The sequence below is a fragment of the Hymenobacter daecheongensis DSM 21074 genome (assembly GCF_900141805.1).
Taxonomy (GTDB): domain Bacteria; phylum Bacteroidota; class Bacteroidia; order Cytophagales; family Hymenobacteraceae; genus Hymenobacter; species Hymenobacter daecheongensis.
Map to the genome: position 1 here is coordinate 170,971 of NZ_FQYN01000008.1, position 55,995 is coordinate 226,965.

General features: G+C 63.1%; 51 protein-coding genes (2 of these 51 cut by a window edge). 27 read left to right on the top strand and 24 right to left on the bottom strand.

The window, feature by feature from the left end; genetic code table 11:
* Both BUB62_RS15650 and BUB62_RS15655 read right to left on the bottom strand, forming a co-directional pair.
* Positions 1 to 651 carry the 5' portion of a molybdopterin-dependent oxidoreductase gene (locus BUB62_RS15650; RefSeq protein WP_073111680.1) on the bottom strand. Its footprint begins 195 nt before the window's first position, so only the first 651 of its 846 coding nucleotides appear in the window; its start codon is at positions 649 to 651; its stop codon lies off the left edge, out of view.
* A gap of 26 nt (positions 652 to 677) precedes the next feature.
* Entirely contained in the window at positions 678 to 1,415 is a 738-nt protein-coding gene (locus tag BUB62_RS15655; protein ID WP_073111682.1) for a cytochrome b/b6 domain-containing protein, read from the bottom strand.
* Between the two features lie 288 nt (positions 1,416 to 1,703).
* On the opposite strand from BUB62_RS15655, the gene BUB62_RS15660 reads away from it, so the two are divergent.
* The 6 genes from BUB62_RS15660 (at position 1,704) to BUB62_RS15685 (ending at position 5,983) form a co-directional block, all read left to right on the top strand.
* On the top strand, positions 1,704 to 2,438 hold the full coding sequence (locus tag BUB62_RS15660; protein WP_073111684.1) for a DUF2652 domain-containing protein: 735 nt from the start codon (positions 1,704 to 1,706) through the stop codon (positions 2,436 to 2,438).
* A gap of 65 nt (positions 2,439 to 2,503) precedes the next feature.
* Entirely contained in the window at positions 2,504 to 3,310 is an 807-nt protein-coding gene (locus tag BUB62_RS15665; protein ID WP_073111686.1) for a DUF1223 domain-containing protein, read from the top strand.
* 8 nt (positions 3,311 to 3,318) lie between these two features.
* Positions 3,319 to 4,020 carry a DUF1345 domain-containing protein gene (locus BUB62_RS15670; protein WP_159437476.1) on the top strand — a complete coding sequence of 234 codons (702 nt, stop codon included), beginning with the start codon at positions 3,319 to 3,321 and terminating at the stop codon, positions 4,018 to 4,020.
* Between the two features lie 65 nt (positions 4,021 to 4,085).
* Complete coding sequence (locus BUB62_RS15675) at positions 4,086 to 4,547, top strand: hypothetical protein (RefSeq protein ID WP_073111688.1); 462 nt, start codon at positions 4,086 to 4,088, stop codon at positions 4,545 to 4,547.
* A 3-nt stretch (positions 4,548 to 4,550) separates the two neighbouring features.
* Entirely contained in the window at positions 4,551 to 5,423 is an 873-nt protein-coding gene (locus tag BUB62_RS15680) for a hypothetical protein (RefSeq protein ID WP_073111690.1), read from the top strand.
* Positions 5,424 to 5,545: 122 nt separating this feature from the next.
* Positions 5,546 to 5,983, top strand: a complete 438-nt coding sequence (locus BUB62_RS15685) for an anti-sigma factor family protein (RefSeq protein WP_073111692.1) — start codon at positions 5,546 to 5,548, stop codon at positions 5,981 to 5,983.
* Here BUB62_RS15685 and BUB62_RS19370 read toward each other — a convergent pair.
* A complete protein-coding gene (locus tag BUB62_RS19370; protein ID WP_159437477.1) occupies positions 5,980 to 6,117 on the bottom strand; it encodes a hypothetical protein in 138 nt (45 codons plus the stop codon). The genes BUB62_RS15685 and BUB62_RS19370 overlap by 4 nt on opposite strands.
* Positions 6,118 to 6,613: 496 nt before the next feature.
* Between BUB62_RS19370 and BUB62_RS15690 the strand changes: the two genes are divergently transcribed.
* The gene (locus tag BUB62_RS15690; protein ID WP_073111694.1) at positions 6,614 to 8,659 is read left to right on the top strand and encodes a T9SS type A sorting domain-containing protein; all 2,046 of its coding nucleotides are present in this window, start codon (positions 6,614 to 6,616) and stop codon (positions 8,657 to 8,659) included.
* Between the two features lie 235 nt (positions 8,660 to 8,894).
* Here BUB62_RS15690 and BUB62_RS15695 read toward each other — a convergent pair whose 3' ends face one another.
* The 4 genes from BUB62_RS15695 to BUB62_RS15710 form a co-directional block, all read right to left on the bottom strand.
* Positions 8,895 to 9,998: a sensor histidine kinase gene (locus tag BUB62_RS15695; protein ID WP_084539120.1), complete on the bottom strand. Its 1,104-nt coding sequence runs from the start codon at positions 9,996 to 9,998 to the stop codon at positions 8,895 to 8,897.
* An 81-nt stretch (positions 9,999 to 10,079) separates the two neighbouring features.
* Positions 10,080 to 10,799 carry a hypothetical protein gene (locus tag BUB62_RS15700; protein WP_073111696.1) on the bottom strand — a complete coding sequence of 240 codons (720 nt, stop codon included), beginning with the start codon at positions 10,797 to 10,799 and terminating at the stop codon, positions 10,080 to 10,082.
* 364 nt (positions 10,800 to 11,163) lie between these two features.
* A complete protein-coding gene (locus BUB62_RS15705; RefSeq protein ID WP_073111698.1) occupies positions 11,164 to 13,410 on the bottom strand; it encodes a TonB-dependent receptor in 2,247 nt (748 codons plus the stop codon).
* Between the two features lie 553 nt (positions 13,411 to 13,963).
* Complete coding sequence (locus BUB62_RS15710) at positions 13,964 to 14,452, bottom strand: hypothetical protein (RefSeq protein ID WP_073111700.1); 489 nt, start codon at positions 14,450 to 14,452, stop codon at positions 13,964 to 13,966.
* Between the two features lie 228 nt (positions 14,453 to 14,680).
* Between BUB62_RS15710 and BUB62_RS15715 the strand changes: the two genes are divergently transcribed.
* Positions 14,681 to 15,133: a GNAT family N-acetyltransferase gene (locus BUB62_RS15715; protein WP_073111702.1), complete on the top strand. Its 453-nt coding sequence runs from the start codon at positions 14,681 to 14,683 to the stop codon at positions 15,131 to 15,133.
* A gap of 163 nt (positions 15,134 to 15,296) precedes the next feature.
* On the opposite strand, the gene BUB62_RS15720 is transcribed toward BUB62_RS15715, so the two are convergent.
* Together BUB62_RS15720 and BUB62_RS15725 are read right to left on the bottom strand one after the other, a co-directional pair.
* Positions 15,297 to 17,255, bottom strand: coding sequence for a tetratricopeptide repeat-containing sensor histidine kinase (locus tag BUB62_RS15720; RefSeq protein WP_084539121.1), 1,959 nt, complete (start codon positions 17,253 to 17,255; stop codon positions 15,297 to 15,299).
* Between the two features lie 290 nt (positions 17,256 to 17,545).
* Positions 17,546 to 18,580 carry an SDR family oxidoreductase gene (locus BUB62_RS15725; protein ID WP_073111703.1) on the bottom strand — a complete coding sequence of 345 codons (1,035 nt, stop codon included), beginning with the start codon at positions 18,578 to 18,580 and terminating at the stop codon, positions 17,546 to 17,548.
* A gap of 436 nt (positions 18,581 to 19,016) precedes the next feature.
* On the opposite strand from BUB62_RS15725, the gene BUB62_RS15730 reads away from it, so the two are divergent.
* From BUB62_RS15730 to BUB62_RS19150, 4 genes are all read left to right on the top strand, one after another.
* Positions 19,017 to 20,543, top strand: a complete 1,527-nt coding sequence (locus BUB62_RS15730) for a malate:quinone oxidoreductase (RefSeq protein ID WP_073111705.1) — start codon at positions 19,017 to 19,019, stop codon at positions 20,541 to 20,543.
* A 96-nt stretch (positions 20,544 to 20,639) separates the two neighbouring features.
* Complete coding sequence (locus BUB62_RS15735; RefSeq protein ID WP_073111707.1) at positions 20,640 to 21,491, top strand: hypothetical protein; 852 nt, start codon at positions 20,640 to 20,642, stop codon at positions 21,489 to 21,491.
* Between the two features lie 153 nt (positions 21,492 to 21,644).
* Entirely contained in the window at positions 21,645 to 22,943 is a 1,299-nt protein-coding gene (locus tag BUB62_RS15740) for a PAS domain-containing protein (protein WP_084539122.1), read from the top strand.
* Between the two features lie 51 nt (positions 22,944 to 22,994).
* Entirely contained in the window at positions 22,995 to 23,348 is a 354-nt protein-coding gene (locus BUB62_RS19150) for a CZB domain-containing protein (RefSeq protein WP_073111709.1), read from the top strand.
* A gap of 241 nt (positions 23,349 to 23,589) precedes the next feature.
* Here the strand turns inward: BUB62_RS19150 and BUB62_RS15750 are convergent, their stop codons facing one another.
* Together BUB62_RS15750 and BUB62_RS15755 are read right to left on the bottom strand one after the other, a co-directional pair.
* The gene (locus tag BUB62_RS15750) at positions 23,590 to 25,119 is read right to left on the bottom strand and encodes a glycosyltransferase family 39 protein (protein WP_073111711.1); all 1,530 of its coding nucleotides are present in this window, start codon (positions 25,117 to 25,119) and stop codon (positions 23,590 to 23,592) included.
* 62 nt (positions 25,120 to 25,181) lie between these two features.
* Positions 25,182 to 25,427 (bottom strand): hypothetical protein, encoded by a 246-nt coding sequence (locus BUB62_RS15755; RefSeq protein ID WP_143164222.1) that lies wholly within the window; start codon positions 25,425 to 25,427, stop codon positions 25,182 to 25,184.
* Between the two features lie 151 nt (positions 25,428 to 25,578).
* Between BUB62_RS15755 and BUB62_RS15760 the strand changes: the two genes are divergently transcribed.
* On the top strand, positions 25,579 to 26,922 hold the full coding sequence (locus BUB62_RS15760; RefSeq protein ID WP_073111715.1) for a YfcC family protein: 1,344 nt from the start codon (positions 25,579 to 25,581) through the stop codon (positions 26,920 to 26,922).
* A 184-nt stretch (positions 26,923 to 27,106) separates the two neighbouring features.
* On the opposite strand, the gene BUB62_RS15765 is transcribed toward BUB62_RS15760, so the two are convergent.
* The gene (locus tag BUB62_RS15765; RefSeq protein ID WP_073111718.1) at positions 27,107 to 27,508 is read right to left on the bottom strand and encodes a DUF6960 family protein; all 402 of its coding nucleotides are present in this window, start codon (positions 27,506 to 27,508) and stop codon (positions 27,107 to 27,109) included.
* Between the two features lie 66 nt (positions 27,509 to 27,574).
* Positions 27,575 to 28,252 (bottom strand): hypothetical protein, encoded by a 678-nt coding sequence (locus BUB62_RS15770; protein ID WP_143164223.1) that lies wholly within the window; start codon positions 28,250 to 28,252, stop codon positions 27,575 to 27,577.
* 171 nt (positions 28,253 to 28,423) lie between these two features.
* Here BUB62_RS15770 and BUB62_RS15775 point away from each other — a divergent pair, with 171 nt between their 5' ends.
* Both BUB62_RS15775 and BUB62_RS15780 read left to right on the top strand, forming a co-directional pair.
* Positions 28,424 to 30,241, top strand: coding sequence for an alpha-amylase family glycosyl hydrolase (locus tag BUB62_RS15775; RefSeq protein WP_234988774.1), 1,818 nt, complete (start codon positions 28,424 to 28,426; stop codon positions 30,239 to 30,241).
* 144 nt (positions 30,242 to 30,385) lie between these two features.
* On the top strand, positions 30,386 to 32,230 hold the full coding sequence (locus BUB62_RS15780) for a glycosyltransferase (RefSeq protein ID WP_073111801.1): 1,845 nt from the start codon (positions 30,386 to 30,388) through the stop codon (positions 32,228 to 32,230).
* Positions 32,231 to 32,324: 94 nt separating this feature from the next.
* On the opposite strand, the gene BUB62_RS15785 is transcribed toward BUB62_RS15780, so the two are convergent.
* On the bottom strand, positions 32,325 to 33,368 hold the full coding sequence (locus tag BUB62_RS15785) for a fasciclin domain-containing protein (RefSeq protein WP_073111722.1): 1,044 nt from the start codon (positions 33,366 to 33,368) through the stop codon (positions 32,325 to 32,327).
* 421 nt (positions 33,369 to 33,789) lie between these two features.
* On the opposite strand from BUB62_RS15785, the gene BUB62_RS15790 reads away from it, so the two are divergent.
* The 5 genes from BUB62_RS15790 (at position 33,790) to trpS (ending at position 38,102) form a co-directional block, all read left to right on the top strand.
* Positions 33,790 to 34,626 (top strand): DUF4198 domain-containing protein, encoded by an 837-nt coding sequence (locus BUB62_RS15790; protein WP_143164224.1) that lies wholly within the window; start codon positions 33,790 to 33,792, stop codon positions 34,624 to 34,626.
* A 107-nt stretch (positions 34,627 to 34,733) separates the two neighbouring features.
* A complete protein-coding gene (locus BUB62_RS15795; protein WP_073111726.1) occupies positions 34,734 to 35,108 on the top strand; it encodes an STAS domain-containing protein in 375 nt (124 codons plus the stop codon).
* 117 nt (positions 35,109 to 35,225) lie between these two features.
* On the top strand, positions 35,226 to 36,143 hold the full coding sequence (locus BUB62_RS15800; RefSeq protein ID WP_073111728.1) for a ribonuclease Z: 918 nt from the start codon (positions 35,226 to 35,228) through the stop codon (positions 36,141 to 36,143).
* Between the two features lie 88 nt (positions 36,144 to 36,231).
* Positions 36,232 to 37,026 (top strand): queuosine precursor transporter, encoded by a 795-nt coding sequence (locus BUB62_RS15805; protein WP_073111730.1) that lies wholly within the window; start codon positions 36,232 to 36,234, stop codon positions 37,024 to 37,026.
* A gap of 98 nt (positions 37,027 to 37,124) precedes the next feature.
* Positions 37,125 to 38,102, top strand: a complete 978-nt coding sequence (gene trpS / locus BUB62_RS15810) for a tryptophan--tRNA ligase (protein ID WP_073111732.1) — start codon at positions 37,125 to 37,127, stop codon at positions 38,100 to 38,102.
* Between the two features lie 87 nt (positions 38,103 to 38,189).
* Here the strand turns inward: trpS and BUB62_RS15815 are convergent, their stop codons facing one another.
* Positions 38,190 to 39,044, bottom strand: a complete 855-nt coding sequence (locus tag BUB62_RS15815; RefSeq protein ID WP_234988776.1) for a hypothetical protein — start codon at positions 39,042 to 39,044, stop codon at positions 38,190 to 38,192.
* A gap of 82 nt (positions 39,045 to 39,126) precedes the next feature.
* Positions 39,127 to 40,281, bottom strand: coding sequence for a CaiB/BaiF CoA transferase family protein (locus BUB62_RS15820; protein ID WP_073111734.1), 1,155 nt, complete (start codon positions 40,279 to 40,281; stop codon positions 39,127 to 39,129).
* 211 nt (positions 40,282 to 40,492) lie between these two features.
* Here BUB62_RS15820 and BUB62_RS15825 point away from each other — a divergent pair, with 211 nt between their 5' ends.
* A complete protein-coding gene (locus tag BUB62_RS15825; RefSeq protein WP_073111805.1) occupies positions 40,493 to 42,109 on the top strand; it encodes a DEAD/DEAH box helicase in 1,617 nt (538 codons plus the stop codon).
* 202 nt (positions 42,110 to 42,311) lie between these two features.
* Here the strand turns inward: BUB62_RS15825 and BUB62_RS15830 are convergent, their stop codons facing one another.
* From BUB62_RS15830 to BUB62_RS15840, 3 genes are all read right to left on the bottom strand, one after another.
* Positions 42,312 to 42,725, bottom strand: coding sequence for a hypothetical protein (locus tag BUB62_RS15830; RefSeq protein WP_143164225.1), 414 nt, complete (start codon positions 42,723 to 42,725; stop codon positions 42,312 to 42,314).
* 35 nt (positions 42,726 to 42,760) lie between these two features.
* On the bottom strand, positions 42,761 to 43,696 hold the full coding sequence (locus tag BUB62_RS15835; protein WP_073111737.1) for a 1,4-dihydroxy-2-naphthoate polyprenyltransferase: 936 nt from the start codon (positions 43,694 to 43,696) through the stop codon (positions 42,761 to 42,763).
* 149 nt (positions 43,697 to 43,845) lie between these two features.
* Positions 43,846 to 44,442, bottom strand: coding sequence for a glutathione peroxidase (locus tag BUB62_RS15840; RefSeq protein WP_073111739.1), 597 nt, complete (start codon positions 44,440 to 44,442; stop codon positions 43,846 to 43,848).
* Between BUB62_RS15840 and BUB62_RS19375 the strand changes: the two genes are divergently transcribed.
* Entirely contained in the window at positions 44,441 to 44,605 is a 165-nt protein-coding gene (locus BUB62_RS19375; RefSeq protein WP_159437478.1) for a hypothetical protein, read from the top strand. The genes BUB62_RS15840 and BUB62_RS19375 overlap by 2 nt on opposite strands.
* Before the next feature lie 22 nt (positions 44,606 to 44,627).
* Here BUB62_RS19375 and BUB62_RS15845 read toward each other — a convergent pair whose 3' ends face one another.
* From BUB62_RS15845 to BUB62_RS15855, 3 genes are all read right to left on the bottom strand, one after another.
* Entirely contained in the window at positions 44,628 to 45,209 is a 582-nt protein-coding gene (locus BUB62_RS15845; RefSeq protein ID WP_073111741.1) for an LOG family protein, read from the bottom strand.
* A gap of 217 nt (positions 45,210 to 45,426) precedes the next feature.
* Positions 45,427 to 47,220, bottom strand: coding sequence for an arginine--tRNA ligase (gene argS, locus BUB62_RS15850; protein WP_073111743.1), 1,794 nt, complete (start codon positions 47,218 to 47,220; stop codon positions 45,427 to 45,429).
* 278 nt (positions 47,221 to 47,498) lie between these two features.
* Positions 47,499 to 48,488 (bottom strand): arginase, encoded by a 990-nt coding sequence (locus tag BUB62_RS15855; RefSeq protein WP_073111745.1) that lies wholly within the window; start codon positions 48,486 to 48,488, stop codon positions 47,499 to 47,501.
* A gap of 328 nt (positions 48,489 to 48,816) precedes the next feature.
* Here BUB62_RS15855 and BUB62_RS15860 point away from each other — a divergent pair, with 328 nt between their 5' ends.
* Positions 48,817 to 50,217, top strand: coding sequence for a type III PLP-dependent enzyme domain-containing protein (locus BUB62_RS15860; RefSeq protein WP_073111747.1), 1,401 nt, complete (start codon positions 48,817 to 48,819; stop codon positions 50,215 to 50,217).
* A 102-nt stretch (positions 50,218 to 50,319) separates the two neighbouring features.
* On the top strand, positions 50,320 to 50,475 hold the full coding sequence (locus BUB62_RS19380) for a hypothetical protein (RefSeq protein ID WP_159437479.1): 156 nt from the start codon (positions 50,320 to 50,322) through the stop codon (positions 50,473 to 50,475).
* Positions 50,476 to 50,859: 384 nt separating this feature from the next.
* On the opposite strand, the gene BUB62_RS15865 is transcribed toward BUB62_RS19380, so the two are convergent.
* On the bottom strand, positions 50,860 to 51,396 hold the full coding sequence (locus BUB62_RS15865) for a D-glycero-alpha-D-manno-heptose-1,7-bisphosphate 7-phosphatase (RefSeq protein WP_073111749.1): 537 nt from the start codon (positions 51,394 to 51,396) through the stop codon (positions 50,860 to 50,862).
* A gap of 82 nt (positions 51,397 to 51,478) precedes the next feature.
* Between BUB62_RS15865 and hemG the strand changes: the two genes are divergently transcribed.
* The 3 genes from hemG to BUB62_RS15880 are packed head-to-tail and all read left to right on the top strand — an operon-like array spanning position 51,479 to position 54,616.
* A complete protein-coding gene (gene hemG, locus BUB62_RS15870) occupies positions 51,479 to 52,807 on the top strand; it encodes a protoporphyrinogen oxidase (RefSeq protein WP_073111751.1) in 1,329 nt (442 codons plus the stop codon).
* 21 nt (positions 52,808 to 52,828) lie between these two features.
* Positions 52,829 to 53,632: a polyprenol monophosphomannose synthase gene (locus BUB62_RS15875; protein ID WP_073111753.1), complete on the top strand. Its 804-nt coding sequence runs from the start codon at positions 52,829 to 52,831 to the stop codon at positions 53,630 to 53,632.
* 54 nt (positions 53,633 to 53,686) lie between these two features.
* Positions 53,687 to 54,616, top strand: a complete 930-nt coding sequence (locus BUB62_RS15880; protein WP_073111755.1) for a TerC family protein — start codon at positions 53,687 to 53,689, stop codon at positions 54,614 to 54,616.
* A 189-nt stretch (positions 54,617 to 54,805) separates the two neighbouring features.
* On the opposite strand, the gene BUB62_RS15885 is transcribed toward BUB62_RS15880, so the two are convergent.
* A protein-coding gene (locus tag BUB62_RS15885) for a biosynthetic peptidoglycan transglycosylase (protein ID WP_073111757.1) crosses the window boundary here: on the bottom strand, positions 54,806 to 55,995 show its 3' portion. 955 nt of this gene lie beyond the right edge of the window; 1,190 of the gene's 2,145 nt are visible here — the last part of the coding sequence; the start codon falls outside the window, past its right edge — the gene reads right to left on this strand; the stop codon is at positions 54,806 to 54,808.

Here is a 55,995-nt window from a genome sequence, read left to right on the forward strand (position 1 = left end):
CAGGGCACTTTCGATTTCCAGGCCCACGTAGTATTCCTGGTCGGGAGTGGTCAGGCTCACGAAGGGGGCCGCGTCGGCGGGCGGGTGGTTGGGGTCGAAGGCCCGGCCGGAGCGGGTGGCCAGCGGATACTTGGCCAGAAAGTCGGAGAGGCGCACGCCGGCCCAGGTCACGATGGTGCTCCAGCCTTCCACGCACTTAAACTCGGTGGTCATCTCGGTGCGGGGCAGCGCCCGGAGCTGGGCGAAGGTGAACTCCTGCGCGCGGGGCGCGGTGCCGGCCGGTGCGAAGCCCTGCACCCGCAGCCGCCAGGCCATCGGGTCAAACTCCCCGCCCAGGCCCACGTCGCCGTTGGTGCGGATTTTCCGGGCCCGGCTCCTGGCGAATTCCGGGGCCAAGCGGGTGTTGCGGTAATAGGCGCTGGTCAGGTTGTCGTTGAACTCCAGCACCTGCCGCAGGGGCCGCGGAATGCCCTGCTCCTGGGGCCTGGAAATCAGCCAGCCCCAGCCGAATACGCCGGCGGCTCCGGCCAGCCCCAGCCCGATAAACGAGCGGCGGGAGCGGTGGGCGGCCGTGCGTAGGGCCGCGGCTTCTTCGGCGGCCTCGGCGGGCGTGGGCGTGTACTCGGGCGCGGATTGGGTTTCGTCGGTCATAGGAAGGAAGGCGAAGAGACGGAAGATCAGGCCTGGGGCGCAGTAGGGGCGAACGAGGCATCGGCGGCGGGCAGCGCAGTGGGGCCGGCCACAATTTCATGGGTGCGCGGGTTCACTTCTTCCACCTCAAAGCCGGCCACCATGGCCCGGAAGTTGTTCCAGCCGGCCCGCACCACCTGCGCGATATGCACCAGGAAGAACAGCACGTAGCCGATGGTAAGGGCGAAATGCAGGATGTGGGCAAACTCGTAGCCGCCGAGCAGCTGGGTGAGCCAGCCGAACTGCGTGGGCTTATAAATGGCCAGCCCCGTGAGCAATGAGCCCAGCCCCATGACGATGACGGAAGTGTAGGCAATCTGCTGGGCCCCGTTGAACTTACGGATGGTCGGGTGCTGCTTGCTGATGCCCAGGTCGTAGAGCGTGACCTGGATGGCTTCGCGGAACGAATGCCGGTTGGGCAGCAAGTAGCGCCACTCGCCCGAAAACGCGGTGTAGAGCACGTAGAGCAGGCCGTTGAGGAAAAACGCCCACATCAGCACGAAGTGCCAGCTCATGCCCTGGCCCAGCTTGTGGTCCAGGCTCAGGGCCTTGTTGAACGAGTCGGGGAAGAACTTGAGCAGCGTGGTATCGCCCCAGCCGAGGCGGTACACGTCGTTGGCCCAGTAGATCCAGAGGCCGCTCCAGATCATGAGCGAGAGAACCGGAAAGTTGACCCAGTGAAACCACCGGATGGCTAGGGAATGCTTTTCGACAATCTTTTTCATGGGAGGCTTGTGAAGAGACGGCAGGATATGGTCAGAGTCGGGAAGCCGACAGCATGGCGGGGCAGCCCGGAGAACAAGCCGCGCTGCTTCGGAAGACGCGCCCTTTCGAAGAACCTTACACGCAATGGCAACTTTTTTTTATCTCCCGGATTTAGGGCCGGTGGCGCGGGGATTTCGGGGCGGAGCCGGATGTATTTGCGGCTCCCGCGTAAGGGTCGGCCGCGTGGGGCGTCTACCGGAACGCTGGCAGCTTACCGCCGCCGTTTCACCTTCCTAACGCCCCGTACCATGCTGCCTTCCGCCTCCCTCCTGCTCATGCCCGACATCAGCGGCTTCACGACTTTCGTCCACGAAACGGAGCTGGAGCACAGTCAGCACATCATCTCAGAGCTGCTCGAAACGCTCATCAGCGCCAACGAGCTGAACCTGACGGTGGCCGAAATCGAGGGCGACGCCGTGCTGTTCTACCGGGAAGAAAGCGTGCCGACACCCGCCCAGATCGTGGCGCAGGCGCGGCGCATGTTCCGGGCGTTTCACGGCTGGGTGCAGGAATTCGTCAGCACCTGCCCCTGCGGCTGCGCGGCCTGCCAGTCGGTGCGCAGGCTCACGCTGAAGGTGGTGGCGCACGCCGGCCCGCTGGGCTTCACCACGGTGCGGCAGCAGCGCAAGCCCTTCGGGGAGGCCGTGGTGGTGCTGCACCGCCTGCTCAAAAACGACATTCCCTCCCACGAGTATGTGCTGCTCAGCCACGCCCTGCTCGCCCACGCTCCCGGCTCGCTGGCCGTGCTCGGCACTACGGCGCAGCCCGGCATCAGCACTTACGACGATTTGGGCGACGTACGCTACGTGCATGTTTCACTCCGCGACGCCGCCGGCCCGTTTGCCCCGGTCTGGGAAGGTCCCGCTGCCGTTCCGCTCAGCTCGGCACCAGCTGCGCTATTCCTTGCCGGCCCGGCTGTGGCCCAACGAGCAGGCTCCCCGCCGCGCGGGAGCGGCGGGCGGCTTTTTTCCGACCACTTGTAAGGAGTGACGAGCCAGCTCGTCTAGCCCCTCGAAACACCGCTGTTTCCTCTACACCTGCTCTTGCCATGAAACGGATTGCCCTTGCCCTCACCCCTTTTATCACGGTAGCCACGGCCGCCGTGCTGATGAGTGCCCGCCCGATGCTGATGCCGGACGCGCCCAACGCCGCCACCCCGCCGGTGCCGGTGGTGGTGGAGCTGTTCACTTCCGAAGGCTGCTCCAGCTGCCCGGCCGCCGATGCCGCGCTGCGGGCGCTGGAAAACGAGCAGTCGTTGCCGGGCATTGAGGTACTTGCGCTGGGCCAGCACGTGGACTACTGGAACCGGCTGGGCTGGAAAGACCCGTACGCGTCGGCAGCCCTCACCCAGCGCCAGCGCGACTACGCCGCGGGCTTCGGCTCGGGCTCCTACACCCCGCAGGCCGTCGTGAACGGGCAGTACGAGTTCGTGGGCAGCCGCCGCCAGGAGCTGGCCGCCACCATCGTGAAGGCCGCCAAGGCCCCCCGCGCCACGGTGCAGCTGGCCCGCACGGCAGCCGGCGGCCTCACGGTGCGCGTGGCGGATCTGCCGGCCGGCACGGCCGCCGCCGAAGTAGCGCTGGCCCTCACCGAAAGCAACCTGTCGACGCAGGTGGGCCGGGGCGAAAACTCGGGCCGCCTGCTGCGCCACGCCGCCGTGGTGCGGGAGCTGCGCACCCTGGGCCCGGTAGCCGCCGACGGCACCTTTACCGCCACGGCCCCGCTGCCGCTGGCCGCCACCTGGAAAGTAACGAACCTGCGGGCCGTGGTGCTGGTGCAGGAAAAAAAGTCGCGCCACATCGTGGGCGTGGCCAGCCTGCCGCTGAGCCGCGCGGCCCTTACCTCGCGCAACTAGCCCCGGCCGTGCCCACCACCCGAACCCGCGCCGCCCGGCCCCTCGCCTTCCGCCTGCTGCGGCGGGCGGGCAGCTGGCCGGTGGGCGGGCGGTTTGGGGCGGCCCTGGCCCTGGGGCTGGCCGGCTACGCGCTGGCCCCCGTGGAGCTGCCGCCGGCCGGCCGCGCCGTGGTAGCCTGGGATGCCTTCGCCCTCACCTCACTGGCCCTGATCTGGTGCCTGCTGCTGACCGCCGACGCGGGCCATACCCGGACCGTGGCGGCGCGGGAATCCCCGGGGCGGGTGGTGGCGTTTGGGCTGGTGCCGGTGGCCGTGGCCTGCAGCCTCTCGGCGGTGGGCTTGCTGCTGAGCACGGGCATGATGCCCACGCTGCCACCCGCCGTGCGCCTGACCCACGTGGGGCTGGCCGGGGCGGGCGTGGCGGCGGCCTGGGGGCTGCTGCACACGGTATTCGCGCTCCGCTACGCCCACCTCTACTACAACGCCGGCCCCGCGCCCGGCGGCCTGGAGTTTCCGCCCGGCTCGCCCCGCCCCGACTACCTCGACTTCGCCTACTTTGCCTTCGGCCTCGGCATGACGGCCCAGACCTCCGACGTGAGCATCTACGGCCGGCCGCTACGCCACGCGGCCCTACTGCACGGCGTGCTCTCGTTTGCCTTCAACACGGCCGTGGTGGCCGTGAGCATCAGCGGCCTGGCCGGCGTGCTGTAATCACGCCGCGCACCGCTCTGGCGGGCACGGCTTTGTGGTTTGTTCACCCTATACTACTTCAGCCCATGCTTGCCTTCCCCCGCCTGATTTTTCTGGTACTTGTGGCCGTTGCTACGGTCTTGAGCGCCTGCAACAAAGACATCGTTGATCCGCCGGGCGCGGGCGTGGTGGTGGTGCCAGCCGGGCCGGCAACCGTACGCACCGGCACCATGCGGCCGCAGGGCGGCGTGCCGAGCAGCGGCACGCTGGCCCTGGAGCGCGACGCGTCGGGCACCGAGTACGTGCGCTTCGATGCCAGCTTCCGCACCGATTTTCATACCGGCTCGCTGGGCGTGTACCTGGCTAAGTCCGATGAGCTGGTGCGGGTGCAGCGCGCCGCCAGTGCCGCCAACGTGCTGCGCGTGGGCACCATCACCCGCGACGGGGCCCAGACGCTGGCCATCCCCGGCAGCAGCACGGGCTTCACCCACGTCATCATTCACTGCGACCCGGCTCAGTACAACTTCGGAGCCGCCCTGCTGCAATAGTCCATGCGCACTGCCCTCACTTTCGCCCGCGGCACCTGTTTCCGCCGCGGGCTGCTGCTGGCGCTGGCCGGCTGGCTGCTGACTACCAACGCACTGGCCGGCGGCGGCTGGACCCGCAAAAAGAAGAAGGGCTACGTGAAGGCCGGCCTGACCACCGTCAGCACCGACCGCTACCACCCGCTGCCGGGCGGCACCATCAGCACGGCCCGCTTCCGCCAGCAGGTATACAGCCTCTACGGCGAGTACGGCCTGACCGACCGGCTGGAGGCCACGCTCAGCTTCCCGGTATTTCGGCGCGCCACCTTCCCCGACCTCTCGGCGGGCCAGGGCGTGGGCGACCCCGAAATAGGGATGCGCTACGGCGTGCTCACGGGGCGCTGGCCGCTGGCCGTGGGCGTAGCCGTGGAAGCGCCGCTGGGCAACCCCAACACCTTCGGCCGCAGCCGCACCAACCCCGATGTGTACCTGCGCCTGCCCACCGGCGACGGCGAGTGGAACGTGTGGACCCGGGCCGCGCTGTCGCACAGCCTGCGCAAGGTGCCCGCCTTTTTCACCCTGAGCGCGGGCTATAATAAGCGCACCGGCGGCTTCACCAGCCAGTACAGCTACGGGGCGCAGGTGGGCTACCAGTTCCTGGGCAAGCTCTGGCTCACGGCCACCGCCCGCACCCTCGACAACGTGCGCCCCCCGGACCTGACCAAGTTCGGCACCATTGGCCTGGGCGAGGGCGTGGCCTATTCCACGGCCAGCCTGGGGGCCAGCTATGCCCTCACCAAAAAGCTGTCAGTCACGGCCGACTGGGCGACGGGCTTCGGCAAGCTGCGCAACGTGTACTCGGGCAGCCAGTATACAGTGGGGGTGGCCTGGGAATGGTAGGCAGCGGCGCGGTGGCCGACAGAATCCGGGCGGCGTGGTAAGGACGCGGCAAGGCAGGCATCTACCGGTCCGGAAACCAGAACTACCTTCGTCATGGCCCCTCACCATCCGCCGTTATTTCTTTGGGCCCGGCTGGCCGGTACGCTTCGGGCGCAGATCCTGACGCCCAGCGGCCGGCCGACTTCGGCGCGGGGGTGGGCCGGGCCGCTGGCTGCCAGGGCCTCTCGCCCGACGGTGCCCGCCGTTTATCCATTGCCCGTCGTGGCCGTTCCACCCCAAACTTCTACATGCTCAACTGCTACCAGGTAACCCGTCTGCTGGAAATCAAGGCCGAGCAGCCCCTGAGCTGGGGGACGCTCCTGGCTATGCGCGTGCATCTGCGCCTGTGCGTGCTCTGCCGCCGCTATCAGCAGCAAACCTACCTCATTGCCCGCGCCGCCCGGCCGGCCGCCAACCTGAACCAGGTGCAGCTGCGCGAAGAATTCAAAGCGCAGCTGCGGGCCCGGCTCCAGCAGCGGGCCGCCGCGCTGGGCGCAGCCCCGGACAGCGGAGCGGACTAGCGCCGGCCGGCACGCCAGGCTTCCGGCGGGTTTGCCCACTTGCCGAAGGGCGCGGCCTGGAGCAGCGCCACGGCGGCTTCTACCGAGTCGGCGGTGCCGCGCACTGCCACGGGCGGGCTTTGGCGGCGCAGCAAATCGGTGAGGCGGCGGCCAGCGGCTCATCTTCGATTACGAAGGCGTTCATGCTTTTTTATGGGAAAGGTAGGGCGTGGGGGCAAATGTGGGAAATATGCTGATGAGCTACTCTCTGGTATTAGGTAATGCGTGGCAGGGGAGTTCACGAAACTCATCCCTAACTGGGTTCCGTGAACTTTGATTTGGTGAACCAGTTTTTTGAACCCAGGCCACCCCGCAGTGGGCACGTTGCGCCCTGTTGTAGAGCAGTTGTTAGTGTTCAGTGAAAGGAGGGCTGAAGCGTACCTCTATTCTTGAGGGGCTGGCTAAAGCCTCAGCAATTGTATCAGGTGCACTTGATTAATCTTATCTTGCATTGAAACTCCAATTTTTAAATGCTTCATGCAGAATCCAGTACGACACTACCTGTTTTTCAAGACACTCGCTCCGTTATCTGGCCGTAGCCTGCGGCGCATGGGTGTTATAGCGGGCGTGTGCTGGTGTGCCGCAACCGGTGTGCGAGCCCAAACAGCTTCAACTTATCGGCTCACGCCTTCGTCGGGCACGTACACGCCCGTCAGCGGGGGCACGCCGGTAAACAGCATTCTGGCCGACGACGTGGTGTCGGGTCCTATTGCCATTTCGTTCAGCTTTCCTTTTGAAGGTGTGAACTACACTTCGTTTCGGGTTTCATCGAATGGCCTGCTGGGTTTCGGTAGTACGCTGAGTACCTCGCTAACCAATAACTTCAGCATCAACAGCGTGTCGGGCAGCAGCCTGCCGGCCCTCGCGCCATTTTGGGACGACCTAGACGGCGGAGGACCAGGAGCATCGGCCCAGTACGCCGTGACCGGAACGGCCCCCAACCGCGTGCTGACAATGGAATGGCTGCGTTTTGGCGCCTTTGTGAACCCGAACCCTACTACTAGCAACGTTATTTCGTTTCAGGTAAAGCTTCACGAAACGTCGGGGCGTATTGAGTATGTATACCGTCGCGAAGCCTCTTCTGCGGCTGTGACGGGTACCATTGGGATGAAGGGCCTGGGGGAGGATTTCCAGACCCTAAGCAACCCCACCAACACGGCTACCAGTGTTCGTAACGTGTCAAACAACAACCTACCCTGCCCCCTGACCGGCCAGACGTACACCTTTGTGCCCGGCAACGTGTGGACCGGCGCCGCGGGCAACGCTTGGAACGTGGCCGGTAACTGGAGCAACGGGGTAGTGCCCACCGCCACCGACGACGTGAGCATTCCGGCGGGTGCGGCCAACTTTCCGGTGCTCACCACGGCGGCCAGCGCCACCAACCTCACGGTCGCCAACGGCGCGTCGATGACCATCGGCAGCGGGGGCACGCTCCAATTGAGCGGCAACTTCGCCAACAGCGGCACGGCCACGCTGAGCGGCACCGTTGCGTTGGTCGGCAGCGCCGCCACCCAGACTCTGAGCAACGGCAGCGACTTCACAACGCTGGCAATAAATAAGCCCAGCGGCACCGTGCAGCTGGCCCAAAACGTGACCATCAATCAGGCCCTGACCCTGACCAGCGGCACGCTGACAACCACGGGTGCCTACCAAGTGAACCTGGGCGGTTCGGCCACGCTGAGCGAAAGCGAAACCAGCTACGTGCTGGGCCAGGTGGCCGCCACCCGCCCGCTAGCCCCCGGCACGGCCGAGACCTTTGGCGGGTTGGGGCTGGCGCTGACCCCGGCTGCCGGCTCGACCGCCCCCGGCGCTACGCTGGTGACGCGCACCACGGGCACGGCCCGGACCGGGGCCGGCACCAGCCAGAGCATCCTGCGCTTTTTCGACATCCAACCGGCCGTGAACACGGGGTTGGACGTGACGATGGACTTTGCCTACTTTGACCACGAGCGCAACGGCATTCCGGCGGCTAACCTGGCCCTTTTTAAGTCGGTGAGCGGCGGCACCCCTTGGATTCCGCAACGCGGCACCACGGCCGCGGGCAACGCCATCATTAAAACGGGCATCGCCGATTTCTCGGTCTGGACGTTGGGCAACAGCGCCAACCCGCTGCCGGTGGAGTTGAGCGCCTTCACGGCCACGGCTGCGGGCAACCGGGCCGTGCGCCTGGCCTGGGCCACGGCCTCGGAAAAGAACAGCCGCGCGTTTGACGTCGAGCGCAGCCGGGACGGCACCCGCTTCGAGCGCATTGGCACGGTGGGCGCGGCCGGCAGCAGCGGCAGTGCCCGAAGCTACGAACTGCTGGACAGCCAGCTGCCCGGCGGCGCGGCCACGCTCTACTACCGCCTCAAGCAGGTGGACGCCGACAGCACGTTCAGCTACTCGCCAGTGCGCACCGTGGCTATGAGTGGTGCGGCAGACCTGGCCCTGTACCCCAACCCGGCCACCCGCAGGACCATGCTCACGGGCGCGGCACCCGGTGCCCGGGTCGCGGTGTACGACGCGCTGGGCCGCGCCGTGGCGAGCGCCACGGCTGACGTAGCGGGCACGGCCGCGCTGGCGCTGCCAGCCGGGCTGCCGGCGGGCGTGTACGTGATGCGCGCCGGTGGTCGCACCCTGCGCCTCACAGTGGAATAAGCTCACGGCATGATGCGGAACGACGCAAAAAAGGCGGGCCCAAGTGCTCGCCTTTTTTGCGTCGTTCGTTAAGGAAGTATCAAGGACAGGCACCAACTTCTCGTGCACCTTATGAAGACATTGCCTACAAAAGGGCTGACCGAAGCCCCACCCTCCCCGCAGCCATAAAAGCGGCCATAAAGTTCACAAAAACGGTGGTTATACTTAGCCTACTACCTAATTCCCAGCCCATCCCTCACACCAAGCTCAGCACCGGCAGCGTCACCACGAACTCCTGCTCCGTGTGCTCCACCACCACGGGCGCGGCGGTAAGGTGGGCGTAGCGGGCCGTCAGGTTGGGCAGGCCGATGCCCAGCGACTCTTCGGGGCCCAGGCGGCGCGGGCGCAGGGAGTTGCGCACGGTCAGGGTGCGGGCGGCCTCGTCCAGGGTGATGTGCAGGTGCAGGGGCTGGCTACTGCTGGCGGCGTTGTGCTTGAGGGCGTTTTCGAGCAGCAGCTGCAGGCTCAACGGCGGCACCACGGCGTGCGGCGGCACCTCAGCGGGGCGGGGCATGGTTACGTGCAGGGCGTCGCCGTAGCGGATGTTTTGCAGAAACAGGTAGGATTGGGCAAATTCCAGCTCGTCGGCCAGGGGCACCACCTCGCGCTGGCGGGCATCGAGCACGTAGCGGTACACCTGCGAGAGCTGGCGGATGAAGCGCACCGCCACTTTGGGCTCCTCCTCCACCAACGAGGTCAGCGCGTTCAGGGCGTTGAACATGAAGTGCGGGTCGAGCTGCTGGCGCAGGCTTTCGGCCTCGGCCTGGGCCATTTCCTTCTGCAGGCGCTCGTTGCGCACCAGCGCCTCGCGCCAGCCCAGCAAAAACGAGCGGCTGTGCATAAACAGCGAGCAGATAACCGTGATGACCAGTGGAAACACGTAGCCATCGACGTATTGGGCCGAAAACAGCCGGGCCGGATCCTGGTGCCGGTACAGGATGTAGCCCAGCCGCACCATCATAATTACCGCCAACGACCCCACCAGCGACACCAGCAGCGTGAGCACCATGCGCCGGGCCGGGGCCTGCTTCCAGCCCACATACTTATCGAGCCAATCGACGGAGTAGCCGTTGGCCAGCCACAGGCCCGCGGTGTATAAGAACGTCAGCGTGAAGTTGATCAGCAGCAGCTGCGGGTTGTCGAAGCAGTGCAGGCAGGTGAAGAAGCTGATGATGGCCGAAACCAGCAGCAGCACCACCATCAGCCGCAGCCACGGGCGCGGGGCACGCAGCGGCGACGTGGCAGGAGCATATTCGGACATGGCGCAGGCAGTGGCGGGTGGTAGCGGGGCAAAAAGCATGGCAAGATAAGCGCTGAGCGCAAAGCCGCGGACGCGCCAAAACGCCCGGCCCTTTTCCGGACCGGGCGTTTCGGCTAGGGGCTACTTGGCGGCCTGGGCCGGTGCGGCGGCGGCGGGCTGCTCGTAGCTTTTCAGGCGGCCCAGCACCTGCCGCTCGCCCCAGCTCGGAGCCAGCGGCGTGGCGGGCCGGAAGGCAGCGTAGCGGGCTTTGGCTTCCTCAAACACGGGCTTCGCCGCCTCGGGCCCGCCGCCGAACATCTTGGGCGTGAAGTGCAGGTTGTTGCCCTGCACGAGGTAGATGCGCGGGTTGGCGGGGTTCAGCGCCTTGGCCTGAGTGAGGGCTTCCCCCACCATGCCCGAGTACTTCATGGAGCGCGTCATGGGGGCAATGCCCAGGCGGGCCTGGTACACGTAGGCCTGCAGCACCAGCAGCTCCGACTCCTCCCCGCCCAGCTTGCGGGCCTGGGCAATTTGGGCCTCGGCCTGGTCGAGGTATTTGTCTTTCACGTCGCCGTCTTCCTTGCTTACGAAGGCCGTGACGACGTTGCCGTAAGCCTGGTAGTAGCGGGGCAGCCAGTCGGTGGGGGCGGCGGCGGCGGCCCGCTCCAGCTTGCTCACGGTTTCTTTCAGCTGGGCCGGGTCGCCGGTGCTCATCAGCTCCGTAATGGTAGCGGCCATCATCTCGGTGTAGCCGGCCGGGGCGGCTACGGCTTTGGCGGCAGCCGGGGCGGCGGGTTTCTGTTGGGCGGCGGCGGTGAAGGAGGCAGCGGCCAGGGCGAGCATCAGCAGGTTTTTTTTCATGGCGAAAAGGGAAGAAGGAGAAGTGGTGGAAGAGTGGGTCAAAGGTGGGCGCAGAGCGGGCCGTTTGAAACTTTATGTTGCCGAAGTGTCGGATTGGCGGGATGAAGCGCAGCGGGCCTCACCCCCGGCCCCGCGGGCCTCACCCCCGGCCCCTCTCCTAAGGGAGAGGGGAGCCACGGAGGCGCGGACGGACGCGGGCCGCCGCTTCTCAGCGGCGGCCCGCGTGTTCTGGTGTGCTTGTACCAGCATGCCACTCATTTGGGGCAGCTTCGGAGGCTCGCGCCTCCGAAGCTGCGTCGTCAGGCTCCCCTCTCCCTTAGGAGAGGGGCCGGGGGTGAGGCGCGCGGGGCCGGGGGTGAGGCCCCTACTCCGGCGCCGTATTCGTATCGGCCGGGCGCTTTTTGTTGATGGAAATCAGCAGGGCCACGAACACCATGCGCGGGGCCGAAGGCTCCACGGCTACGCGGGCAAACTGGCCGCTGTCGTCGCGGGTGGTGCCGTAGCGGTAGCCGAACACGTTCGGGCGGCCCAGCACGTTGGAGCAGCTTACGTGCACGATGGTGAAGTTTTGCCACAGCTTGGTCACGTAGCTGGCGTTCAGGCTGAAATCCTGGAAGCTGGGCAGGCGGCCGGCGTTATAGCCGGTCCGGTCGTTGGGGTTGTAGTAGGCGCGGGGGCTGTTGTAGGTGTAGGTGGCCCCCACCAGCGTGTGGAGTTTGCCCACCCAGTACTTGCCCACCACGCTCAGGTTGTGGCGGGCGGCGAAGGTAGGCACGGCCGATACGGGGTCCTGGCGCTGCTGGCGGCGGGTGTCCAGAAAGCCGTAGCTGATCCAATAGTCGCCGTTCTTGATGGTTTTCTTGTCGCGCAGCAGCACGTCGAGGCCGCGGGCGTAGCCGGTGCCGGTGCTGCGGTAGGTGGCCGGGTCGGGGGGCGTGAGGAAGCTGAAGGGCGGGCTTTGGTCGTAGCGCACCAGATGGGCGTAGGCTTTCGAGTAGGCCTCCACGCGCAGGGTGCGGTTCTGATGGGTGCGCAGGTAGGTGAGCTGCCAGTGCCGGGCCTGCTCGAAGCGCAACTGCCGGGGCCGGGCGGCTCCGCGCAGCAGGTCGTTGGCGGGAGTCTGGTAGAAGTAGCCCCAGGCCCCGGAAAGCTGGGTTTTCTCGTTCAGCTGGTAGGCCAGGGCCACCCGGGGCGCGGCATTCCAGCGGCTCAGGATGCCGGAGTACTCGGCCCGGGCCCCTACCCTTCCCACCAGCTTGTTGCTCAGGGTAAAGTTGGTTTCGGCGAAGCCCGCGGCCCGGCGCTCATCAAACCCAAAGAGCATGTCGCGGGGCCCGGCCTGGAAGCGCTGCTGGTCGCGCTGCACCAAGCCTTCGAGGCCCACTTTCAGGTTCCAGTAGGCGCTGGCCGAGTCGTTGGTGAGCACCAGCCGGCCCACCAGGGAGTGCTCCAGCTCGCGCCCGGCCTGCTGGCTTTCGGCCCCCGTGCCGGCATCGCGCAGGCTGATGCGCTGGCTCTGCTGGTCGCGGGTAGCGGCCAGGCCCGTCTGGACGGACCAGCCGCGGGTGAGGACGTTGCGGAAGGTGGCGTTCAGGTAGGTGTTGTCGGACTGCAGGCCGGCGGGGCGGCCCCCGGCCCAGTCGGCGTCGGGCAGACGCACGCCCATGTTCTGCTTCGTAAACTGCCCGTACACCTTGGCCATGCCCAGCTCGCCTACTTTATGGCGCAGCGCCACCGAGCCGCCCCCCGACTCGAAGGCCGTCAGCATCTGCTGGGGCACCAGCCCGAAGTAGGGACGCATGTTCATGTAGTCGCCGCTCACCGCCACCGACGACCGCTCGGCCCGGTGCTGGTGCGAGAGGCTCAGCCCGCCCAGCGAGAAGAGCGAGATGCCGGTCTGCGTTTCCGGGGCCAGGTCTTCGGTAGTGAGCGCCACCACCGCCGACAGCGCCTGCCCGTACTCGGCCGAGTAGCCGCCGGTGCTGAAGGCCATGCCCTTGAAGAGCTGGGGCGAAAACCGCCCCCGGGCCGGCACGCCGCCCAGGCTGGCATTGTAGGGGCTTTGCAGCAACATCCCATCCAAATACTGCTTGGTTTCGCCGGCGGCCCCGCCGCGCACAAACAGCTTGCCTTCCTCCCCGTTGCGGGTGGTGCCGGGCATGGTGTTGAAGGCCCCGGCTACGTCGGCGCTGGCCCCGGCGGTGGTATACACGTCGCGGGCCGTAAACAGGGTGCTGCGCCGGGTTTCGCCAGCCTCGAAGGTGCCCGAGGTAATCACCACGTCGCCGAGCTGGTTGCGCACTTCCTTCAAAGCAAAGGTGAAGGTCTGGGCTTTGCCATCAAGCGTCACGGCCCGCTCCTGGGGCAGGTAGCCCAGTGTAGTGACCACCAGCGGCAGGGTGCCCGTGGCGCGGGTGCGGAAGCGGAAGCGGCCCACGGAGTCGGTGCTGGTGCCGTCGAAGGTGGTTTTCAGAAACACGTTTACGCCCGGCAGCGGGTGGCCGGCGGCGTCGCGCACGGTGCCGCTGAGGGTGGTGGCGGGCGTCTGGGCGGCCAGGGGCCGGGCCAACAGGGTCAGCAGAACAAGCAGCGGGAGGAACAGGCGTTTCATGGGCAGCGCGGTGAAGTGATGCCCAAAGGTGAAGCGCGGCCGGGGCCGGGGAAACTAAAGGTTGCCGAAGCGTCGGATGAGGGGGATGAAGCGCAGCGCCGGCCCCTTTCCTAAGCTGCTGTTTGCGTTGATTTTTCAGGCCGTTGAACCGTGTAGAGACGCATACTTGCGTCTCGTCGGCCGCGCCGGCCCAACGATTGCCGTTCAACGACGAGACGCAAGTATGCGTCTCTACACCGTTCTGACTACTCTTTCATTGACCCCAAACGGCTTCTTAGCTAAAGACCAGCCCCGCCACCCTCTGAACCCAACCGGTTGTCCGGCGGACCCAACCCGCTGTCCTCGGAGGACAACCAGTTGTCCGGCGGACCCAACCCGTTGTCCTCCGAGGACAACCAGGTGTCCGGCGAACCCAACCGGGTGTCCTCCGAGGACAACCAGGTATCCGGCGAACCCAACCGGTTGTCCTGGGAGGACACCCGGTTGGCTTGGCAGCACAACGGCCCCACCCGGTAGTACCGGGTGGGGCCGTTGGCGGTGAAGCAGTGCCAGTTCAGACGCCGGGCGCGGGCTTGGCGGGAACCACTTTGAGCTTGCCTTGGCCGGCGAAGCGTTTTTTCAGCTCATCGTAGGCGGCCTGGGCCCCAGGGATGTTGGCTTTGGCCGCACTCTGAATGTTGCGGTAGACCACCAGGGCGTCGGTGTAGCCTTCGCCCCCGGTTTGCATCTGGGTACTTTCCACATCCGCCACCAGCTGAAGCAGGGGGCGCAGGATGGCATCCAGGTCGGCGGTAGCCTTCACGTCTTCTTTCAGCGCCTCAAAGTCGATAAAGGAGGGCACAAAGCCCGGCGTGGCGGTGCCGTACTCTTCAATCTGCTCCATGAAGGCGACGGACCGGTCGCCCATCTTCACGATGCTCTGCCGCTGCTCGGGCGTGAGCGGATACATATAGGGATTCAGCTCCTGGCGGATGAGCAGCAGCGCGTCGGCTACTTTCTGCTGGACGGCGGCCGGGATGACAACGGCAATACGGTTGGTCATAAAAAAGGAAGAAGGTGGAAAAAAAGTAAAAAGCGATAAGCGCACTTCACCTCGTTCGGTGTGCCTGAACAGGGCGTAATAGAGAAGCAGTAGCGTGTGCGGAAAGATGGGGTAAATAGTTGAGTAACCCACCATGTGAGTGCTGGCACCTTCCGGCGCGCGGCGACCTCGCTCGCGGCAAAATCCTCCCAACATCCGCCATCTTTGCGCCCCCTTCCCCCCTCTCCTATGTCGCCCCTCACCTGGACCACCAAACCCTTTTCTGCCCTCACCCTCCCCGAGCTATATGCGCTACTGCAGCTGCGCTCCGAGGTATTTGTGGTGGAGCAGACCTGCGCCTTTCAGGATATTGACGGCCAGGACCAGGCCGCCTATCATCTGCTGGGCCACACCGAAAGCGGCGAGCTGGCCGCCTACGCGCGCCTGTTTGCGGCCGGCATCAGCTACCCCGAGGCCAGTATCGGGCGGGTGGCGGTGAGCCCGCGGTATCGGCGCTACGGGCTGGGGCGGGCGCTGCTACGCGAGGCCATAGGGGCCACGGAATCCCTGTTCGGGCCGCAGCCCATCCAGATTGGCGCGCAGCTGTATCTGAAGGATTTCTATGAGAGCTTCGGCTTCCGGCAGCAGGGAGAAATGTATCTGGAAGACGATATTGAGCACATTCACATGCTGCGCGACTGAGTGGTTTGCGGGCTGATGCACATCAAAGCGTCTGTCATCCTGAGCTTGCGAAGGACCTTATGGGATGAGAACGGTGCTCGTAACGACGACTTGCTCAAGCCTGATAAGGTCCTTCGCAGGCTCAGGATGACAGCCGCTTTGGTACGCATTAGCCCCCAACCCCCTACCCCGGCAGCGTGATGATGAACTCCGTGCCCTGGCCTTCGGCTGAAACCACCTGCAGCGTGCCGCCGTGGCCGGTGCTGATGATGTCGTGGCTGAGCGACAGGCCCAGGCCGGTGCCTTCGCCCACGGGCTTGGTGGTGAAAAAGGGCTGGAAGATCTTCTGCCGCACGTTCTCCGGAATGCCGCTGCCATTGTCGCGCACCCGGATTTCGATGCCGGCCGGCAGCCGCCGGGTCGTCACGGTCACTTCGGGGCGGTAGCGAGGGCCGGGGCTCAGCAGCTGGTGCTGGCGCACGGCGTAGAAGGCGTTGGTGCACAGGTTCAGCAGCACCCGGCCCAGGTCCAGGGCAATGACGGATACCAGCGGCAGGTCGGGGTCGAGATTGGCGGTGAGCGTGGCGCTGAACTCGGGGTGTCGGTGGCGGGTGCCCTGGTAGGCCAGGCGCAGGTTTTCGCCGGCCAGCGCGTTCAGGTTGGTCAGCTCGCGCGGGCCGCTGCCGGTGCGGGCGTGCTCCAGCATTCCTTTGATGATGGCCGTGGCCCGCTGCCCGTGCTGGCTGATGTTGGCCAGATTCTGCTTCAGCCCGTCCAGAATCTCGCGCTCCAGCCGCCCGTCGCGGGCCAGGCGCTGGGCCCCGTTTATCTCGTCTACCAGGTCGGTGCTCACCTCCGCGAATTTCTTCACGAAGCCCAGCGGATTTTGCAGCTCGTGGGCCACGCCGGCCGTCAGCTCGCCCAGAAAGGCCATTTTCTCGCGCTGCACCAGCTGGTCCTGGGCCGTTTTCAGCTCGGCCAGCGAAGCCTGCAGGGCGCGGTTGGCCCGCTGCTGCTGCAGGTGGTTGCGCACCAGCAGCCCCACAAACACCAGCAGCACCACCAGCCCGGCCAGCACCCCATACAGGCGGTAGCGGGCCTTTAGGGCCTGCTGGTCGGCGGCGGCCAGCTGGGCGCGCTGCCGCTCGGTGTAGTTGATGCTTTGCACGCGCATCACTTTCTCCTGCCCAAACAGCGTGTCCTTCATGGCCAGCATCAGGCTCTGGTACTTAAAAGCACTATCGATGGGGCCGCGGGCCTTAAAGTCCTGGGTTAGCAGCGTGCTGGCATTGAGCACGCCCCTAAGAAAGCCGTTGGCCTGCGCGGCCCGGCAGCCCAGGCGGGCGTAGTAAATGCTCGAATCGGGCTGGCCCTGCTGCTGGTAGAGCGTGGCCAGCCCCACGTAGGAAAAATTGCTGCTGCGCAAATGATGCATCCGCGCCGACTCGCTGATGCTGCGCCGGTAGTAGCGCAGGGCCTGCGGAATGTTGCCGCGCTTGCGGGCCACGTTGCCCAGCCCATACAGAATGTAGTTGGTGGGCGACTGAATGCGCCGGGCCAGCGCGTAGGCCTGCTCCTGAAAATGGGCGGCCGAGTCGGTTTCGTTGTAGAGGTCGTAGGCCAGGCCGATGTTGCTCAGGTCGATGACCACGCGGTTATTATCGCGCAGCTGCTGGCCCAGGCGCAGGGCCTGAAAGTAGTACGCGAGGCCCTGCCGCCGGTCGCGCAGATACACGTAGATAATGCCGATGCTGCGCAGATTCTGGGCCTGCATCGAGCGGTCGTGAGTGGCGCGGGCCAGCCGCAACGACTCCTGAAACAGCTCCAGGGCGCGGGCCAGGTTGCTTTCGCGCAGGGCCGCGCCCTGCCGGTTCAGCGCCGCGCACTCGCCGTGCCGGTAGCCGATGCGCCGGGCCAGGGTCAGCCCGCGCTGGGCATAGGCCTCGGCCGAATCGGTGCGCAACGCCCAGTATTGGTCACTCATCTTGCAGAGCAGCAGCACGCGGCTGGTGTCGGGCTGGGGCTGGTGCAGCTGCTGGCGCAGCATATCGAGGGTCGGGCTTTGGGCCCGCCCGGCAGGGGCAGCGAGGCCGAAGCTCAGAAATAACAGCCCAAAGAGGCAGGCGGAAAACCGGAAAAGCATGAAACAGGTGTGGTGAGCAGCGCGGCAACCTGACCACCAAACCCTTATCGGGAGAATTTCGCGGCCGGGCACATTGCGGCCGTGAATATCCTGCGAATTCGTTTAAGTTCGGCTATGGCCCGCCGCCGCCGTATCGGGCTGAGGATGAGAAAGGATAAAATAAACCCTATATAAGGCCTCCAGGCGGGATTCAACCGCCGCCCCTTGCCATAAAAAAAGCCCAAAGAAAAACCCCGCAGCCGGAGCCGCGGGGTTTTTCTTTGGATTGCCTGACTGCCGGGGCAAGTGGCTTACTTGCTTTTCGCCGCGCCGTTGTAGCCGTTCTGGGGCTTGCGTAGCAGGGCCGTGGCCACCGCCACGCCCGAGCCCACCAGCGCCACCGTGAGCAGCGGGTTCAGGGTGGCGGCGGTGTAGGCGCTGGTTTCGCGGGTGTGGCCGGGGTAGTTGCCACGCTCCTGCAGGGTGCCGGCGGCGTGGTCGAGGCCGTTTTCGCGGCGCGGCCGCGGTCGGCGGTCCGATTTTTCCTGCTTGGAAAACACGTTTTCCATGAACGAATCGAGCAAACGCGGGGCTAGGTGCGCCATGGCCACCATCATGCGGCCGCCGCCGCCCACCGTTATTTCGCGCTCGGGGTTTTCGGCGCAGTGCAGAATGGCGTTGGCCACGGTTTCGGGGGCGTAGGCGGGCGGGGCGTGCTGCGGCTCGCGGTCCATGTAGTTTTTGGCGTGCTGCGGGTAGGGCGTATCGATGGCGGCGGGCTTGATGAGCGTGACCGAAACCGGGGCCTCATCCATCTGCAGTTCCATGCGCAGGCCATCAGTAAAGCCCTTTACGGCGTGCTTGCTGGCGCTGTAGATGCTCTGCAGAATGGCCGTGCTCTCCGACAGAATGCTGCCCACGTTGATGATGGCGCCGCCGCGCTTCTTGAGGTGCTTGGCCGCTTCCAAAGAGCCGTAAATCAGCCCCCACACGTTGGTTTCAAACAGCTGGCGCATATCCTCAATCGGAATTTCTTCCAGCTTACCGTAGATGGAAACGCCGGCATCGTTCACCCACGTATCAAAATGGCCGAACTCCTGCACGGCCACCTGCGCAATGCGGCGCACATCGGCCTGCTCGCGCACATCGGCCACCACGTACACGGCCCGCCCGCCGGCCTGGTTTATTTCGGCGGCCAGCTGCTGCAGGGCCGCTTCGCTACGGGCGGCCAGCACCAGGCGGGCGCCGGCTTTGGCCGCCTGGCGGGCCGTTACGAGCCCAATGCCCGACGAAGCGCCGGTGATGACCATTACCTGATCGGAGAGTTTTTTCAGTTTGACGCTCATGATAATCGACTGGTTAGAAAGGTGAAACAGGATTTACAATGCGAATGCGCGGACCGGAAAACGCTCCACGAAACTCCTTAAACGGCTGCGCCTGCTTACGAGTTAGCGCACCCGAACAGCCGTAGCGCGGCCACAGATTTATAGCTCGTCAGCCCAAGCGGCAGCACAGCCGCAGCGCGGCGGCAGGTTTGTAGTATCTGGATAGGTAGAACGCAAAAGCCGCGTAGCGGTGACAGAACCGCCCGAACGACTCTGTCACCGCTACGCGGCTTTGTTTCTTTCTACGATTGGTGTCTACAAACCTGTCGCCGCGCTGCGGCTGTTCCGCTACTAAAACGAGCAGAAAAATCTCCTTTACCGCGCTTCCCGGCGTAATTTTAAAACCTGCGGGCGGCCCGGCCGGTAAAGGACTGTCAGCTGATCCAAAACCGCCGCCATGACCCCTTCCGATACTTCCGCCGCCCCCGCCCCCGATGTTGTTCTGATCGGGGCTGGCATCATGAGTGCCACGCTGGGCGTGCTGCTCAAGCAGCTGGACCCCACGCTCACCATCGAAATATTTGAGCGCCTCGACAGCGCCGCCGCCGAAAGCTCCGATGCCTGGAACAACGCCGGCACCGGCCACTCGGCCTTCTGCGAGCTGAACTACACGCCCCAGCTGCCCGATGGCTCCATCGAGACCAAGAAGGCGGTCAAAATTGCCGAGCAGTTTGAGGTGTCGAAGCAGTTCTGGAGCTTCCTGGTGGAGCAGGGCCTGCTGCCCGCGGCTGGCTCGTTTATCCAGAGCATTCCGCACATGAGCTTTGTGTGGGGACCCGAAAACGTGGAGTACCTGCGCAAGCGCCACGCCGCCCTCACGGAGTGCCATCTGTTTGCCGGCATGCAGTATTCTGAAGACTCGGCCCAGCTGCGCCACTGGATTCCGCTGGTGATGGAGGGCCGCGACCCGCAGGAGAAAGTAGCCGCCACCCGCATGGATCTGGGCACCGACGTGAACTTTGGCTCCCTCACGCGGGCCATGTTTCAGCACCTGCAGCAGCTGCCCGGCGTGCAGCTGCACTTCCACCATGAGGTGAGCAAGCTGCGCAAAGCCGACGACGGCCGCTGGGTGGTGAAAGTGCACGACCTGAGCACCGATGCCACCCACAAAGTGCGCACGCCGTTCGTGTTCATCGGGGCCGGTGGCGGCTCGCTGCCGCTGCTCGAAAAGGCGGATATTCCGGAAGGTCACGGCTTTGGGGGCTTCCCCGTGAGCGGGCAATGGCTGAAGTGCACCAACCCCGCCGTGATTGAGCGCCACCAGGCCAAGGTATATGGCAAAGCCTCGGTAGGCGCGCCGCCCATGTCGGTGCCCCACCTCGATACGCGCATGATTGAGGGCCGCCGCGAATTGCTCTTTGGCCCCTACGCGGGCTTCTCGACCAAATTTCTGAAGAACGGCTCCTTCTTCGACCTGCCCGCCTCCATTCAGGCCAACAACATCCGCCCCATGATTTCGGCGGGCCTGCACAACCTCTCGCTCACCAAATACCTCATCGACCAGGTGCGGCAGTCGCCGGAAGACCGGCTGGCGGCCCTGCGCGAGTACCTGCCCGCGGCCGAAATTCAGGACTGGGACCTGGAAGTGGCCGGGCAGCGCGTGCAGGTGATTAAGAAGGGCGAAAACGGCGGCGGCGTGCTCGAATTCGGCACCGAAGTGGTGAGTGCCGCCGATGGCAGCATCGCGGCGCTGCTGGGGGCCTCGCCGGGCGCTTCCACGGCTGTGGCCATCATGCTCGATCTGCTGGGCCGCTGCTTCCCGCAACAGCTCGGCACCGCTGCCTGGCAGGCCAAGCTGCGCCAGATGATTCCGTCGTATGGGCAGGCGCTGGGGCAGGATGCGGCGCTGGTAGCGCAGGTGCGGGCGCACACCTCGGCGGTGCTGGGGTTGGAGCCGGCTGCTCAGCCCACTGCCCAGCCGTAGCGGGGCGGCCGCCCCTTTTTTTAGCTCTGAAAGCTGCCGCTTCTGCGTAACTTGCTGATTCATACTGCTGGCCTTGGGTGGGCGGCGCGGCTTTTTATGAGTTTTATTTCGCTTACCTACTTTCTGCTGTTCCTGCTCGCGCCCCCCACGGCGCAGCCGCAGCCGCCCATCGAGCCCCTGCAGATTGCCGAGCAGTTTGTAGCGCCCGAGGGCTGGCCCGACATGAAAAGTTACCTCTGCTGTGAAGCCGCCGACCAGGCCCGCCGCCAGACCCTGGGCCAGCAGATCCCGCGGGCCCTGCGGCGGCGCTGCCAGCTGCTGCGCCAGGATTCGGCCCGCGCCGTGGTGGCCGTGGAGCTGCGCGACTCCACCACGCGCAACGATTTTTATTTGCACTTCCGCCGCGAGCCGGCGGCCGGCTGGAAGCTGCAGGCCGTCCGGTCGTTGGCCGCCTCGGGCCTGAGCACGCCCATGCTGCGCCTGCTTACCCAGATGCCCCCGGCCGAAATAGCCCGCTACAACCAGGCCCACCCCGCCGCCGACCATGCCTTCACCGTGGGCAACCTGCGGCTCTGGATGAGCGCCGATGCCGACATTGCCCGCCACTTCAGCCGCCGCCGCCGCGACTTTCAGCAGGTGGTGCGGCTGGTGCAGGCGCGGCCCTATTTTGCTCCTAGCGCCACCGCCGACAGCGCCGCCGCCGGCGAGCAGGCCGCCAACGCCGATCCGGCGGTGCGGCAGCTGCTGCGCACGCTGTTTATCAGCCGCGTGGGCCGGCACGACACGGGTTGCGGCACCTGCCTGGAGTTCATCATCGGCGGCACGCTGCACAACTCTATGGGCCTGCTCTACCAGCCCGATGCCGCCGCGGTGCCAGCCATGAGTCCGGCGCACATCATCGTCATCCGGCCGCTGGGCCAGGGCTGGTATCTGTATAAAACCACCTGAGCGGCGGCGACTAGTGCTTTTAGCAACATGCGGCCAACCCGGTTAGGAAAGGAGCCGGTTGCGTGCGTAATTTTGCGCTTTGCCTGCGCCTGATTTCCGGCTTTTACTATCCGCTTCTCTCTTTCCTGTCTCACCTTCTGCCCTGCCGTTGCCATGATTCCGGTTGACTATCAAAAGCTATTCCGCCAGCTGCCCGATGCTTTCATGCTGCTCACCCCGGAGGCCATCATCGTCGATAACTCGGACGCGCACGTGGCCGTGTCGCTCAAAAAGCGCGAGGAAGTGCTGGGCCGCTCCATGTTTGAGGCCTTTCCTTCCGTCGATCAGAACCAGGGCGACATCATTTTCCAGTCGCAGGAACATGTGCGGCAGCACCGCGAGCCGCACGCTATGCCCGTGATTCGCTACGACCTGCAGGTGCCCGCCGAGCGCGGCGGCGGCTTCGAGCCGATGTACTGGCAGGCCACGCACTTTCCTATTCTGGATGCGCGGGGCGAGCTGCTCTACATTCTGCAGAAGACCGAAAATATTACGGAGAAATACCTGGCCGAGCAGCGCAACGAGCAGATGCAGCGCGAGCTGGCCGAAAACCAGAACCGCACCGAGTTCATCCTGCAGTCGTTGCCGGCCCTGATCTGGACGGCCCGGCCCGACGGCTACCGCGACTTTTTCAACCAGCGCTGGCTCGCCTTCACGGGCAAGGCGCTGGAAGACCTGACCGGCTCGCAGTGGCTGGCCGACATTCACCCCGACGACGTGGCCCGCACCCAGAGTACCTGGCAGGAATCGGTGAAGCAGGGCACGGTGTATCAGGTAGAATACCGCCTGCGCCGCGCCGACGGCCAGTACCGCTGGGTGCTGGTGCGCGGCCTGCCCCGCCACGATGCCGACGGGCAGATTACGATGTGGGTAGGCTGCGGTTTCGACATTCAGGACCAGAAGCAGATGGTGCAGGAGCTATTAGAAGCCAATGAGCAGCAGGCCGATATGGCCGAGCAGGCCTACCACGCCCAGAAGCAGGCCCAGAGCCAGCGCGAAACCTTCTACAATCTGTTTCAGCAGGCCCCGGCCCTGATCTGCATCCTGCGCGGCCCCGAGCACACGTTCGATTTCGTCAATCCGCAGTATCAGCAGCTGTTTCCGCACCGCCAGCTGGTGGGCCTGCCCGTGACGGAGGCGCTGCCGGAAGTGGTGGAGCAGGGCTTTATCGGTCTGCTCGACAAGGTGTACCAGACCGGTGAAACCTTCCACGGCAACGAAATCCGCATCATGCTCGACCGGGATGGCAGCGGCCAGCTGCAGCCCAGCTACCTGAATTTCACCTACCAGCTCTTCCGCGAAGGCGACCAGAAAGCCGGTATCACGGTGTTTGCCTACGAGATAACCGACCTGGTGGAGGCCCGCCAAGCCCTGGAAAACCTGCGCGACCAAGGCACTGCGCCCTCCCAATAAGTAAGTGGTCCTGTTCTTCACGCCTTTCGGCCCCCGGCCGCCTCTCTCCCGATGGACATAACCACGCTGGACTTCCAGCAAGCCCGGATCAAACAGGTCCTGTTTAAGTCGCGCCTGCGCTCCGTGCTCTACGGCGTGCGCGAGGCCGACCCGGCCCTGTTCCGCCTCAGCGAAAACCCGCTGGGCCAGTGGCTGCAAACAATTGTGAAACCCAAATACGGCGCGTATCCCGAGGTGCGGGAGATTGAGCGCGCCATTCAGAATATGCTCGATGCCGGCCAGAAGCTGGTGCGCCAGTACCAGCGCGGCCAGATCGAGGAGTCCCGCGCCGGCCTCGACCAGGTAGACGTGTATGCCGCCCAGATCGAGCGGCTGCTGGGGAAGCTGGAACGGGGAATGGTGTAATTGTTCAGCCCCACCCCCCGGCCCCTTCGCCGCTTGATGCGCGGAATCCTGCGGGAGAGGGGGAGCCGGACGACTCCTAACGACAACGGCCGGCCGCTTCTCAGCGGCCGGCCGTTTTGGGTTTCCAGCAATTGGCAGGCGGTGGGGCTTTGAGGCAAGAGCCGAAAAGCTCTCACGGCCGCGCCGCCGTGGCTCCCTCTCTCCTCGGGAGAGCGGGTCGGGGGGGGTGAGGCCAGTGGGGCTACCTTTCCCATTCCGCCAGCGCCTGCCGGTGGTCGAGGTAGAGCGAGTCGATAGCGCTGGGCAGGGGGACGGTGCCGAGCATGACCACGGTGCTCTGCTCCCGGGCGTAGGGATTCAGTACGGTGGCCAGGCGCTGCCAGCGGGCGTAGCGGGCGGCGTTGTCGCGCTCCTGCTCCTGCACCCGGATGACGTGGCGGTAGGGCCGGGCCGGGCGGGCGGGCCACCAGTGGAGGTAGCTGCCGTTGAAGCTCAGGGCCGCGGGCAGGGCGCGGCGGCGGTTGTAGTAGTTGATGGCCCCGGCCTCGCCGTAGTTGTCGCACAGGATCAGGGTGCGGGCGCGGGTGGAGTCGGGCAGGCTTTGGTACACCTGCCAGGTTTTGTCGGCCAACTCCTGCCAGCCCAGCATATCGGCGAAATCCTGGGGCAGCGGGTGCAGCTGGCCATCTTCCCAGCGGTTGGCCCCGGTGCCGACGTAGTGACGGCCCAGGGCGGCCATGCGGGCCGGGGGCAGCACCGAGAAGGCGTAGGGCAGCGCGGGGACGGCCAGCACCAGCAGCACCAGCAGCAGCCCCAGGCGCAGCACCGGGCCCAGCCGGGGCCGGGACGCCAACTGCTGCTGCCACCACACCGCGCCGGCGGCAAACAGCAGGGGGAAGTAGCCCATGGCGTAGTAGTTTTTGCCGTGCAGGGCCGCCAGCAGGCCCACGCCCAGCACCGCCAGCAGCCCCACGGCCCGGTAGCGCCGGAAGGGCGCGTGCCCCAGCAGGGCCAGCAGCCCCGCGCTCCACACCAGCAGGGCCGGGAAAAACATCAGCAGCAGATCCTTGAAGAAGTCGGCCGTCGACACGTTGACCAGCTGGGTGTCGTGGAGCAGCGCCATGTGGTGGCGGAACGGAATGCCGTGGGTGAGCTGCCAGGCCAGGTTGGGGGCCCACAGCAGCAGGGCCAGCGCGGCCGCGCCCCAGGTGGCCGGGCGCAGCAGCAGGCGGCGCTGGGGCGAGAGCAGCACGGCCCCCACCAGCGCGGCAATAAAGAACAGGGCGGTGTACTTGTTGAGCAGGCTCAAACCCAGCGTGAGCCCCAGGGCGTAGAGGTAGCCGGCCCGGGGCTGCTGGGCGTAGCAGATCAGCCAGTAGCCGCCCAGGGTGAAGGTTAGGATTTCAAAGGAGTTGGGCTGAAACAGGGCGTTGATGTGCGCAAAAGCCGTGACCAGGTAGCACAGGCTGGCCAGAGCCACGGCCCAGCTGCCGCCGCCCAGCCGCTGGGCGGCCCGGCCCACCACGTAGATGGTGGCGGCACCCCACAAAAACGGCCAGAGTTTCACCCAGAAGTATCCACCGCCCAGCGCCAGCGTGAGCCAGCTTTGCAGCGCCATCAGGGGCGGTAGCTCCAGGTAGCCCCAGGCCAGGTGCCGGCCGTAGTCGAGGTAAAGATATTCGTCGCGGTGCAGCTCATACACGCGGCTGGCTAGTAGAAAGCCGAGGGCAAATTTGAGCGCGGCGAACAGGAGCGGAACAAGGCGTTTCATGCCGGAAGGGATTAGATCCGGCCAAAATAGTGCAATAAGGCTATACTTGCCGCCCGGCGGCGCTAAAACACCTCCGGCAGCCGGATGGAATCGAGGTAGGCCACCAGGCCCGCGGGCTGCTGAAACAGGTGAATGAACAGGATCTGCTCCTCGTCCTGAATGCGCCACACTTCGGCGTAAAAGTCGCCCCAGGCAAACAGGCGCAGGCTGAAGCTGTCCTCCGTGCGCTCGGCCAGGAAGTCGCCGTGGCAGGCGAGATAATCGGCTTGCTGACCCATCGGCAGCTTTTTAAAAACACGTAGATTCATAGGCGGCTTCCAGAACCGGAACCCTTAGCGGTCTGGTTCCAAATTCAGTACAACATATTTGGTATTTACTATTTAATCCTGCTTTACTGAACATTACGGCCTAAACCGACCCGCTATATCAATACTGCCGCCGCTCGTTTACCTTCGCGGCATGAGAACCATTCGCTTCCCCCACCCGCTCGTGCTGCTCGTGGGCTTCATCATGCTGGCCATGCTGCTGAGCTACGTGCTGCCCGCCGGCGAGTTTGCCCGCCACCCCGATGCCGCCACCGGCCGCGACGTGGTGGTGGCCGGCTCTTACCACCGCGTGGCGCCCACGCCCGTGAGCCCATTGCAGGCGCTGGTGGCCATTCCGAAAGGCATGGCCGAGGCCGCCAGCGTTATTTTCCTGGTGTTTCTGGCCGGCGGCGCCTTCACCGTGGTCGACCAGACCGGAGCCCTGCGCCGCGGCGTGGATTGGCTGCTGGGCAAGTTCCGGGGGCGCGAGGCGGCCGTGATTCCCATCATTGCCCTGCTGTTTGCCACGATGGGGGCGCTGGAAAACATGCAGGAAGAAATCATTCCGCTGGTGCCGGTGCTGCTCATTCTGATGCGCCGCATCGGCTACCCGCCGCTCACGGCGGTGGCCGTGAGCCTGGGCTCGGCGGCGGTGGGCGCGGCCTTCAGCCCTTTGAACCCGTTTCAGGTCGGCATTGCCCAGAAGCTGGCCCAATTGCCGCTGCTCTCGGGCGGTGGGTTCCGGCTGGCGTTTCTGGCCCTAGCGCTGGCCATCTGGATTGCCGGCCTGCTGCGCTTCGCCCAAAAAAACCGCGTACTGCCCGAGGCCGCCGATGCCACCGTAGACACAGCCGGCGCGGGCCGGCACGGCCTGGTACTGCTACTGCTGCTGCTCACGTTCAGCTACTTCACCTACGGCGTGCTGAAGCTGGGCTGGGACTTTGAGCAGATGGCGGCGCTGTTTTTCACGCTGGGCGTGGTGGCTGGCCTCGTGGGTGGCCTGGGCCTCACCGGCACCGCCGAGGGCTTCATCGCCGGCTTCCGCGACATTGCCTTTTCGGCCCTGCTGATCGGCTTTGCCCGCGCCATCTTTGTGGTGCTGGAGCAGGGCCATATCGTGGATACCATCGTGCAGAGCCTGTCCGCGCCGCTGGCGCATCTGCCCGTTACGCTCTCGGCGCTGGGCATGATGGGGCTGCACACGGCCCTGCACCTGCCCGTGCCCAGCGTGAGCGGGCAGGCCGTGCTCACCATGCCTCTGCTGGTGCCCCTCTCCGACCTGATCGGGCTGCCGCGCCAGGTTACGGTGCTGGCCTACCAGTACGGCGCGGGCCTGTGCGAATTGCTCACGCCCACCAACGGGGCCCTGATGGCCATGCTCGTAGCCTGCGGCGTGCGCTTCGACCAATGGTGGAAATTCGTGTTCCCGCTCTATCTGGCGCTGCTGGCCGTGGGCATCACAGCCGTCATTATCGGTATTGCGGTGGGGTTGAAATAACTGTCATTGCGAGGCGCAAGCCGAAGGCATCCGTCCTCTGAAATGTAAAAAGCTCCTTTTCAACAGAAAGCCCTGACGTATGCGTGCGTCGGGGCTTTCTATTTAATCAAGGCTTGGCTTACTGTCCGGGACGGATTGCTTCGCTTTGCTCGCAATGACAAAGCCTGTTCGCTCGTCCTGACGGCTACACCAGGCGCAGCTCGGTCGCCTCAAAAATCCGTTTCAGCTTGCGCTTTTTCTCTACAATCTGGAAGCGGGCCTGGTGGCGGGCTTCATCCCAGAATACGTCGGAAATAAGGCCCTGATGCGGTTTGCGGCCGGGTTCGGGCTGTGCTTCCTCCACCAAGTCGCCGAAGCTGAAAGCGGGCTTGTCGGGCAGCTCCGTAAACAGCTCCGCGCTGACTTTGAACTGCTGCTCATCGTAGCGCAGCAGAATCCAGTCGTCGGTTTCGTCTATTTTCTCGAAGAGCTTGCCCGTAGGCTCGAGCCACTCAAAGGTGCGGCGGTTGGCGGGGTGAATGTAGCGGAAGCCATAGTCGGGCGTCCAGGCATAGAGGCCGAAGACAACGGGTTTGGGTCGGGGCATAGCAACGAATAGTGCGGGCAAAGGTCCGCTAAAAACCCGTATTCGTGCCCGAAAGTTGCCCACGGTTTAACTCTCTGTACCGCCACCCATGCCTGCCGCGTGCGCCAGCAGCCGGTTGCGGTGCGCGGCCCCCTCATGCACGCTGCCAAAAGACAGCCGCTGCTGGCTGCCATCGGTGCGGTGCACTACCACGTCGGTTTCGCCCGCGGGCTCTACCCGGGCCACCTCGTCCCAGCGAAAGGCAAACCCGCGCCAAAATGGGTGCAGCCGCCCGCTGAAGCCCCCGGCGTGCAGGTGCAGATGGCGCCGCTTGTGCAGCTGGGCCATACCAAAGGCCATAAAGCCGTACCACACGGCCACCGCCCAATACAGCCAGGGCAATACGTGCAGGCGGTGCTCGCCGGTGCGCAGGGCCGTTTCGTGGTGGCGGTGCCAGATGTGGTAGCCCTCCAGGGCCAGAATGCCGGCCGCGGCCAGCTCCAGCCACGCCACCCGCTCATGGTGGCCGGGGCCGTGTTGGCGCAGCTGCCGCAGCTCCCGCAGCAGCAGCAAAACGTAGGCTGCCCCTACTGCCAGCTCCAGCCCCAGGAGCGGGGTCAACGATTCGGTGCCACCCAGCAGGCCGCTGAGGCCGCCGAGCAGAATCAGGGCGGGCACGAGGTGCGAGAAGCCCCGGACCCGCTCGATACGAACCCGATTTTTGTGATAGAGCGTGGTAGGGCCGGAAGCAGAAAGAGGATGCATAGCCCGAAGCACGTATTTTTTTGGCATTTCGTGCTGCTCGCTAATCGGAACCAGGATTTTTTTTGACTATTCAGGCTCACCGGTTTAGCCCTACGAATATAACCCCGGCGCTATTTATTCGGTTAAACCGCTGCGCCGTCGCTTGCGCGCGCCGTCCTTTTTCTGATTCCGATGCCTAAAATTTCTTCTCCTTCCCCTACCGCGCCGCAGGCCGGCATGGGGGCCATTCCGCACGCCGCGGGCACCACCTTCCGCGTGTGGGCTCCTAATGCCGACGAGGTTGCCGTCGTTGGCCCCTTCAACGACTGGAACCACCAAACCCACCCGCTCACCCACGAAGCTGATGGCTACTGGGCCGCCGACGTGCTCGGCCTCAAGCCCGGCACCGAGTACAAATTCTGGCTCTGCAATGGCAAAACCGAGCTGACCCGCAACGACCCTTACGCCCGCGAAGTCACGCACTCGGCCGGCAGCTCGGTGGTGCCCACGCTCGATTTTGACTGGGAAAACGACCACTTCGAGATGCCCGCCTGGAACACGCTGGTCATCTACGAGCTGCACGTGGGCACCTTCAACCCCACCACCCCCGAGCGCCCCGGCACCTTCCTCGACGTGGTGGAAAAGTTGGGCTACCTGCGCGATTTGGGCATCAATGCCATTGAGGTGATGCCGCCCACCGAGTTTCCGGGCGGGCGCAGCTGGGGCTACAACCCCTCCCACCCTTTCGCGCTGGAAACTGATTACGGCGGCCCGCAGGCCTTTAAGGAGTTGGTGAAGCAGGCCCACCGCCACGGCATCGCCATTATTTTGGACGTGGTATACAACCACTTCGGCCCCGGCGACCTGGACCTGTGGCAGTTTGATGGCTGGCAGGAAAACGACGGCGGCGGCATCTATTTCTACAACGACTGGCGGGCCGAAACGCCCTGGGGCCACAACCGCCCCGACTACAGCCGCCCCGAAGTGCGCCGCTACATCCGCGACAACGCCCTGATGTGGCTCGAAGACTACCGCGTAGACGGCCTGCGCTGCGACTCCATCTCCCACATCCGCAACGTGGACGGCAGCTCTGACCCCAGCCGCGACCTGCCCGACGGCTGGAGCCTGATGAAGTGGATCAACGAGGAGATTCAGGCCCGCATGCCCTGGAAAATCACCATTGCCGAGGATCTGCAGGGCAACGAGTTCATCACCCGCGCCCTCGCCGAGGAAGGCCAGGGCTTTGGCTCCCAGTGGGATGCGGCTTTTGTGAACATCATCCGCGACGCGCTGACCACGCCCGCCGACGCGGACCGCGACCTGAGCGCCGTGGCGCAGGTGCTACAGGCCAGCTACAACGGCGAGGCGTTTCAGCGCGTCATCTATACCGAGTCGCACGATGAGGTGGCCAATGGCAAGTCGCGGGTGCCGGAGGAAATCATGCCGGGCGAGGCGCATTCGTGGTTTCCGAAGAAGCGGGCCATTCTCGGGGCCGCGCTGGTGTTCACCGCGCCCGGCGTGCCCATGCTGTTTCAGGGCCAAGAGTTTCTGGCTGATGGCTTCTTCTCCGACGACCAGCCCCTGCAGTGGCAGCGCGCCGACGACCTGCGCGGCCTGGTGCATCTGTACCGGGATTTGATAGGCCTGCGCCGCAACTTGGCCGGCCTCACCCGCGGCCTCACGGGGCAGCACACCGAGGTTTTTCATCTCAACGACGACGACAAAATCCTGGCCTTCCGGCGCTGGGACGAGGGCGGCCCCGCCGACGAAACCATCATCCTGGCCAATTTTGCCGATGTTTCGCACGAGGCCTACACCATCGGGCTGCCCGCCGCCGGCCGCTGGCACGTGCGCTTCAACTCCGACTGGCAGGGCTACGACCAGGAGTTCGGCAACTTCGAGAGTGTGACGGCCGAGGCCGAGGAAGGCGACTACGACGGGCAGCCCTTTCACGCTTCCTTCGGCCTGGCACCCTATTCCGTGCTGATTATTTCGCAGGACGCTTCCTAGAGTCGTTTCCCGCAGAGGAGCGCAGAGGTTTCGCGGAGGTTCGCAGAGGTCGTTCTTCTGCGAACCTCCGCGAAACCTCTGCGCTCCTCTGCGGGAAATACCGTCAGGGCGCATATCTTGCCAATCCACGCCAAAACCCGCCGCATGCAAGTTCCCGCTTCCGCTCCCAACCCTATTGCCCCCGATGCGCTGCTGGTCGAAGTGGCCTGGGAAGTCTGCAATCAGGTGGGCGGCATCTACACCGTTATTCGCTCCAAGGTGCCCGCCACGGTGCAGGTCTGGGACGAGCGGTACTGCCTGCTCGGCCCTTATTTTCCGCACCAGGCCCAGGGCGAGTTTGAGCCCATTGATGAGTACGAGCTGGAGCAGCTGCGCCGGGACGACCCGTTTGCCGGGGCCGTGCGCCAGATGCGCGCTCAGGGCTACGAGGTGCAGTACGGGCACTGGCTAGTCACGGGCAAGCCGCGCGTGGTGCTCATCAGCCCGTTTCAGGTCTACGACCGGCTCGGCAGCATCAAAACCGACCTGTGGGAGCACCACGGCATCCCTACGCCCGACCACGACGACCTGCTGCACCAAGTGGAGGCGTTTGGGCTGCTGGCCAAGATTTTTCTGCAGATCCTGACCACCGAAACGGTGCCGCCGCAGCGCGTTATCGGGCATTTCCACGAGTGGATGACGGGCGTGGCCATTCCGGCGCTGCGCCGCGAGCAGGTGCCGGTGCACTTGGTGTTCACCACCCACGCCACGCTGCTGGGCCGCTACCTGGCCATGAATGACCCCAACTTCTACGACCACCTGATGCAGGTGAACTGGGCGGCCGAGGCGGTGCATTTCAACATCGAAACCGCCGTGCGCATCGAGCGGGCGGCAGCGCACGGCAGCCACGTTTTCACCACTGTGAGCGAGCTGACCGTGCGCGAGTGCATCTATCTACTCGACCGGATTCCGGACGCGGTGCTGCCCAACGGCCTCAACATCGAGCGGTTTGTAGCCCTGCACGAGTTTCAGAATCTGCACCAGCAGTACAAGGCCAAGATTCACGAGTTTGTGATGGCGCACTTCTTCCAGTCGTATTCCTTCGACTTGGATCAGACGCTGTACCTGTTCACCTCGGGCCGCTACGAATACCATAACAAAGGCTTCGACCTGACCCTGGAGGCGCTGGCGCGCCTGAACTACCGCATTCAGCAAAGCGGCATGGAAGGCCAGGTGGTCATGTTTTTCATTACGAAACGGCCGTTTCACAGCATCAATCCGCAGGTGCTGCAGAGCCGCGCCATCCTGGACGAGGTGCAGGAAACCTGCGAGGCCATTGAGCGGCAGGTGGGCGAGCGGCTGTTCTACGCCGCCGCCGCCGGCTCCGACCACCGCCTGCCCGACCTGAGCAGCATGGTAGATGACTACTGGAAGCTGCGCTTCCGGCGCACGCTGCAAAGCTGGAAAACCACCAATCTGCCGCCCGTCATCACCCACAACCTGGTGGACGATGCCAACGACGACATCCTGAACTTTCTGCGCCGCGCCAACCTGGTGAACAACCAACATGACCGGGTAAAAATCGTGTATCACCCGGATTTCGTGTCGCCTACCTCGCCGCTGTTTGCCATGGAGTACGGGCAGTTCGTGCGCGGCTGCCACTTGGGCATTTTCCCCAGCTACTACGAGCCCTGGGGCTACACCCCGCTCGAATGCGTGGCTCGCGGCGTTCCGGCCATCACCTCCGACCTTTCCGGCTTCGGCGACTACGTGATGCAGACCGTGCCTGACCACGAGGACAAGGGCATCTACGTGGTGAAGCGCCAGGAAAAAACTTTCGACGAATCGGCCGAGGAGCTGACCGATATGCTCTGGAACTTCGTGCAGCTCAACCGCCGCGAGCGAATCATGCAGCGCAACAATGTGGAAAGCTCGGCTGAGCTGTATGACTGGAAAAAGCTGCGCGTGTACTACGACCGTGCCTACGCTCTGGCTCTGGAGCGGGAATAGCGTTGCCAACGTTAATTCCTTCATACGCCACACTACCAAAACGGGCCCGGCTACTGTAGCCGGGCCCGTTTTGGTAGTGTGGCAGCCATTGTCACTACGGCAGCAGCACTTGGTCAATGACGTGAATCACGCCGTTGGTAGCCAGAATGTTAGCGGTAGTAATATTGGCCGCCGTGCCCGTGCCGCCGCGTACTGTAAAGCCGCTTCCCGCCGCGGCTATCGTTACGTTGCCGTTGAGCGTGGTGGCCGTGCCCGGAGCCAGATCGGAGGAAAACACCCGGCCCGTACCAATGATGTGCTTCTGCAGAATACCCACCAGCGTGGCATCCGGTATCTGACTGACGTTTTGCAGATTAAGGGCCGTGAGGGCTGCCTGAAACGCGGCATTGGTGGGCGCAAAAACGGTGATATTGGAAGTATTGGCGCTGGCCGCCGTCAACAAAGACGCGGCGGCGGGCCGGCTTAGGGCCTGTAGCAGCAGCGAAAACTGCGGCGGATTGGCGGCGGCGCTGGCCGCTACAATGGCCGCTATGCTCTGGCTTGGGGGCAGCAGCACGTTGTCGATGGCGTGAATGGTGCCGTTGCTGGCCCCCAGGTCGGCCGTGAGCACGCGGGTGCTGCCGTTGAGAAAGACGCTGGTGCCCGCTTTGGTGAGGTAGAGCGTGTTGTCATTAACGCCGCCCGCACTGGCCGGCCGGGCTGTAGTGCGGGAGCTGGCCCCGGCTGCAATGTCGGCTGCCTTGATATTGGCCCCTACCACGTGGTAGAGCAGCACGCCGCGCAGCGCGGCAATCTGGCTGGCATCCGTCACGGCGTTGATTTTGGCGGCCGTACTGAAGGCATCCAGCGGCCCGCCGGCCAGCTTCGCAAAGGCAGCATTGTTAGGGGCAAAGACCGTGAACGGGCCGGCTCCGCTAAGCGTGGTGGCCAGGTCTGCCTTGACCACAGCAGCCACCAGCGTGCTGAAATCAGGGTTGCTCTGCGCTACCTGCACCACGTTCTGCGCCGCCGGCGTGGTAGGCGTATCATCATCGTCGTCGTCGCAGGACGCAGTGCCTAAGCTGAGCGTGGCACCCAGCACCAGCAGCCACAAAATGCGCAGTGGCGGAAAGAGGCGAAAAAGAAAGACCTTTTTCATTTTGTGGAAGTTTTAATGGTGAAACATTCAACAATTTAATATATTAACATCCTGATAACTGAATTATTGTTTTGAGGCTGCCAAATTTTGTTCGGGCTACACTGGCCTGCCGCCTTTCCTACTGCGGTGCGGTTCTCCGGTTCCGGCTGGTGTACACAGGTCGTCAGGCTCACCTCTCCCTGAGGAGAGGGGCCGGGGGTGAGGTCCCCCGAGGCCGCGCCAAATACCCCACCCGGAAAACCTTCCCAGGTTCACGGTTTCAGGACAATGCTGAGCTAGCGGCAACCTATCTTTGCTTACTGCTGATTATCTGTCTGTTTTATTCTGTTCCCACGGTTTTGCTCCTGCTTCGGCGTCAGACAAGCCGCCGTGGCGCGTAGCTTTGCAGCCTGCCAATTACCTGCTGCCACCTGTCTGGTTTATGCCTCCACTATTTCGCTGCCTTCTCCTGTTGCTGTGCGCCACAATTGGGGTTTCAACTGGGCTGGCCAGCGAATTCTGGCTGCTGCCCGCGCGCTTCGTGGTGGCCCCGGGTACCCGGCTGCACATCCGCGTGCTGGTGGGCGACAATTTCAGCGGCACGCGCTGGGCGGGCCAGAGCAGCCGCCTCACCCGGTTTGTGCACTACACACCCACCGACAGCACCGACCTCACCCCCACTGCCCGCCAAACCGACACGCTCAACACCGCTGTCACCTTCAGCCAGCCCGGCCTGCACCTATTGGCCTTTAGCACCAGCGCGGCCGTGACGGTGATGGAGGCCGGCAAGTTCAACGCCTATCTGCAGGCCGCGGGCCTCGAGGAGGCGCTGGCCCTGCGTCGGCAGCGCCAGGAACTGGCCCAGCCCGGCCGCGAAGCCTACCGCCGCTGCGCCAAAACCCTGCTGCAGGTGGGCGCCGCCAGCGCCGATACGGCCCGCATCTACGCCCGCGTGGCCGGCCTGCCGCTGGAATTGGTGCCCGAGCAGAACCCCTACACCCTCAAGCCCGGGGCCTCGCTCACGCTGCGCGTACTGGCCGCGGGGCAGCCCGTGCGCGGGGCGCTGGTGCAGTTGTGGCAGCGCCCACCCGGCCAGCCCATGCAAGTAATCAGGGCGCGCAGTAACCAAAACGGCCGAGTGCTGTTTCGATTGGCAGGAGCCAGCAGCTACCTGGTGAGCACCGTGCGCATGGTGCCGGCCCCGGATGCCAAAACCGCTGACTGGCAGAGTACGTGGGCCACGCTTACCTTTGGCGGGCCCGGTATTTCGGGGCGCTGAAATCAGCGGATTTTCTCCTAACTTGGTCGTTACATCTTGCCTTCCGCACCCGAATATTTTTTTCCTACCTTCGCAACTCTCTTAAAAACTCCGACACCACTGACGGTATGAAGTACTCGATTGATAAAAAGGAAACTTACACGATAATCACCATTGACGAGAAGAAGCTCGACACGACCGTAGCGCCTGATCTGAAGTCGGAATTCGTGAAGTTGAACGCCGAAGGCATCAATAACCTGATCCTGGATTTGCAGAACGTAAAGTACACGGACTCGTCGGGTCTGAGCTCTATCCTCATTGCCAACCGTTTGTGCAACTCTACCGGCGGCCTGCTGGTGCTCACCGGCCTGCAGGATCATGTAATGAAGCTTATCACCATCTCCAAGCTGGAGTCGGTGCTGCACATTCTGCCTACCGTAGAAGAAGGCATCGACCGCATCTTCCTGCACGCCATCGAGCGGGACCTGACCAGCAAAGAATAGCTTTTTCTTTAGCCCCAAGCCTTAAGCTGCAAGCTGCAAGCTCTTTTGTTCTGTCGGCTGGTCCTCAGAACAACTGCTTGCGGCTTGCAGCTTAAGGCTTGGGGCTTTTTCCATCCTATGGAGTTTGAGCTGAAAATCCTGGGCAGCGCCTCGGCCACCCCGTTTCTGAACCGCCACCAAACGGCGCAGGTGCTCACGGTGGGCACGCATTCGTACCTCATCGACTGCGGCGAGGGCACCCAGCGGCGCCTGATGGAGCACAAGGTGCGCCACCAGCGGCTCAGCACCATGTTTATCTCGCACCTGCACGGCGACCATTTCTTCGGCCTGTTTGGGCTGCTGGGCACCATGCACCTGCAGGGCCGCACCGAGCCGGTACACCTGTTTGGCCCCGCCGGGCTCGATGAGGTGCTGACCACCCAGTTTCGCCACTCCCATACCCAGCTTTCCTTCCCGCTCGAATTCACGGCCGTCGACCCCGAGCAGCACGCTTTGGTGTATCAGGACCGCTACGTGACGGTGCACACGCTGCCCATGCGCCACCGCATTCCGTGCTGCGGCTACCTGTTTCGGGAGCAGCCCAAGCGCCGCCACCTCGACAAGGCCCGCCTGCCCACCGGCCTCACCCCCGCCCAGTACCAGGCCCTGGTGCAGGGCGACGATGTGCTGGACGCGCACGGCCAGCTGCTGGTGCGCAACCTCGACGTGACCACCGCGCCCAAGCCCTCGCGCAGCTACGCCTTCTGCTCCGATACGCTCTACACCGAAAGCCTGTCCGCGCTGGTACAAGGCGTGGATCTGCTCTACCACGAAGCCACTTTCCTGGACGACATGCGCGAGCGGGCCCTCACCACGCACCACTCCACCGCCCGCCAGGCCGGCCTGCTGGCCCGCAAGGCCCAAGCGAAACAGCTGCTCATCGGCCACTTCTCCTCCCGCTACCGCGACCTGGAACCGCTGCTGCGCGAAGCCCAGGCCGTTTTTGAGCCGGTAGCACTGGCCGTGGAGGGCTTGGTGGTGAGCGTGGCAGAGTAAGTTTTCAGTTCTTCCCAGCACGTCATACCGAGCGAAGTCGAAGCATCTCTACTGCAATGGTAATTACTGTTGCAACGAAGCGGTAGAGATGCTTCGACAAGCTCAGCATGACAGCCTGAATTTGCCTTCCCTCCTCTTGAAAACATTCGAACACAAAAAGACCCAGCTTTACCTCGTGCTCAGCGGCATTTTCATCGTGAATGCGCTGCTGGCCGAAATAATTGGGGTGAAGATCTTCTCGCTGGAACCCCTCATCGGGCGGCCCGACAACCTGACGGCGGGTGTGCTGATCTGGCCCGTGGTGTTCGTCACGACGGACATCATCAACGAGTATTTTGGCAAGGAGGGCGTGCTGCGCGTGAGCTACCTCACGGCGGGCCTGATTCTGTTTGCGTTCCTCATCATTTATGCCACCACCAAGCTGCCCCCGGCGGCTTTCTGGCTGGAAGTGAATGGCAAAGACCCGCTGGGCCAGCCCATCAACATCGACTTTGCCTACCAGATGATTTTCCGGCAGGGCATGGGCATTATTGCCGGCTCACTCACGGCCTTCGCCATCGGGCAGGTGCTCGATGCCACGGTGTTTCAATTGCTGCGCCGGGCTACCAAAGGCCGCTACATCTGGCTGCGGGCCACCGGCTCCACGCTCGTCTCGCAGCTTGTGGATAGCTTTGTGGTGCTCTACGTGGCGTTTTACCTGTTCGGCAACTGGAGCTTCGACCAGGTGTTGAGCGTAGCCAACACCAACTATTGGTATAAATTCGCCGCCGCCATTGTGCTCACGCCGGTGCTGTACCTGGCCCATTTTCTCATTGACCGGTATTTGGGCAAAGAGGAAACGGCCGAGCTGCAGCAGGAAGCGGCGGCTGATGTTAGCGTTTGAGAAATGCTGCGTTTCCAAGGTTGAGTGTTGAATTTCAACCAGATTTCTCCGGCTTTTCTCATTCAGCATTCAACCCTCAAAATTCAACATTTCCCTAAATGTCCCGCATTCTCACCGGCATTCAGAGCACTGGCCGCCCGCACCTGGGCAACCTGCTCGGGGCCATTCTGCCCGCCATCGAGCTGTCGAAAAACCCGGCCCACGACTCGCTCTACTTCATTGCCGATCTGCACTCGCTCACTACCGTGCGCGACGCGGAGCTGCTGCGCCAGAACACCTACGCCGTGGCCGCCGCGTGGCTGGCCTGCGGCTTCGATACGGAGAAAAACCTGTTCTACCGCCAGTCGGATGTGCCGCAGGTGACGGAGCTGACGTGGTATCTGTCGTGCTTCACGCCGTTTCCGATGCTGGCCAACGCCCACTCGTTCAAGGATAAGTCCGATAGGCTTTCGGATGTGAATGCGGGCCTGTTCACATATCCGGTGCTCATGGCAGCCGATATTCTGCTCTACGATGCTGAGATTGTGCCCGTCGGCAAAGACCAGATCCAGCACCTCGAAATTGCCCGCGACATTGCCGCCGCCTTCAACAGCCGCTACGGCGAAACCCTGACGCTGCCCCAGGCCCGCGTGGATGCCGAGCTGATGACCATTCCCGGCACCGACGGCGCGAAGATGAGCAAGAGCTACGGCAACATCATCGACATCTTCGCCCCCGAAAAAGAGCTGCTCAAAGCCATCAAAACCATCATTTCGGACAGCACGCCGCTGGAAGCGCCCAAAAACCCGGACGCGGACGTGACCTTCAAGCTCTACTCGCTGCTGGCCACGCCCGCCGAAACCGACACGATGCGCCAGAACTACCGGGCCGGCGGCTATGGCTACGGCCACGCCAAAAAGGAGCTGTACGAGCTGATTCTGCGCCGCTTCGCCACCGAGCGCCAGCAGTTCGATTTCTACATGAACAACCTGCCCGAGCTGGACGCCAAGCTGGCCGAAGGCGCCCGCAAAGCCCAGGCCTACGGCAGCGAAGTGCTGAACAAAGTGCGGGAGAAAGTGGGGTATATGGTGATATAGTGAGATGGCGAGTTTTTTTGTTCTGGCGGCGCATGTGGCGCAGATAGAACGAAAAACTCACCATTTTACCATCTCACTATCTCACCACTAATAAGCCAGCCCGTCCACGCTGGTGGGGTGTTTTTGTTCGTTGGAGAAGCTGAAGCCAACTTTGCTGCCGCGGCTGACCTGCTGGTTTTCGAGCTTTTGCTTCACCGTTATTTTCTGAATGTCCTGCATCGGCGGGGCAATCAGGTCGTTGTTGACGGAGGCAATCATGGCGCTTTCCACGAACAGGCGCAGCATATCAGGGGTCAGGAAGTTGTCGGCCATGTCGTTGTCGGGTAGCTCCAGCTGCTGCACTCCTTCCAGGAAGTAGTGATTTTCGATGTTGATGAGCAGGCGTCCGATCAGGTAGCCGGGGTCGTTCAGGCGCTGGTACTTGATGCTGTCGGCCATGAAGTTGTAGGCCATAATGTGGCCGAAAAACCGCCGCCGGAAATCCTCTTCCACGTATTTGGAGGCCATGGGGCCGTAGTCTTCGGGGAAGGTGATGATGTTCGAGTGCATCACGAACACGAGCAAATCGCCGGAGAACTTAATGTGAAACTCCATGTCGTTTACCGGCCGGTACTCCACCAGCACGCTGCTGTCGACGGGCGAGAGTTTGCGGCTCAGCTCCACCACCAGCTCCTGCGTCACCATGCGCAGCATATCGAACGCCGCCCCGGTATTGCGGAAAATGGCCTGCTTGGCAATGGATTTCTGCTTGAGGCCCTCAAAAATCTGGTCGAGGCGGTCGGCGGGAGCTTCAGTGGGCGAGCCGGGCGCGGCGGTGGGCTCGCCGTTGGTGGCGGTGGCCCCGGTCTGGCTTTCGGGGGCCGGCCGGGCCTCGGGCGCGGCGGCGGCCAGGGTTTCAGCAGCCAGCGGAATCAGGTTGGTGGGCGGGGTGGTATGAGGCATTGCGGAGAAAAAAGCGAGTGACGAAAGCCGCTGGCGGCACTGGTAAATACGGAAATAATTGGGGCAACAGTTTCGCCAGGCTTTAGCGCAGCAGCTCGGGCAACTCCGCCGCCGTATGCTGCCCCAGCAGCGGTGGTGCCGACAGCGCCGCCACTTCCGGCCACGCCGGGCTCCGGAACGCCACCGTGCGTACGCCCTGATGCGCAAAATCGGCCGGAGCGGGCAGCAGCATCGCCCCCGCCGATTCGTGCGTTAGCGCCTCCCCCACCGTGCGCACGGCCCCAGCCGGCACGCCCAGGCCCTCTAGCTGCCGGAGCAGCTCGGCACCATTTACCTCCCCTATGCGGGCGTGCAGCAAGGCCTCCAGCTCCGCCCGGTGCGCCACGCGGGCTTCATTGGTGGCGAAGCGCGGTTCGGCGGCCCACTCCGCCCGGCTCAGCGCCGCGCAGAGCTGCTGAAACTGCCGGTCGGTGCCCACGGCCAGAATGAGTTGTACGCCATCGGCAGCGCGGTATACGGTGCCGTAGGGCACGATGCTGGGGTGGCCCGAGCCCAGCGGCTGTGGGTCGTGGCCCGCCACGAGGAAGGTGGCGGCCTGGTTGGCCAGAGAGGCCAGGGCGCTATCCAGTAAGGACACCTGCACCAACGCCCCTTCGCCGGTGCAGGCGCGGCGGTAGAGGGCCGTGAGCAGGCCTTCCTTGAGCTGATGCGCGGCCAGCAGGTCGATGAGGGCCACGGGCATCTTTTGGGGCGCGTGGCCGGGCAGCGCGTTCAGGTGCATGAAGCCGGCTTCGGCCTGCAGCACGGCATCGTAGCCGGCGCGGGGGCTGGCGGGGCCGTAGCCGCTGAGGTGGCCATAAATCAGCTCTGGGTTGTGCTGGCGCAGGGTGTCGTAGTCCACGCCCAGCTTTTCGGCATCGCCGGGCTTGTAGCTGGCCAGCACCACATCGGCGCGGGCGGCGAGGCGGTACACGGCGGCCAGCCCAGCGGGCGTACGCAAATCCAGCACGATAGACTTTTTGCCCCAGTTGGAGGAGCTGAAATAGGCGGAAATATCGGTTTCGGCGGGCTCGGCGGCGGTTTTCCAGGTGCGGGTCACGTCGCCGGCCGGGGGCTCCACTTTCAGCACGAAGGCTCCCAGCTCGGCAAAAAACTGGCCCACCTGCGGGCCGGCCAGCACGGTGGCGAGTTCCAGAATGACGAGGTCGGCGAAGGGCGGGGCGGGGGCAGATTTCATGCGGGTAAAGAAACAACGGAATGCCCTATACCGGCCTGCCCGCCCCCGGCTTACCTGAACCCTGCCCACCCGAATTCCCTTATCTTTACCACAAATCAAGCGGTTTGCTGACCGAAAAACAGGGTCAGCGCATACTTTCACTTCATTTCGCTGAACCTTGAAGTTTACCGATTTCAATCTGCACGACGACCTGCTGGCCGGTGTGGATGCCATGAACTATCAGAATGCCACGCCCATTCAGGAGCAGGCTATTCCCCGAATTATCGAAGGCAAAGACCTGATTGCCTGCGCCCAGACCGGCACCGGCAAAACCGCCGCCTACCTGCTGCCGCTGCTCGACAAGATTTCGCACGCCAAGCACGGCCACACCTCCACGCTCATCCTGGTGCCCACCCGCGAACTGGCCACCCAGATCGACGAGCAGGTGACGGGCTTCGGCTATTTCGTGGAAGCCAGCAGCATTGCCATTTATGGCGGCGGCAAAAGCGAGAACTGGGAGCAGCAGAAACGCGCCCTCACCTCGGGGGCCGATATCATTGTGGCCACGCCCGGCCGCCTCATCGCCCACCTGCAGATGGGCTACGTTAAGTTCGACCAGATCAAGTACTTGGTGCTGGATGAGGCCGATAAGATGATGGACATGGGCTTTTCGGACGACATTCTGAACATCGTGCGTCAGTTGCCCAAGCAGCGGCAGACGCTGCTGTTTTCGGCCACCATGCCCACCAAAATCCGCGACTTCTCGAAGCAGATTCTGCACGAGCCCGAGGAAATCCGGCTGGCCGTGTCGAAGCCCGCCGCCGGCATCGACCAGCAGTTCTACATGGCCTTCGACCGCCAGAAGATTCACCTGCTGGAGCACATCATCAAAACCCAGGAGGTGCAGAGCATGGTGCTGTTTACGAGCCAGAAAGCGGCCGTAGCGGGCATCGTGCGGGCCATCAACAAGCTGGGCTACGTGGCCCAGGGCATCAGCTCCGACCGCACCCAGGAGGAGCGCGAGCAGATCATGCGCGACTTCAAAAACAAGTCGTTCCCGATTCTGGTGGCCACCGACGTGCTCAGCCGCGGCATCGACATCGACTCGCTGAGCCACGTGGTGAACTACGACATTCCCCGCGCCGCGGAAGACTACGTGCACCGCATCGGCCGCACAGCCCGCGCCGCCACCAAAGGCACGGCCATCACCTTCATTGCCGACCAGGACCAGGACCGCGTGCTCAAGATTGAGAAGCTCATTGAGCGCGAAGTGGAGAAGCAGGACATCACCGAAAGCCTTGGCCTGGGCCCCGCCCCGGAGTTTGACCCCAAGCGCTTCAGCGGCCTGGGCGGCAAAATAGGCGGCCGCCCCGAGCGTGGTGGCCGGAGCGGCGGCGGCGGCAGCAGCCGCGGCCCGCGCCCCGAAGGCGGTGCCCCCCGCGGCGAAAACGGCCGCGACGGCAGCCGCCCACGCCGCGATGCCGACCCGAAAGACCCCAAGCACAAGGAGCGCATTGCCAAAGCCCAAGCTGCCCTAGCGGCGCTGGATGCCGGCCAGGCTCCGGCCGTGCCCTACCAGCGCCCGCCCCGCCCCGAAGGCGAAGCCCGCCCACCCCGCGCCCCCCGTCCGGATGGAGAAGCTCGCCCTGCGCGGGAGCCTCGCGCTCCGCGCCTAGAAGGGGAAGACCGCCCGCCGCGGGAGCCACGGGCCGAAGGCGAAGCCGGGGAAAGCAAGACGCGCCGCAAGCGTGGTGGCCGCAATCGGGGTGGCCGGGGCCCACGTCCGGAAGGTGGAGTGGCTACGGCTGAGGCCTCAGCCCCGGTGCCCGCGGCTCCGAGTGCTGAGTAAGGCGTAAGAACGCAAAAGAGCCCCGCTACGAAAGTTGCGGGGCTTTTTTGTGCTTGGGCAAGCGGTAGAAGCAGTGGGCAGTGGCTTTGGAGTTTCGCACGTGTCATTCTTCTCTCAGTACCTATCCTCAGACCTTGGCAAGCAAGAAACCACCTCTCTCCAACACTTCCGAATTGGTTAAGCAGCAGGGTTGATTTAGCTGCTAATTGTTGTCCGTTCTCATATTCAATTCTTCAACTGGGTGCCCTAATTTTTTCAACCAAGCCTTCAGCTTTGGATAAGCATTATTATCAAGGCTAATGTCCAGACCACGATCAGTCATCAGATTGTCACACTCTAAACAGATATTCAGGATTGAAACAACTCGGTTGTCCCGGTCAAAAAACATTAGAGCATCCCGATAAACCGGACTACACATCCAACGGTCATCATCAATTAGCGGAGACTCTAGAATAGCCACGAGTTCCCGAGTCAGCAGATCATCCTCACTCAGTCTTTTGATGATGACACTACTTGGATCCAGGTCACCTTTCCTATCAGTTAAGAATACTCCTAGTTGACTGGCTTGGTCAGGATATCTATTGAATGAATAAGTAGATAGACGGGCGAAATTCATCCCCCTGATATAGTCACGGCTGGCATGAGGCTGTATCATAGCACCTGCCCCACCCCAAACAGCAACGTAAACACCAATGTCGTCAGGGCCATCTGCTTTAGCAGCGGGTCGAGCTGCATGCTTTCCTGGCGCTGCCCCACGGCGCGGGCGTTGCGCACCAGCAGCGGAGCGGCCAGCACAAACAGCCATTGCCAGGGCGAGTGATACGTGAGCGTGACGTAGACCACGGCGCAGCCGAAGCCCAGCAGCAGCAGCAGCCAGTGGTAGCGGCGGGCCCGCACCGGCCCCAGCCGCACCGGAATGGTGATTTTGCCAGCCAGCTCGTCGGAGCGAATGTCGCGGATGTTGTTCACGTTCAGTACGGCCGTAGCGAAGCAGCCCAGCGCGGCGGCGGGCAGCAGCACCGTGAGCGGCAGCATGCGGGTTTGCAGATAATACGTGCCGCACACGCCCACCAAACCAAAGAAAGTGAATACCGATAGGTCGCCGAGGCCGGCATAGCCGTAGGGCTTGGCACCAGCCGTGTAGTTGACGGCTGCCCAGATGGCGCTCAGGCCCAGCACCAAAAACGTGAGAAAAATCCAGGTGCCGGCCGTGCCCAGCGCCACCCACAGCAGCCCCAGCCCACTCAGCAGCGACAGCAGCCCAAACAGGCTCATGCCGCGCTTCATCTGGGCTGGGCTGATGGCTCCGCTCTGCACGGCCCGTTGGGGCCCTTCGCGGTGCACGCTGTCGGCGCCGTTCTGGGAGTCGCCGTAGTCGTTGGCGAGGTTGCTCAGAATCTGGAGCAGGATGGTGGTGAGAGCCGCCAGCCCTACCACGACCGGGCGGAACTGCCCGTGGCTGGCCGCCAGGAAGCCTCCCGTAAGGATGCTGGCCAGCGCCAGCGGCAGCGTGCGGGGCCGAAAAGCCGAAATCCAGGCTTGAGCCGGGCTGGTGGCGGGAGAAGCTGTAGGAGGAATGGTGGACATAGAAAGCGAAGAAACGTCATGCTGAGCGAAGCCGAAGCATCTCGTGTGCAATAGTAATTCAATCGTCAAACAAAAGAATTAGCATGGCACGCGAGATGCTTCGGCTTCGCTCAGCATGACGCTCGAGTCAAAGACGGGGAACGAAAAGCCTACTTCAGAATGGCCGCTACCAGCTCGTCGCTCATCGGCTTCACGTCCGACTTGTAGAAGCCGATAACGTGGCCCTGCTCGTCCACCAGGTATTTGCAGAAATTCCAGGTAGGCGCGTCGCTCACGGTGCCGTTCTTGCTTTTATCGGAGAGAAACTGGTAGAGCGGGGCCGTGTCGTCGCCTTTCACCGAAATCTTGGCGAACATGGGAAAAGTCACGCCGAAGTTTTTCTCGCAGAAAGTGGCAATCTGAGCATTGGAGCCTGGTTCTTGGCCGCCGAAGTTATTGGCCGGAAAGCCCAGCACGGCCACCCGGTCGCCGTGCTTCTTGCTTAGCTCTTCCAACTCCTTGTATTGAGGCGTGTAGCCGCACTCCGAGGCCACGTTCACGATGAGCAGCTTTTTGCCTTTGTACTGGCTCAGCTTCACATCCTGCCCATCAATATTCTTGACGGTGAAATCGTACACGGAGCCGGCAGCGGCGGCAGTTTCGGGAGTAGACATGGCCGAAGAAGGAGAAGAAGTGGCGGTGGTGGAATTGGATGAGCAGCTGCCGGCCAGCAAAGCGCCCAGCAGCAGGGCAACGGATATTTTCATGCGAAGGGAAAATCAGGCCGGCGGAGCAAAGTACCCGGCCGGCAGTGAGCAAACCGCCGGGCGGCGGGTAGTGTTTGTGGCCGTCAAGGTAGCTTTTTGCCCGTTGCGCGGGGGCAACCGCACCGGCTATAGCACCTACCCTGCCGAATACCTGGCCATTTGAGCAGCACGGGTCAGTATATGGGCTACGTGCGGGGCACCGTGAGCCACTTTTCCAGGTCGGTGGGCACGTAGGCCAGCATCTTGTCCAGCAGGCCGTTGGGCGTGTCGTCCTGCTGGAGCTGGGCGCGGTTTTCGGGGCGCAGAAAGCCTTCGGTCACCATCTTATCCAGGAACTGCAGCTGGTGGTCGTAGAAGCCGAGCACGTTGAACACGCCGCTGGGCTTTTTGTGCAGCCCCAGCTGGCCCCAGGTGAGCACTTCAAACAGCTCTTCGAGCGTGCCGAAGCCGCCGGGCATGGCAATGAAGCCCTCCGCCAGGTCGGCCATCAGCAGCTTCCGCTCGTGCATACTTTTCACGATGTGCAGCTCCGTGAGGCCCACATGCGCCAGCTCCTTATTGGCTAGGAAATCAGGGATGACGCCGATGGCCTGGCCGCCGTGGCGCATCACGCTGTCGGCCACGGCGCCCATCAGGCCCACGCGGCCGCCGCCGTACACCAGCGTGATGCTGCGCTGGGCCAGCGTCTGGCCCATCAGGTCGGCCTGTTGGCGGTAGGTTTCGTTGAAGCCGGGGCTGGCCCCGCAGTAGACGGCAACGCTTTTCATCAGGAGGAGCTGGGAGCTAGAAGTTAGAAGTTAGAAGTACAACTCCCCTCCTTTTTTCAAGGAGGGGTTGGGGGTGGTTGCTAAGGCTAGAAAATTAGAGCTAGATGCTGCTGGACGAATATCTAGTTTTAAAAAGTCGTTCAACGACGGAACCACCCCTAACCCCTCCTTGAAAAAGGAGGGGAACTAGCTTTTAGCCTTAGCTTTTAATTGCTTGCTACATCCGCTCGGGCACCTCGATGCCGAGCAGGCTCATGCTGGCTTTGATGGCGCGGGCCGTCTGGGCGGAGAGGGCCACGCGGAAGGCACGGCGGGTTTCGTCGGCTTCCTGGAGCACGGGCACTTCGGCATAGAAGCGGTTGTAGGCTTTGGCCAGATCGTAGGCGTACTGGGCCACCACGGCGGGCGAGAAGGAGCGGGCGGCCTCGGCCACTACGCTGCCGTAGCGGGCCAGCTCCTCTACCATTTCGCGCTCGGTTTTTTCCAGCGCGAGCAGGGTGCTGAAGTCGGCCGTTTCGGCAATGCCCATTTGCTGGGCCTTGCGGCGGAGCTGGGCGATGCGGGCATGCGAGTACTGAATGAACGGCCCCGTGTGGCCTTCCAGCTGCACCGATTCCTCGGGGTTGAACAGCATGCGCTTCTTGGGGTCCACCTTCAGCAGGTAGTATTTCAGCGCGCCCAGGCCCAGGGTGTGGAACAGTTGCGCCTGCTCGTCGTCGCTCAGGCCCTCGATTTTGCCCTTTTCCAGCGTGGCCGTTTTAGCGGCTTCCACCACTTCGCGCACCAGTTCGTCGGCGTCCACCACGGTGCCTTCGCGGGATTTCATCTTGCCCGAGGGCAGATCCACCATGCCGTAGCTGAGGTGGTAGATGGCGTCGGCGTAGGGCTTACCCAACTTTTTGAGCACGGCCTTGAGCACCTGCATGTGGTAGTTCTGCTCGTCGGCAATGACGTACACACTCAGGTCGTAGCCGAAATCCTGGTACTTCAGCTCGGCCGTGCCCAGATCCTGGGTGATATAGACCGAGGTACCGTCGGCGCGGAGCAGCAGCTTCTCGTCGAGGCCCTCCTCCTTCAGGTCGACCCACACCGAACCGTCCTCTTTCCGGAAGAATACGCCCTTCTGCAGGCCTTCCTCCACCCGCTCCTTGCCCAGCAGGTAGGTGCCCGACTCGTAATAAAACTTGTCAAAATCGACACCGATGGTCTTGTAGGTTTCGTCGAAACCCTCGTACACCCAGCCGTTCATCTGCTTCCAGAGCGTGATAACCGCGTCGTCGCCCTGCTCCCACTGCTGCAGCATGGTCTGGGCCTCCAGCATCAGCGGGGCCTGCTTTTTGGCAATTTCCGGGGCCACGCCCTCAGCTTCGAGCTGGCGCACCTGCTCGCGGTAGTGCTTCTCAAACAGCACGTAGTACTTGCCCGCCAGGTGGTCGCCCTTGATGCCGGCGCTCTGCGGGGTTTCGCCGTGGCCGTAGTGCTGATAGGCCAGCATGGACTTGCAGATGTGGATGCCCCGGTCATTGACCAGGTTGGCCTTCGTGACGGTGGCGCCGGTGGCTTTCAGAATCTCGGCCACCGAGTAGCCCAGGAAGTTGTTGCGCAAATGGCCCAGGTGCAGGGGCTTGTTGGTGTTCGGCGAGGAATACTCCACCACCACGTCCTGGGGGCCGCCAGTGGGCATGGGCGCGCCGTCGGGGCGCTGCACGAGCTGCGCGAACCGGCGCAGCCACTCGGCATCGGCAATTTCCAGGTTCAGGAAGCCCTTTACCACGTTGTAGCCACTCACCTTGGGCTCATTGGCCGTCAGCCACTCACCCAGGGCCTGCCCGATCTGCTCGGGGCCCTTGCCCAGGGCCTTGGTCAGCGGGAAGGTGACGAGTGTGAAGGAGCCCGCAAATTCCTTGCGGGTGGGCTGGATGGTGAGCTGCGCAGCCGGAACTTCCGCGCCGAAAACCTGCTGGATGGCGGCGCTGAGGGCCGTTTTGATGTCTTGTTCGAGTTCTTGCACGGGGTGCGGAATATAAAGCGAAGCGCCGCCGAATCCGGATTGCCCGGCGGGAAAAGGATGCGCAAAAGTAGCGCAAGCCGCGGCGGGGTCCAACTGGAACTGCTGACGTAATCAAACTACCTGTCATCCTGAGCAGCGCGAAGGACCTTACGCCAGTCGAACAAGTCGTTGTTGCGACAGTTCAACTGGCATAAGGTCCTTCGCGCTGCTCAGGATGACAGGTAGTTTGATTACGTCAGCAGGCGAGATGCTTCGACAAGTTCAGCATGACGTTCTTCCTACGAAGTCCCGCCCCGGCCCGCCGTCACGTCCTGCACGCGCAGGTGCTCCTGGATGGCATCGGTAGCGGCTTCCAGGATGTCGAAGGCGTTGCGGGCCATCGTGTTTTCGCTGTCAAGGGTAGGGTTAATTTCGACCATCTCGAAGCAGACGACCCGGTCGTTATCTAGCAAAGCACGGCAGAGCTGCATGGCTTCCTGCACGTTCAGGCCATCGACTACCGGCGTGCCGGTGCCTTTGCTGAAGCGCGAATCCAGCGAGTCCACATCGAAAGAAATATAGACTAAGTCGCAGAAGCGCAGCTGCTCGTAGATTTCGCGGGCCACCTGGCGCGGGCCTTTGACTTTGAACTCGGGCAGCTTGAAGTTGCGGATACCCAGGCGCTCAATCACGGCATCTTCCTCATGCTCAGTGTCGCGGACTACGACGTACACCAGGTGCTCGGGCTTGACCTTGGGACCTTCCTCGCCCAGGTTTTTCAGCCGCCGCCAGAAAAACTCGGTTTCCGGCTCCACCACGTTGCGCTGCTCGGGCAGGTTGTCCTCGTTCAGGGCCAGCGCGATGGGCATGCCGTGCACGTTGCCGGAGGGCGTGGTGTAGGGCGAGTGGATGTCGGCGTGGGCGTCGATCCAGACGACACCGAGCGTCTTGTGCGGATACGCGGCCTTGATGCCGGCGATGGTGGCGGCGGCGCTGCTGTGGTCGCCGGCCAGCACCAGCGGAAACTCGCCAAACCGGAGCGTCTGCTCCACGGTATTGGCAATACCCTTCTGCACCGTATAGATGGAATCGATGTGCTTGGCGAAGGGGAAATGGTTTTTGTCGAACAGCACGTGGTTCAGATCCGGCACGGCCACGGCGTTGAAGCGGCGGAAATAATCGGAGCCTTTGTTCAGACAGGCAATCCGGAGGGCATCGACCCCCAGACTGGCTCCACGAGTTCCGGCCCCGAGCTCGGAGCGGACTTCAATGAGCTTAATGCGACGCATACAATTACATGGGCAAAAAAAAGTTAAAAGGGTTTGATGCTTGCCGATTGAGCGGGTGGGAATTCCCCTCAGGCTTGACGCGCACGGACCTTCCGCCGCGACCAACGAACAAAGCACAACCAAAACCCCGCGCACGGGGTATCTTTGCGGGCTCTAAGTTCGGAAAAATTGCCTTCCAATTGAACGACAAACAGAACGTCATGCTGAGCTTGCCGAAGCATCTCGCGTGCTGATGTCGGATTACTAACCAACCGTCAGCACGCGAGATGCTTCGGCAAGCTCAGCATGACGTTCTTTTTCGCTTTCCATTCCTTCCTCTTCTTCCCAGATGGATACCTACCACGACCTGATTGCCCAGACGTTCGATTTTCCCACCGAGGAGTTCCGCGTAGAGCAGAACGAGTTGCGCTTCAACGACATCGACCTGATGGCGTTGGTGGCGAAGCACGGTACGCCGCTGCGCCTCACCTACCTGCCCAAAATCAGCTCCCAGATTCAGCGGGCTAAAGAATTATTCCGCCTGGGCATCGAGAAGACGGGCTACACGGGCCGCTATTCCTACGCCTATTGCACCAAGGCCTCGCACTTCAGCTTTGTGGTAGAGGAGGCCCTGAAAAACGACGTGCACATCGAAACCTCGTCGTGGTTTGACACCAACATCATCCGGGCCATGCATGCCAAGGGCAAGGTCACGAAGGATACATACATTATCTGCAACGGCTTCAAAACCGAAGAATACAAGCGCGAAATCACGGCCCTCATCAACGACGGCTTCGTGAACTGCATGCCCATTCTGGACTCGCCCAACGAGGTGGAATACTACCACGACAACGTGCGCGAAAAGTGCAACGTGGGCATGCGCCTGGCCTCCGATGAGGAGCCGCGCTTCCAGTTCTACACCTCCCGCCTGGGCATCCGCTACGCCGACGCCATTCCGCTCTACGAGCAGCGCATCAAAGACGACCCGCGCTTCGAGCTGACGATGTTGCACTATTTCATCAACACCGGCATCAAGGACACGTCGTATTACTGGTCGGAGCTGAGCCGGTTCGTACACAAGTACTGCGAGCTGCGCAAGGTGTGCCCCACCCTCACCACCATCGACATCGGCGGCGGCCTGCCCATCCAGACTTCCATCCAGAAGGAGTACGATTATAAGTACATGATTGAGGAGATTCTGCGGACCATCCAGCGCATCTGCGGCGAGGAAGGCGTGCCGGAACCCCATATTTTCACTGAATTCGGCATCTTCACCGTCGGCGAGTCGGGCGCGACGATCTACAGCATTCTGGACGAAAAGCTGCAGAACGATAAGGAGCTCTGGTACATGATTGACGGCTCGTTCATCACCAACCTACCCGATACCTGGGCCCTGAACCAGCGCTTTATCATGCTGGCCCTCAATGGCTGGGAGAAGAAATACAAGAAAATTCAGCTCGGCGGCCTCACCTGCGATTCGCAGGACTACTACAACGCCGAAAAGCACATCTACCAGGTGTTTCTGCCCGAGCGCAAACCCCAGGATGCCCAGCCGCTCTACGTGGGCTTTTTCCACACCGGGGCTTATCAGGAAAGCCTTTCAGGCTACGGCGGCGTGAAGCACTGCCTCATCCCGGCCCCGAAAATGGTAATTCTGGACCGCGCCGAAGATGGCACCCTCACCGACTGCGTGTTTGCCGAGGAGCAGAACGGCGAGTCGATGATGCGGATTCTGGGCTACAGCAAGTAGCGGCGGCGCAAAAAAACTTCCGGCCGGCATACTTGGCGGGGCCAGCCGGAAGTTGTACTTTTGATGTTGGCAACCTTTACTAAACCTCTCGTTTCGACTTACATGAAAAAGCTACTCCTGCTGGCCTCCGTGGCCGTTCTGGGCCTCGGGTCCTGCAACAAGGTTAAGTGCCCGGCCTACACCAGCACGAAAGCCGCCAACCGCATGTCGTCGCCCATCATGGCCTCGACGGAAACTGCCCCGGCTGCCCGCCAGTAGTAGTTGATAGAAATTTGGTCTTCTTTAAGACCACAAAAGCCCGCTGTCCAGTTCTGGAAGCGGGCTTTTTGCGTGTAGCGCCATCAAGGGCGGCAAGCCCCAGCGGGGCGGCATATCGGTAGCAGTCAACTTCTTATTTGTCACTAAAGCCCCAGCGGGGCGACACAAATCGTTGAACTGTTTGTGTCGCCCCGCTGGGGCTTTAGCATTTTGATGATACGTTTTCTACCGATATATCGCCCCGCTGGGGCTTTCCTATTACGACTTTAGCGCTTTCTATTACAGCCAGTTATACCGTCTTGGATCAAAGTACAGGTCCGTCAGGCTCCCCTCTCCTATGGAGAGGGGCCGGGGGTGAGGTCCCCGTAGCCGCGCACCGCACACTTATATACTCAGAATAATATCTACCGCTCCGCTTAGATCCGCCGCCCGGGGCTCAAAATCCAGCGTTTCCGTGCTGCCGATGAATAACCCGCGCACACCGGCCCGGGCACCGGCTTCCAGGTCGCGGGCCCGGTCGCCGAGCATCCAGCACTGCGCCGGGTCGAGGTGGAAGCGAGCCAGGCCTTTTTCCAACATTAGCGAATCGGGCTTGCGCGAAAGCGACTCGGAGACGCTGGGGTGGCCGGGGGCGAAGTAGAACGCGTCGATGATGCCGCCGCAGGCTTGCTGCAGCTTTTGGTGGCAGGCCTGCACATCGGCGGCAGTGTAGAGGCCTTTGGCAATGCCGGCCTGGTTGGTAACCACAATCAGGCGGTAGCCGGCGGCTTTGAGGCGGGCTAGAGCCTCGGGCACGCCGTCAATGAAGTGGAAGTCTTCGGGCCGCCACACGTAGTCGCCTATTTCGTGGTTCAATACCCCGTCGCGGTCCAGAAAAACGGCTTTGGCGGGGGCAACAAGAGCAGGAGTCGGGTTGTTCATACCCCGCAAAGCTACGGATTCCGGTGGGCCACGGCGGCCTCGAAATCGGCGTTACCTTTGCAGCCTACCAAGATTTAGTGTAATGAGAGTAGCCATTCTGGGCGGCGGCATTTCGGGCCTGACGCTGGCGTTTTACCTGCAGAAAGCCGGCATAGCCTATGATCTGTTTGAGGCTGGCCAGCCTGGCGGCAACATCCGCAGCCAGCACCTGGATGGCTACCTGCTCGAAACCGGCCCCAACTCCCTGCAGCTCAGCCCCGAGCTGGAGCAGCTGCTCACCGACCTCGGCCTCTCCGACCAGATTCAGGATACCGCTGCCGTGAGCCAGAACCGCTACGTGCTGCGCGACGGCCGCTACCAGAGGCTCCCCGGCTCGCCCCCGGCCCTGCTGGCCAGCCCGTTTTTCAGCCTGAAAGCCAAGTGGAACCTGCTGCGCGAGCTGACCCGCCCCACCGCCGCCCCCGACCCGCTCGAAACCCTGGCCCATTTCTTCCGCCGCCGTTTCGGCCCCGAAATCGTGGACTACGCCCTGAACCCGTTCATCTCCGGCATCTACGCCGGCGACCCGGAAAAACTGCTGCTGCACAAGACGTTTCCCAAACTGGCCGCCCTGGAGCAAACCTACGGCTCGGTGCTGCGCGGGCTGATGAAAAGCGGCGGCGCGGGCACTCGGCGGCGCATCATCTCCCTACAAAACGGCCTCCAAACCATCACCGACACGCTGGCGGCTCAATTAACCAGCTACCACGGCGGCCAGGCCATTACAGGTATTTCGCGGCCTGCGGTGGGTCAGTATCAGGTGCAAACCGCGGCCGGAACATTCTCCGAAACCTACACGGCCCTGGTGCTGGCGCTGCCCACCTACGCGGCGGCGCCGCTGCTCAAGCCGCTTTTCGCCGAAGCCGCCGCCGCATTAGCGGAAGTGTATTATCCGCCCATGACGGCCGTTTTCACCGCCTATAATCGGGCTGATGTGGCCCACCCGCTGGATGGCTTCGGGGCGCTGCACCCCAAAGCGGAGCAACCCTACGCCGCCGGCAGCATCTGGACCAGCTCTATCTATCCTAACCGCGTGCCGGCCGGGCAGGTGCTGTTTACCACCTTCGTGGGCGGCACGCAGTATGAGGAGCAGGCCCGGCAAAGTCCGGACGCGCAGAAAAGCGCCGTGCACGCCGAGCTGATCCGCTTCTACGGTATTCGGGCGGTGCAACCTGTGTGGCAATACCGGTACTCTTGGGAGCGGGCTATTCCGCAGTTCGATAAGCGCATCATCGGGGCCCACGCGGCCGTGGATGCGCTTGAAAGCCAGGGAGTGTATGCCGCCGCCAACTGGCGGGCGGGCGTGGGCGTGCCCGACTGCATCCGGCAGGCCCGCGCGCTGGCCGAAAAAATTTCCGGCCTCCCGGGCTGATTACCTATCTTTGGTGCACTTATGAACGATGGGCTCGTCCTGATACCAACCTATAATGAGCGCGAAAATGCGGAGCTGATTATTCGCAAAGTATTTTCGCTGCCGCAGGCGTTTGATGTGCTCATCATCGACGATGGCTCGCCCGATGGCACCGCCGCCATTGTGCGGGAGCTGCAGCGCGAGTTTCCCGACCGGCTTTTTCTGGAGGAGCGCACCGGCAAGCTGGGCCTGGGCACGGCCTATCTGCACGGCTTCCGCTGGGCGCTGGACCGCGGCTACGAGTACATTTTCGAGATGGATGCCGACTTCTCGCACAACCCTGAGGACTTAATGCGCCTCTACCACGCCTGCGCCGTGGAGGGCTACGACATGGCCATCGGCTCGCGCTACATTCAGGGCGTGAACGTGGTAAACTGGCCCATGGACCGGGTGCTGATGTCGTGGTTTGCCTCGGCCTACGTGCGCCTGATTACCGGGATGCCCATTGCCGATGCTACGGCCGGCTTCAAGTGCTACACGGCCCGCGTGCTGCGCGTCATCATCCGCGACCACATCCGGTTCGTGGGCTATGCCTTCCAGATTGAGATGAAATGGCTGGCCTACAAGTACGGCTTCCGCATCAGCGAAGTGCCCATCATCTTCACCGACCGCACCCGTGGCGCGTCGAAAATGACCAAGGGCATTTTTCAGGAAGCGCTGTTTGGCGTGGTGCAGATGAAGGTGGGCAGCTGGTTCCGCAAGTTTGAGCGCCACAGCCCCGATGTGAGTACGCCCGCCGACCAGCGCCCGGCGGCTCCCGTAACCCCGGCCCCCGAATCCCGGTAAGCCCCTGTACGGCCCGGCTTCGCTACGCGCCGGCGCACTACCTTGTGGCTACGCATGGAAAATACCCCCGTCTTCTGGGTCGGCTTCAACGCCTTTGTGCTGGCGATGCTGATGCTCGACCTGCTCGTGTTCAACCGCCGGGCGCACGTCGTGTCGATCCGCGAGGCGCTGGGCTGGAGCGCGTTCTGGATTGCGCTGTCGCTCACGTTCAACTACTTGGTCTACCGCACCATGGGCCCGCAGGCGGGCCTCGAATTCCTGACCGGCTACCTGATTGAGAAGTCGCTGAGCGTCGACAACCTGTTCGTTTTCCTGCTCATTTTCAGCTATTTCCAGGTTCCACAGCAGTATCAGCACAAAATCCTGTTTTGGGGCATCATCGGGGCGCTGGTACTGCGCGGCATCTTTATTCTGGCGGGCGCGGCCCTGCTGGCCGAGTTTCACTTTCTAGTGTATGTGCTGGGTGCGTTTCTGGTGTACACGGGCATCAAGATGGCCTCCAGCGGCAGTGAGCCGGAAATTGACCCCGACAACAACCCCGTGGTGAAGTTTCTGAGCCGACACCTGCCCATCACCAGCAAGCTGGATAACGGCAAGTTCTTCGTGCGCAAGGAGAAGCTGTTGTTTGCCACGCCGCTGTTCGTGGTGCTGGTAATGGTGGAAACCACCGACGTGGTCTTCGCCGCCGACTCCATTCCCGCCATCTTGGCCATCTCGCGCGACACGTTTATCGTGTACACCTCCAACGTGTTTGCGCTGCTGGGCCTGCGGGCGCTGTATTTCGCCCTGGCCGGCCTCATGAAGCTGTTTCACTACCTGCACTACGGCCTCTCGCTCATCCTGATTTTTATCGGCGGCAAGTTGCTCATCGCCGAAATCTACGTGCTGCCCATGAGCATTTCGCTGGGCGTAGTCGGGCTGATTCTGGTCGTGTCGGTGGTGGTGTCGCTGTGGTTCCCGAAGCCGCAGGCGCCGGCTGAGTGAGTTGGTAGCCCTGGCGGAAGTCTGAAGCCGCAGGCGCGACTTCCAGTCGCACGCGGTCAGTCTCCAGACTGACGACCGTTGAACGACTCATTCGCTCCCGTTCTGCAAGTCAAGAGACTTGCCGCGTGCGTGCGGCTGGAAGTCGCGCCTGCGGCTTCAGACTTCCGCCAGCTGCCTTCCACCGGCTACTTACTGCTTAGGCTTAGGCTCTTCGGCCGGCGGGGCTGTGTTGGTGTTCACGCCTTCATCGGGCGCTTGGCCGCCCAGTAGGTCAATCAGGTTCAGGGGCTCAAACTGCGACGAGTCGGCGGCCAGTACGGTGCGCGTGGTATCGGGGCGCACGGCGCGGAAGATGGAGCCGTGGGCGCGGCCGGGGAAACTCAGGTTGTAGGTCAGGCTTTCGCGGTCGTTCTGCCCGATCAGGCCCTTGCGCACCATCAGGTCGGCAATGAGACGGTGAAAATAGCGCGCACTGCCGCGCATCTCGCCATACTGGTTGAAGGAGCGCTGGTAGTACTTGGGCCGCGGAATGATGCTGGCCAGGTACAGGCTTTCCGACAGGTTCAGGTCGGCGGGCGGCTTGTTGAAGTAGAAGCGCGCCGCCTCGGTGGCACCGTAGATTTTCGGCCCCCACTCAATGATGTTCAGGTACACCTCAAACATGCGCTCTTTAGGCACCAGGCGCGTATTTTCGAGCAGCCACACAATCAGGGCTTCCTCAATCTTGCGGGTCACGGTTTTCTGTCGGGTCAGAAACACATTCTTCACCAGCTGCATCGAAATGGTGCTGCCGCCGCGGGCAAAGCGCTTTTCTTTGATGTTCTGAATGGCCGACTTCACAAAGGCCTTTTCCATGAAGCCCTTGTGGGTGAGAAAGCGCGGGTCCTCGGCCGTCATGATGGCCGCCTTCAGGTAAGGCGAAACCTGGTTATAAGACACGAATTCGGGGTTCGAGGGGCCTACCGTGAACGTCTTGATGGAGTCGCCCTTGTCGTTGTAGGCCGTGTAGGGGAAGTCCTCGTTGAGCTTGTTCAGGTTTTCGCGGCCGAAGCGGGTGATGCGGAAGTTTTTCGGCGTCAGGCCCGAGCGGAACTCCAGGCTGTCGACCTGGTTCATATCCAGCGCCAGGTGCATCTTGTAGGTGAGCGTGCCTTCGCCCTGCATCCCTTCCAGGGTGTTAAACATACCCTCGGGCAAGGCCGCGAAGAAGGTATTAGCCGCCGTTTCGGCCGATAGAATATCAGCTTTCACCTGCAGGCCCGCCAGCGCTTCGCGGCGGTTGCGCACGCCGTTGATGCGGCGGCCCACCACGCGCTGGTTCAGCGGCAGCTTACGCACGCTCACCACCGGAAAGAACTCCATGCGGTTCAGCGTCACTT

Coding starts and splice junctions, on each gene's coding strand:
- BUB62_RS15655 (WP_073111682.1), bottom strand. CDS start 1,415: ATGAAAAAGATTGTCGAAAAGCATTCCCTAGCCATCCGGTGGTTTCAC.
- BUB62_RS15660 (WP_073111684.1), top strand. CDS start 1,704: ATGCTGCCTTCCGCCTCCCTCCTGCTCATGCCCGACATCAGCGGCTTC.
- BUB62_RS15665 (WP_073111686.1), top strand. CDS start 2,504: ATGAAACGGATTGCCCTTGCCCTCACCCCTTTTATCACGGTAGCCACG.
- BUB62_RS15675 (WP_073111688.1), top strand. CDS start 4,086: ATGCTTGCCTTCCCCCGCCTGATTTTTCTGGTACTTGTGGCCGTTGCT.
- BUB62_RS15680 (WP_073111690.1), top strand. CDS start 4,551: ATGCGCACTGCCCTCACTTTCGCCCGCGGCACCTGTTTCCGCCGCGGG.
- BUB62_RS15695 (WP_084539120.1), bottom strand. CDS start 9,998: ATGCTTTTTGCCCCGCTACCACCCGCCACTGCCTGCGCCATGTCCGAA.
- BUB62_RS15700 (WP_073111696.1), bottom strand. CDS start 10,799: ATGAAAAAAAACCTGCTGATGCTCGCCCTGGCCGCTGCCTCCTTCACC.
- BUB62_RS15705 (WP_073111698.1), bottom strand. CDS start 13,410: ATGAAACGCCTGTTCCTCCCGCTGCTTGTTCTGCTGACCCTGTTGGCC.
- BUB62_RS15710 (WP_073111700.1), bottom strand. CDS start 14,452: ATGACCAACCGTATTGCCGTTGTCATCCCGGCCGCCGTCCAGCAGAAA.
- BUB62_RS15715 (WP_073111702.1), top strand. CDS start 14,681: ATGTCGCCCCTCACCTGGACCACCAAACCCTTTTCTGCCCTCACCCTC.
- BUB62_RS15720 (WP_084539121.1), bottom strand. CDS start 17,255: ATGCTTTTCCGGTTTTCCGCCTGCCTCTTTGGGCTGTTATTTCTGAGC.
- BUB62_RS15725 (WP_073111703.1), bottom strand. CDS start 18,580: ATGAGCGTCAAACTGAAAAAACTCTCCGATCAGGTAATGGTCATCACC.
- BUB62_RS15730 (WP_073111705.1), top strand. CDS start 19,017: ATGACCCCTTCCGATACTTCCGCCGCCCCCGCCCCCGATGTTGTTCTG.
- BUB62_RS15735 (WP_073111707.1), top strand. CDS start 20,640: ATGAGTTTTATTTCGCTTACCTACTTTCTGCTGTTCCTGCTCGCGCCC.
- BUB62_RS15740 (WP_084539122.1), top strand. CDS start 21,645: ATGATTCCGGTTGACTATCAAAAGCTATTCCGCCAGCTGCCCGATGCT.
- BUB62_RS19150 (WP_073111709.1), top strand. CDS start 22,995: ATGGACATAACCACGCTGGACTTCCAGCAAGCCCGGATCAAACAGGTC.
- BUB62_RS15750 (WP_073111711.1), bottom strand. CDS start 25,119: ATGAAACGCCTTGTTCCGCTCCTGTTCGCCGCGCTCAAATTTGCCCTC.
- BUB62_RS15755 (WP_143164222.1), bottom strand. CDS start 25,427: ATGAATCTACGTGTTTTTAAAAAGCTGCCGATGGGTCAGCAAGCCGAT.
- BUB62_RS15760 (WP_073111715.1), top strand. CDS start 25,579: ATGAGAACCATTCGCTTCCCCCACCCGCTCGTGCTGCTCGTGGGCTTC.
- BUB62_RS15765 (WP_073111718.1), bottom strand. CDS start 27,508: ATGCCCCGACCCAAACCCGTTGTCTTCGGCCTCTATGCCTGGACGCCC.
- BUB62_RS15770 (WP_143164223.1), bottom strand. CDS start 28,252: ATGCATCCTCTTTCTGCTTCCGGCCCTACCACGCTCTATCACAAAAAT.
- BUB62_RS15775 (WP_234988774.1), top strand. CDS start 28,424: ATGCCTAAAATTTCTTCTCCTTCCCCTACCGCGCCGCAGGCCGGCATG.
- BUB62_RS15780 (WP_073111801.1), top strand. CDS start 30,386: ATGCAAGTTCCCGCTTCCGCTCCCAACCCTATTGCCCCCGATGCGCTG.
- BUB62_RS15785 (WP_073111722.1), bottom strand. CDS start 33,368: ATGAAAAAGGTCTTTCTTTTTCGCCTCTTTCCGCCACTGCGCATTTTG.
- BUB62_RS15790 (WP_143164224.1), top strand. CDS start 33,790: ATGCCTCCACTATTTCGCTGCCTTCTCCTGTTGCTGTGCGCCACAATT.
- BUB62_RS15795 (WP_073111726.1), top strand. CDS start 34,734: ATGAAGTACTCGATTGATAAAAAGGAAACTTACACGATAATCACCATT.
- BUB62_RS15800 (WP_073111728.1), top strand. CDS start 35,226: ATGGAGTTTGAGCTGAAAATCCTGGGCAGCGCCTCGGCCACCCCGTTT.
- BUB62_RS15805 (WP_073111730.1), top strand. CDS start 36,232: ATGCTTCGACAAGCTCAGCATGACAGCCTGAATTTGCCTTCCCTCCTC.
- trpS (WP_073111732.1), top strand. CDS start 37,125: ATGTCCCGCATTCTCACCGGCATTCAGAGCACTGGCCGCCCGCACCTG.
- BUB62_RS15815 (WP_234988776.1), bottom strand. CDS start 39,044: ATGCCTCATACCACCCCGCCCACCAACCTGATTCCGCTGGCTGCTGAA.
- BUB62_RS15820 (WP_073111734.1), bottom strand. CDS start 40,281: ATGAAATCTGCCCCCGCCCCGCCCTTCGCCGACCTCGTCATTCTGGAA.
- BUB62_RS15825 (WP_073111805.1), top strand. CDS start 40,493: ATGAACTATCAGAATGCCACGCCCATTCAGGAGCAGGCTATTCCCCGA.
- BUB62_RS15830 (WP_143164225.1), bottom strand. CDS start 42,725: ATGAATTTCGCCCGTCTATCTACTTATTCATTCAATAGATATCCTGAC.
- BUB62_RS15835 (WP_073111737.1), bottom strand. CDS start 43,696: ATGTCCACCATTCCTCCTACAGCTTCTCCCGCCACCAGCCCGGCTCAA.
- BUB62_RS19375 (WP_159437478.1), top strand. CDS start 44,441: ATGCGAAGGGAAAATCAGGCCGGCGGAGCAAAGTACCCGGCCGGCAGT.
- BUB62_RS15840 (WP_073111739.1), bottom strand. CDS start 44,442: ATGAAAATATCCGTTGCCCTGCTGCTGGGCGCTTTGCTGGCCGGCAGC.
- BUB62_RS15845 (WP_073111741.1), bottom strand. CDS start 45,209: ATGAAAAGCGTTGCCGTCTACTGCGGGGCCAGCCCCGGCTTCAACGAA.
- BUB62_RS15855 (WP_073111745.1), bottom strand. CDS start 48,488: ATGCGTCGCATTAAGCTCATTGAAGTCCGCTCCGAGCTCGGGGCCGGA.
- BUB62_RS15860 (WP_073111747.1), top strand. CDS start 48,817: ATGGATACCTACCACGACCTGATTGCCCAGACGTTCGATTTTCCCACC.
- BUB62_RS19380 (WP_159437479.1), top strand. CDS start 50,320: ATGAAAAAGCTACTCCTGCTGGCCTCCGTGGCCGTTCTGGGCCTCGGG.
- BUB62_RS15865 (WP_073111749.1), bottom strand. CDS start 51,396: ATGAACAACCCGACTCCTGCTCTTGTTGCCCCCGCCAAAGCCGTTTTT.
- hemG (WP_073111751.1), top strand. CDS start 51,479: ATGAGAGTAGCCATTCTGGGCGGCGGCATTTCGGGCCTGACGCTGGCG.
- BUB62_RS15875 (WP_073111753.1), top strand. CDS start 52,829: ATGAACGATGGGCTCGTCCTGATACCAACCTATAATGAGCGCGAAAAT.
- BUB62_RS15880 (WP_073111755.1), top strand. CDS start 53,687: ATGGAAAATACCCCCGTCTTCTGGGTCGGCTTCAACGCCTTTGTGCTG.